Annotated in this window: 51 protein-coding genes and 4 pseudogenes (1 of these 55 running past the window's edge); 30 read left to right on the top strand and 25 right to left on the bottom strand. The window is 50.7% G+C overall.

Annotation, left to right across the window (positions count from 1 at the left end; all coding sequences use genetic code 11):
- Positions 1-822 carry the final stretch of a lytic transglycosylase domain-containing protein gene (locus tag C8R14_RS06095; protein ID WP_011633620.1) on the top strand. It extends 1,086 nt beyond the left edge of the window, so 822 of the gene's 1,908 nt are visible here — the last part of the coding sequence; its start codon lies off the left edge, out of view; it ends in the stop codon at positions 820-822.
- A gap of 10 nt (positions 823-832) precedes the next feature.
- On the top strand, positions 833-2,071 hold the full coding sequence (locus C8R14_RS06090) for a multifunctional CCA addition/repair protein (RefSeq protein WP_011633621.1): 1,239 nt from the start codon (positions 833-835) through the stop codon (positions 2,069-2,071).
- Here the strand turns inward: C8R14_RS06090 and C8R14_RS06085 are convergent.
- The 3 genes from C8R14_RS06085 to C8R14_RS13505 are packed head-to-tail and all read right to left on the bottom strand — an operon-like array spanning position 2,046 to position 4,805.
- Complete coding sequence (locus C8R14_RS06085) at positions 2,046-3,770, bottom strand: ABC transporter ATP-binding protein (RefSeq protein WP_011633622.1); 1,725 nt, start codon at positions 3,768-3,770, stop codon at positions 2,046-2,048. The genes C8R14_RS06090 and C8R14_RS06085 overlap by 26 nt on opposite strands.
- An 18-nt stretch (positions 3,771-3,788) precedes the next feature.
- On the bottom strand, positions 3,789-4,625 hold the full coding sequence (gene dapF, locus C8R14_RS06080; RefSeq protein WP_011633623.1) for a diaminopimelate epimerase: 837 nt from the start codon (positions 4,623-4,625) through the stop codon (positions 3,789-3,791).
- Positions 4,626-4,646: 21 nt separating this feature from the next.
- A complete protein-coding gene (locus C8R14_RS13505; RefSeq protein ID WP_160803448.1) occupies positions 4,647-4,805 on the bottom strand; it encodes a hypothetical protein in 159 nt (52 codons plus the stop codon).
- A gap of 222 nt (positions 4,806-5,027) precedes the next feature.
- On the opposite strand from C8R14_RS13505, the gene gspG reads away from it, so the two are divergent.
- From gspG to C8R14_RS06020, 12 genes are all read left to right on the top strand, one after another.
- Complete coding sequence (gene gspG, locus C8R14_RS06075) at positions 5,028-5,465, top strand: type II secretion system major pseudopilin GspG (protein WP_011633624.1); 438 nt, start codon at positions 5,028-5,030, stop codon at positions 5,463-5,465.
- 18 nt (positions 5,466-5,483) lie between these two features.
- Positions 5,484-6,668 (top strand): type II secretion system F family protein, encoded by a 1,185-nt coding sequence (locus tag C8R14_RS06070; RefSeq protein ID WP_011633625.1) that lies wholly within the window; start codon positions 5,484-5,486, stop codon positions 6,666-6,668.
- A complete protein-coding gene (locus C8R14_RS06065; RefSeq protein WP_011633626.1) occupies positions 6,665-8,359 on the top strand; it encodes a GspE/PulE family protein in 1,695 nt (564 codons plus the stop codon). The genes C8R14_RS06070 and C8R14_RS06065 overlap by 4 nt, the downstream gene beginning before the upstream one ends.
- A complete protein-coding gene (locus C8R14_RS06060; RefSeq protein ID WP_011633627.1) occupies positions 8,340-9,185 on the top strand; it encodes a hypothetical protein in 846 nt (281 codons plus the stop codon). Before C8R14_RS06065 ends, C8R14_RS06060 begins: the two co-directional genes overlap by 20 nt.
- Complete coding sequence (locus tag C8R14_RS06055; protein ID WP_011633628.1) at positions 9,178-9,714, top strand: PilN domain-containing protein; 537 nt, start codon at positions 9,178-9,180, stop codon at positions 9,712-9,714. The genes C8R14_RS06060 and C8R14_RS06055 overlap by 8 nt, the downstream gene beginning before the upstream one ends.
- Positions 9,696-10,253 (top strand): type 4a pilus biogenesis protein PilO, encoded by a 558-nt coding sequence (locus C8R14_RS06050; RefSeq protein WP_011633629.1) that lies wholly within the window; start codon positions 9,696-9,698, stop codon positions 10,251-10,253. The genes C8R14_RS06055 and C8R14_RS06050 overlap by 19 nt, the downstream gene beginning before the upstream one ends.
- 115 nt (positions 10,254-10,368) lie before the next feature.
- Positions 10,369-10,914 carry a hypothetical protein gene (locus C8R14_RS06045; RefSeq protein ID WP_011633630.1) on the top strand — a complete coding sequence of 182 codons (546 nt, stop codon included), beginning with the start codon at positions 10,369-10,371 and terminating at the stop codon, positions 10,912-10,914.
- 89 nt (positions 10,915-11,003) lie between these two features.
- Positions 11,004-13,238 carry a secretin GspD/PilQ domain-containing protein gene (locus C8R14_RS06040; RefSeq protein WP_242500194.1) on the top strand — a complete coding sequence of 745 codons (2,235 nt, stop codon included), beginning with the start codon at positions 11,004-11,006 and terminating at the stop codon, positions 13,236-13,238.
- A 20-nt stretch (positions 13,239-13,258) separates the two neighbouring features.
- Entirely contained in the window at positions 13,259-13,762 is a 504-nt protein-coding gene (locus tag C8R14_RS06035) for a prepilin-type N-terminal cleavage/methylation domain-containing protein (RefSeq protein ID WP_011633632.1), read from the top strand.
- A 9-nt stretch (positions 13,763-13,771) separates the two neighbouring features.
- Complete coding sequence (locus tag C8R14_RS06030; RefSeq protein ID WP_011633633.1) at positions 13,772-14,227, top strand: type II secretion system protein; 456 nt, start codon at positions 13,772-13,774, stop codon at positions 14,225-14,227.
- The gene (locus C8R14_RS06025) at positions 14,227-14,763 is read left to right on the top strand and encodes a type II secretion system protein (RefSeq protein WP_011633634.1); all 537 of its coding nucleotides are present in this window, start codon (positions 14,227-14,229) and stop codon (positions 14,761-14,763) included. Before C8R14_RS06030 ends, C8R14_RS06025 begins: the two co-directional genes overlap by 1 nt.
- Positions 14,764-15,002: 239 nt before the next feature.
- Positions 15,003-16,700, top strand: a complete 1,698-nt coding sequence (locus tag C8R14_RS06020) for a tetratricopeptide repeat protein (RefSeq protein ID WP_242500195.1) — start codon at positions 15,003-15,005, stop codon at positions 16,698-16,700.
- Positions 16,701-16,728: 28 nt separating this feature from the next.
- Here C8R14_RS06020 and C8R14_RS06015 read toward each other — a convergent pair whose 3' ends face one another.
- From C8R14_RS06015 to C8R14_RS05990, 5 genes are all read right to left on the bottom strand, one after another.
- Complete coding sequence (locus C8R14_RS06015; protein ID WP_011633636.1) at positions 16,729-18,792, bottom strand: nitric oxide reductase activation protein NorD; 2,064 nt, start codon at positions 18,790-18,792, stop codon at positions 16,729-16,731.
- A 5-nt stretch (positions 18,793-18,797) separates the two neighbouring features.
- Positions 18,798-19,589, bottom strand: coding sequence for a CbbQ/NirQ/NorQ/GpvN family protein (locus tag C8R14_RS06005; protein WP_011633637.1), 792 nt, complete (start codon positions 19,587-19,589; stop codon positions 18,798-18,800).
- Positions 19,590-19,620: 31 nt separating this feature from the next.
- Positions 19,621-20,967: a cbb3-type cytochrome c oxidase subunit I gene (locus tag C8R14_RS06000; protein WP_011633638.1), complete on the bottom strand. Its 1,347-nt coding sequence runs from the start codon at positions 20,965-20,967 to the stop codon at positions 19,621-19,623.
- 36 nt (positions 20,968-21,003) lie between these two features.
- A complete protein-coding gene (locus C8R14_RS05995; RefSeq protein WP_011633639.1) occupies positions 21,004-21,456 on the bottom strand; it encodes a c-type cytochrome in 453 nt (150 codons plus the stop codon).
- Between the two features lie 231 nt (positions 21,457-21,687).
- Entirely contained in the window at positions 21,688-23,613 is a 1,926-nt protein-coding gene (locus tag C8R14_RS05990; protein ID WP_011633640.1) for a potassium transporter Kup, read from the bottom strand.
- 174 nt (positions 23,614-23,787) lie between these two features.
- On the opposite strand from C8R14_RS05990, the pseudogene C8R14_RS05985 reads away from it, so the two are divergent.
- Positions 23,788-24,514, top strand: a pseudogene (locus tag C8R14_RS05985) (IS5 family transposase); the annotation flags it as partial.
- A 15-nt stretch (positions 24,515-24,529) separates the two neighbouring features.
- Here the strand turns inward: C8R14_RS05985 and C8R14_RS05980 are convergent.
- Together C8R14_RS05980 and C8R14_RS05975 are read right to left on the bottom strand one after the other, a co-directional pair.
- Positions 24,530-24,990, bottom strand: a pseudogene (locus tag C8R14_RS05980) (YaiI/YqxD family protein).
- 43 nt (positions 24,991-25,033) lie between these two features.
- Positions 25,034-27,154, bottom strand: a complete 2,121-nt coding sequence (locus C8R14_RS05975; protein ID WP_011633642.1) for an EAL domain-containing protein — start codon at positions 27,152-27,154, stop codon at positions 25,034-25,036.
- Positions 27,155-27,829: 675 nt separating this feature from the next.
- On the opposite strand from C8R14_RS05975, the gene C8R14_RS05970 reads away from it, so the two are divergent.
- Positions 27,830-29,011 carry a BaiN/RdsA family NAD(P)/FAD-dependent oxidoreductase gene (locus C8R14_RS05970; protein ID WP_011633643.1) on the top strand — a complete coding sequence of 394 codons (1,182 nt, stop codon included), beginning with the start codon at positions 27,830-27,832 and terminating at the stop codon, positions 29,009-29,011.
- A gap of 141 nt (positions 29,012-29,152) precedes the next feature.
- Here the strand turns inward: C8R14_RS05970 and metW are convergent, their stop codons facing one another.
- The 5 genes from metW to C8R14_RS05945 all read right to left on the bottom strand — a co-directional run bounded on the left by metW (position 29,153) and on the right by C8R14_RS05945 (position 33,420).
- Positions 29,153-29,770 (bottom strand): methionine biosynthesis protein MetW, encoded by a 618-nt coding sequence (gene metW / locus C8R14_RS05965; protein ID WP_011633644.1) that lies wholly within the window; start codon positions 29,768-29,770, stop codon positions 29,153-29,155.
- Positions 29,771-29,800: 30 nt separating this feature from the next.
- Positions 29,801-30,934, bottom strand: a complete 1,134-nt coding sequence (metX, locus tag C8R14_RS05960; RefSeq protein WP_011633645.1) for a homoserine O-succinyltransferase MetX — start codon at positions 30,932-30,934, stop codon at positions 29,801-29,803.
- A gap of 98 nt (positions 30,935-31,032) precedes the next feature.
- Positions 31,033-32,760 (bottom strand): phosphoenolpyruvate--protein phosphotransferase, encoded by a 1,728-nt coding sequence (gene ptsP, locus C8R14_RS05955; protein ID WP_011633646.1) that lies wholly within the window; start codon positions 32,758-32,760, stop codon positions 31,033-31,035.
- On the bottom strand, positions 32,757-33,026 hold the full coding sequence (locus tag C8R14_RS05950) for an HPr family phosphocarrier protein (RefSeq protein WP_011633647.1): 270 nt from the start codon (positions 33,024-33,026) through the stop codon (positions 32,757-32,759). The genes ptsP and C8R14_RS05950 overlap by 4 nt, the downstream gene beginning before the upstream one ends.
- Positions 33,016-33,420 carry a PTS sugar transporter subunit IIA gene (locus C8R14_RS05945; protein ID WP_110332578.1) on the bottom strand — a complete coding sequence of 135 codons (405 nt, stop codon included), beginning with the start codon at positions 33,418-33,420 and terminating at the stop codon, positions 33,016-33,018. The genes C8R14_RS05950 and C8R14_RS05945 overlap by 11 nt, the downstream gene beginning before the upstream one ends.
- Before the next feature lie 348 nt (positions 33,421-33,768).
- Between C8R14_RS05945 and C8R14_RS05940 the strand changes: the two genes are divergently transcribed.
- Entirely contained in the window at positions 33,769-34,806 is a 1,038-nt protein-coding gene (locus C8R14_RS05940) for a phosphatase PAP2 family protein (protein ID WP_011633649.1), read from the top strand.
- A gap of 392 nt (positions 34,807-35,198) precedes the next feature.
- Here C8R14_RS05940 and C8R14_RS13500 read toward each other — a convergent pair whose 3' ends face one another.
- Positions 35,199-35,348: a hypothetical protein gene (locus C8R14_RS13500; protein ID WP_160803451.1), complete on the bottom strand. Its 150-nt coding sequence runs from the start codon at positions 35,346-35,348 to the stop codon at positions 35,199-35,201.
- A gap of 42 nt (positions 35,349-35,390) precedes the next feature.
- On the opposite strand from C8R14_RS13500, the gene C8R14_RS05930 reads away from it, so the two are divergent.
- Complete coding sequence (locus tag C8R14_RS05930; protein WP_082211240.1) at positions 35,391-36,413, top strand: SGNH/GDSL hydrolase family protein; 1,023 nt, start codon at positions 35,391-35,393, stop codon at positions 36,411-36,413.
- A 65-nt stretch (positions 36,414-36,478) separates the two neighbouring features.
- Here the strand turns inward: C8R14_RS05930 and ampD are convergent, their stop codons facing one another.
- Positions 36,479-37,024 carry a 1,6-anhydro-N-acetylmuramyl-L-alanine amidase AmpD gene (gene ampD / locus C8R14_RS05925; RefSeq protein WP_011633652.1) on the bottom strand — a complete coding sequence of 182 codons (546 nt, stop codon included), beginning with the start codon at positions 37,022-37,024 and terminating at the stop codon, positions 36,479-36,481.
- Between the two features lie 89 nt (positions 37,025-37,113).
- Here ampD and tmk point away from each other — a divergent pair, with 89 nt between their 5' ends.
- Complete coding sequence (gene tmk, locus C8R14_RS05920; protein WP_011633653.1) at positions 37,114-37,761, top strand: dTMP kinase; 648 nt, start codon at positions 37,114-37,116, stop codon at positions 37,759-37,761.
- Between the two features lie 135 nt (positions 37,762-37,896).
- On the opposite strand, the gene C8R14_RS05915 is transcribed toward tmk, so the two are convergent.
- The 7 genes from C8R14_RS05915 to nhaC all read right to left on the bottom strand — a co-directional run bounded on the left by C8R14_RS05915 (position 37,897) and on the right by nhaC (position 47,264).
- Entirely contained in the window at positions 37,897-41,115 is a 3,219-nt protein-coding gene (locus tag C8R14_RS05915) for a type I restriction endonuclease subunit R (RefSeq protein ID WP_011633654.1), read from the bottom strand.
- On the bottom strand, positions 41,115-41,273 hold the full coding sequence (locus C8R14_RS13495; protein ID WP_160803453.1) for a hypothetical protein: 159 nt from the start codon (positions 41,271-41,273) through the stop codon (positions 41,115-41,117). Before C8R14_RS13495 ends, C8R14_RS05915 begins: the two co-directional genes overlap by 1 nt.
- Entirely contained in the window at positions 41,270-42,178 is a 909-nt protein-coding gene (locus C8R14_RS05910) for a Kiwa anti-phage protein KwaB-like domain-containing protein (protein ID WP_011633655.1), read from the bottom strand. Before C8R14_RS05910 ends, C8R14_RS13495 begins: the two co-directional genes overlap by 4 nt.
- Positions 42,175-42,747, bottom strand: a complete 573-nt coding sequence (locus C8R14_RS05905) for a KwaA family protein (protein ID WP_011633656.1) — start codon at positions 42,745-42,747, stop codon at positions 42,175-42,177. The genes C8R14_RS05910 and C8R14_RS05905 overlap by 4 nt, the downstream gene beginning before the upstream one ends.
- Complete coding sequence (locus C8R14_RS13490; RefSeq protein WP_011633657.1) at positions 42,744-44,012, bottom strand: restriction endonuclease subunit S; 1,269 nt, start codon at positions 44,010-44,012, stop codon at positions 42,744-42,746. The genes C8R14_RS05905 and C8R14_RS13490 overlap by 4 nt, the downstream gene beginning before the upstream one ends.
- A complete protein-coding gene (locus tag C8R14_RS05895; RefSeq protein WP_011633658.1) occupies positions 44,002-45,630 on the bottom strand; it encodes a class I SAM-dependent DNA methyltransferase in 1,629 nt (542 codons plus the stop codon). The genes C8R14_RS13490 and C8R14_RS05895 overlap by 11 nt, the downstream gene beginning before the upstream one ends.
- Positions 45,631-45,836: 206 nt before the next feature.
- Positions 45,837-47,264, bottom strand: a complete 1,428-nt coding sequence (nhaC, locus tag C8R14_RS05890; protein ID WP_011633659.1) for a Na+/H+ antiporter NhaC — start codon at positions 47,262-47,264, stop codon at positions 45,837-45,839.
- A gap of 253 nt (positions 47,265-47,517) precedes the next feature.
- Here nhaC and holB point away from each other — a divergent pair, with 253 nt between their 5' ends.
- Positions 47,518-48,582, top strand: a complete 1,065-nt coding sequence (gene holB / locus C8R14_RS05885) for a DNA polymerase III subunit delta' (protein WP_011633660.1) — start codon at positions 47,518-47,520, stop codon at positions 48,580-48,582.
- Between the two features lie 3 nt (positions 48,583-48,585).
- On the opposite strand, the gene C8R14_RS05880 is transcribed toward holB, so the two are convergent.
- Complete coding sequence (locus C8R14_RS05880) at positions 48,586-49,077, bottom strand: hypothetical protein (protein WP_011633661.1); 492 nt, start codon at positions 49,075-49,077, stop codon at positions 48,586-48,588.
- 334 nt (positions 49,078-49,411) lie between these two features.
- Here C8R14_RS05880 and corA point away from each other — a divergent pair, with 334 nt between their 5' ends.
- The 10 genes and pseudogenes from corA to C8R14_RS05830 form a co-directional block, all read left to right on the top strand.
- Entirely contained in the window at positions 49,412-50,542 is a 1,131-nt protein-coding gene (gene corA / locus C8R14_RS05875) for a magnesium/cobalt transporter CorA (protein WP_049753083.1), read from the top strand.
- Positions 50,543-50,588: 46 nt separating this feature from the next.
- A pseudogene (locus tag C8R14_RS05870) lies at positions 50,589-51,216 on the top strand (transposase).
- 34 nt (positions 51,217-51,250) lie between these two features.
- Positions 51,251-52,402: a cell division protein ZipA gene (locus tag C8R14_RS05865; protein ID WP_011633664.1), complete on the top strand. Its 1,152-nt coding sequence runs from the start codon at positions 51,251-51,253 to the stop codon at positions 52,400-52,402.
- A gap of 31 nt (positions 52,403-52,433) precedes the next feature.
- Positions 52,434-52,673: a CDGSH iron-sulfur domain-containing protein gene (locus C8R14_RS05860; protein ID WP_011633665.1), complete on the top strand. Its 240-nt coding sequence runs from the start codon at positions 52,434-52,436 to the stop codon at positions 52,671-52,673.
- Positions 52,674-52,800: 127 nt separating this feature from the next.
- Positions 52,801-53,346 carry a L,D-transpeptidase family protein gene (locus C8R14_RS05855; RefSeq protein ID WP_011633666.1) on the top strand — a complete coding sequence of 182 codons (546 nt, stop codon included), beginning with the start codon at positions 52,801-52,803 and terminating at the stop codon, positions 53,344-53,346.
- A 154-nt stretch (positions 53,347-53,500) separates the two neighbouring features.
- Positions 53,501-54,217 (top strand): annotated as a pseudogene (locus C8R14_RS05850) (IS5 family transposase).
- A 261-nt stretch (positions 54,218-54,478) separates the two neighbouring features.
- On the top strand, positions 54,479-54,856 hold the full coding sequence (gene rpsL, locus C8R14_RS05845) for a 30S ribosomal protein S12 (RefSeq protein WP_011633668.1): 378 nt from the start codon (positions 54,479-54,481) through the stop codon (positions 54,854-54,856).
- Positions 54,857-54,921: 65 nt separating this feature from the next.
- On the top strand, positions 54,922-55,392 hold the full coding sequence (gene rpsG, locus C8R14_RS05840; protein WP_011633669.1) for a 30S ribosomal protein S7: 471 nt from the start codon (positions 54,922-54,924) through the stop codon (positions 55,390-55,392).
- A 70-nt stretch (positions 55,393-55,462) separates the two neighbouring features.
- Positions 55,463-57,553, top strand: coding sequence for an elongation factor G (fusA, locus tag C8R14_RS05835; protein ID WP_011633670.1), 2,091 nt, complete (start codon positions 55,463-55,465; stop codon positions 57,551-57,553).
- A 29-nt stretch (positions 57,554-57,582) separates the two neighbouring features.
- Positions 57,583-57,671 (top strand): GTP-binding protein (locus C8R14_RS05830; protein WP_074455448.1); only part of this gene is annotated, 89 nt, incomplete at its 3' end.

The raw sequence follows: 57,671 nt of genomic DNA, 5'->3' as shown, positions 1-57,671 counted from the left end.
GAACACAGTTTCTATGGACAGATGGCCAGGGAAGAGTTGGGTGAGATGCTCAGCGTCCCGGCCACCGAATATCAGGTCAAGCCCCAGGAAATTCATCGTATGGAACAAAATCCGGGGATCCGTCGAGCCCTGGCACTGTATCGGATGAACCAGCGAGTGGAGGCGAATCGCGAGTGGATCTGGACAGTACAGCATTTCAGTGATGCGCAGCTGCTGGCAGCAGCCAAAGTGGCCCAGCGCTATGGTATTTATGACCGTGTAATCAATACTGCAATCAGAACGGTTAACCATCATGATTTCAACTTGCGCTATCTGGCGCCCTATCGTGAGCAGATGCGCCCTGTTCTGCAACAGCAGCAGCTGGATGAAGCGTTTGTATACGGGCTGATACGGCAGGAGAGCCGCTTTATCGCGGATATCAAATCCGGCGCTGGTGCAATCGGCCTGATGCAACTGATGCCGGCCACAGCCAAGTGGGTAGCCGGCAAACTGGGAGTGCGTGATTTTCATACCAGTCTGGTTAGCGATATCAATACCAATCTCCAGTTAGGCACCTATTACCTGAAGCATGTACTGGATCAACTGGATGATCAACCACTGCTGGCTGCAGCTGCCTATAACGCCGGACCTGGCCGGGCAAGGCAATGGAAGGATACGCGTCCTTTAGAGGGGGCGATTTATGCGGAGACTATCCCGTTCAATGAAACGCGCGACTATGTCAAAGTGGTGCTGAGCAATTCGATGTACTACGCTAATAATTTTGAGCAACTTGACCGTCCAACTCTGAAACAACGGCTCGGGATCGTTGCACCGAAGCGCTGATGTATCGAGTATGAAGATTTATCGGGTAGGAGGCTCAGTACGTGATGAACTGCTGGGCTTACCTGTCAAGGATCAGGATTATGTGGTGGTGGGTGCTACGCCGGAAGATATGATCCGCCAGGGCTATCGTCCGGTAGGCAAGGATTTTCCGGTATTCCTGCATCCTGAAACACACGAACAGTACGCGCTGGCGCGGACTGAACGAAAAATCGCTCGAGGGTACAAGGGTTTTGCGATTTACGCCACGCCCGAAGTGACGCTGCAGGAAGACCTGGCCCGGCGCGATTTGACAATTAACGCCATCGCGAGAGATGAAGCCGGCAATATTATTGATCCGTTTGGTGGAATTGCCGATTTGCAGGCAGGTATCCTGCGTCATATCGGCCCAGCATTTGTTGAAGATCCCGTGAGAGTGCTGCGGGTTGCACGGTTTGCTGCCCGCTTTGGTTTCCAGGTCGCACCGGAAACGTTTGAACTGATGAAAGAGATTGTTCATACCGGTGAGACGGAGGCGCTGGTCGCGGAGCGGGTCTGGCAGGAAATAGCCCATGGCCTGATGGAACAGCATCCTTCGCGTATGTTCCACGTTTTGCGGGAATGTCGTGCGCTCGCCCGTATTTTGCCTGAAGTGGATGCATTATTCGGCGTGCCGCAGCCCGCACATGCGCACCCTGAAATCGATACCGGCATTCACGTCATGATGGTTATTGATTATGCTGCATCGCAGCAGTATCCGCTTGAAGTACGTTTTGCCGGATTGACCCACGATCTGGGGAAGGGCACGACACCTCCTGATGAATGGCCGCGTCATATCGGTCACGAAGCGCGCGGTGTGGAACTGGTCATGGATTTGTGTGAGCGTATCCGGGTGCCGCGAGAATCCAGGGATCTGGCGCTGCTGGTGGCGCGTTTTCATGGCGATGTTCACCGGGCACTGGAATTGCGCCCTAGTACCATTGCCGATATGCTGCAGGCAACAGATGCCTATCGCAAAAAAGTGCGCTTCCAGGCTTTTTTGCAGGCGTGTGCCAGCGATTTTCACGGGCGGCCAGGTTTTGCTGATCAACCCTACCCGCAGGCGGAGCATTTAAGCAAGGCACTGCAGGCCGCAAATAGCGTCGATGCGGGCGCGATTGCCATGCAACTCGGTCAATCACATGCTGGGGACACGGATTTACCGATGCGGATCAAGCGTCAGGTCTACGCTGCGCGAGTTGGCCGGATTAAATCTCTTCTTTCAAATCCGTAACAGCGGGCAGGCCGGTATCCGACAATAATTCTGCTTTGCCATTTGAGACAATGAATACCCGGTTGGCCGCGTTAATCACTGCGGGTTGATGGGAGACAACAATGATCGTGAATTCCTTTGATAGATTCTGCAGCGTTGTGCAGATAATGCGTTCACTTTCCGGATCCAGTGCACTGGTGGGCTCATCCAGCAATAACAGTTTCGGCTGATGAGCCAGTGCTCTGGCAATGGCGATGCGTTGTCGTTGTCCACCGGACAGCATGCCGCCGCGTTCTCCGACAATAGTATGAATCCCATCGGGAAGTGAATTGACGAAATCCCATGCACCAGCCTGTCTGAGCGCGCGTTCCGCATCCTCGACGCTGATGGTGGAATCACCCACGAGAATATTGCTCAAGATAGTATCATGCAGCAATACCGTATCCTGGGAAACATAGCCAATCATATGCCGCCAGTGACGCAGATCAATGTTGTGCAAGGATACGCCATCAATCAGGATTTCACCGGATTCTGGTTCGGCCAGTCCGCAGAGCAGATCAAGCAATGTGCTTTTGCCAGCACCTGAAGAACCAATGAGAGCGGTGAACGAATGAACTGGTATTTCTATATTCAAATCACTGAATATGGTTTTTCGTTCATAGCTGAAGACAATATGTCGCAGGTTCAGACCCTGTTCCAGGGTCGGTATCAATGTACCAGTTGATCTTTCTGCCTCCATACGCGCTTCCTCAGCAGCACTGCGCAAGGCCCAATAGGCACTTTCCTGTGCCACAAGCTGCTGATAGCGGCGCTGGGTTTTATTCAGTAATCCCAGCACCCGGGTCAGTAGAAATACCATGACCATGACTTCAGGCAGGGACAATTTCCAGATAACCAGTGCGAGGTAGAGGCCGCTTGCGGTCAGAGCGGCCAGAATGGGTTCCTGCAAGGCCAGCAGAGCCGCCCGGTTGGTTACCTCTTTACGCGTGGCTTTTTCCAGCAGCCGGGTTTGTTCGCGGAGAATAACATCGGCCACATTATCACGCGCCATTGCTTTCAGAGATTTCACCGAACCGAGCACATCAGATAGATAGGTCAGCAAATGACGCAGCAAATGAGTCTGCTTATTACCGGCGCGTTTGGTTGCCCTGACCAGCCGGTGCAATACCATAAATAGGATCGCTCCGATGATCAGCGATCCCAACGTCGCCTCCCAGGAAATGAATAAGGCCACGATGCTGTATACCAGTGCCTCAATTGCCAGCGCCAGTACATTGACACTGTGCTCAAAACCGTTGGCGGCACGATAGGCTTCGGTGGCAATTGAATTTGCCAGCGCACCGGCGGGCTGACGCAGATAGTATTGCCAGCGACTGGCAAGCAGCGCCTTGATCAGATCCAGCCGCAGCGCGGTAGCAACATGGGCGACGGTATGACCGACTTGCTGGTTGGTCAGCAGTAGAATAGCGCCCTTGAGGAACATGCCGCCAACGATAACCAGCAGAATGGTTTCCAGTGTGGGCTCCAGTCCGATCTCATGCAGCATATTAACGATCAGTTGGCCCATTTTGGAATCAACCGATTCGCCTACTGCAATGGACAACAGGGGAAGCAACGCAGTCAGACTAAGTGCCTCGGCGACGCCTGCCAGCAGCAGAGCAATCAGTACGAATGCGCTGCGCTTCGGGAAGACCATGATGTAAGTAATCAGCGTGCGCATGATAGGATGAGTGGGTGTTTACAGATCAATTGTGCCTTCAAATACGGTAATAGCCGGCCCGGTCATCCAGACAGGCTTGTCTTTTCCGTCCCAGCGAATCTGGAGATTGCCGCCGTGCATGGCTACCTGTACTGTCGTATCCAGAAGGCCGCGCAGAATGCCGCAGACAACGGCAGCACAGGCGCCGGTACCGCAGGCCAATGTTTCGCCGGTTCCGCGTTCAAAAACACGTAGCCGGATATGCGCGCGGTCAATAATCTGCATAAAGCCGGCGTTAACTCTTTCAGGAAAAAGTGGGTGGGCTTCAATTTTGGGGCCTTCAGTTGTGACCGGTGCCAGATCAATATCTGGAATGATTTGCACGGCATGAGGGTTCCCTATCGAGACAGCAGAGATTTCAATGGTTTTGTCGCCGATTTGCAATGGGTAAACAGGCATACGCTGTGCAGCCTGAAAAGGAATCTCAGCCGGTTCAAACTGGGGAACTCCCATATTGACGGAAACTTCACCATTGTTTTCGATCGTCGGCGTGATGATGCCGCGAGCGGTTTCCACGCGGATCGTATTTTTGTCAGTCAGATTGTAGTCACGCACAAAGCGGGCAAAGCAGCGGGCGCCATTGCCGCATTGTTCAACTTCTCCACCATCGGCGTTGAAGATACGATAGCGAAAATCTCCACCTTCCCTGGCCTGTTCCACAATCAGTAGTTGATCGAACCCAATGCCGAAATGACGATCTGCCAGCCGGCGAATCGTGGCAGGATCCAGGAAAGTGAGGCTGGCTGGCTGGTTGATTGCATTGATGACAATGAAATCATTTCCCAGCCCGTGCATTTTCGTAAATTGTAATTTCATTTTTAGAGTCCTTCAGGTTTATCAGAAGGTGTGTAGATGTTCTGAGTTGGCTGATGGATGTAATTCAATCCCGGGAACAAATGTCATATTTTCCTGCTTGACCATGATGGAACGCAACTCTACTATATTGAGCACAAAAATATCAGAGCCTGGCTGTGGTAATGGGGGATACACTTCCATTCCCGATCGTCGTTAAATGCGGGGATGAGAAAGGGTGCAAGGGTAGTATTATGCTACGTGTCATTGCTTTGCATTATGCAACTTCCGGTTTTGTGTTGGTAATCCGTCAAATTTGTCGGTATCCCCAATTTCCAGATCATGTTCCTTTTGCTTATCTGCGTACTTGTTTACGCTCTTTCGGAGAGTTTTCCGGAAAAATCCAAATTCAGGGGGCATCGAAATATGAAGCATGTATCAAACATCCGGTTGCGTGTGGTTTATGAACGCGGATTCACTTTGCTCGAATTGCTGGTTGTCATGGTGATTATTGGCCTGCTGGCGGCTTATGTTGGCCCCAAGTATTTTTCACAGGTAGGTAAATCTGAAATCAAAATGGCCCAGGCGCAAATAGATTCTCTGGAAAAGGCGCTGCATCAGTATCGACTGGATGTCGGAACATATCCCAGCACTGAGCAGGGGTTAAACGCACTGCTTACTGCGCCCACCAACGAGCCGAAATGGCAAGGGCCTTATTTGAGTAAACGTTTACCAGCAGATCCATGGGGCAAGCCTTATCAGTATAAATATCCGGGGACACAGAGTGATTTTGATTTGTTCTCATTTGGTAAGGACGGTCAGCCAGGTGGTAGCGGTGAGGATGCGGATATCACCAACTGGTAGCCGTATTCAATCCCATTGATGCGCTACACAGTAAAAGCTTTACTGACCGGAAAAGGCGCTGTGCTGCTTGAACTTGAGGCGGCCAGCGAAGCCGATGTTCGCAATCAGATTAGCGCCCAGGGTGGCGTGGTACTGAGTATCCGGCGGAATTTCTCAAGCTTGTTTTCCAGGCCGCGTTCGCGGTTTCCGTTATCTAATTTCTCCCAGGAACTGCTTGCCTTGCTGACAGCCGGCCTGAATCTGGTGGAGGGGATTGAAACCCTGGTTGAGAAAGAAGAAGACAGTGCGGTGCGCGAATTGCTGCAGCAGATATTGGTGCGATTGCATGAGGGGATGACACTCTCGCGTGCTCTGGAATCTCATCCGCAAACATTTCCGCCGCTGTACGTCGCCACGATTCGCGCCAGCGAGCAAACGGGAGATCTGGCAGAAGCGCTGACACGTTATCTGACTTACCAGTCACAAATGGATCTGGTTCGCAAGAAACTGGTGGGTGCATCCATCTATCCGGTTTTGCTGCTGGTGCTGGGGGGGCTGGTGGCCATTTTTCTGTTGGTGTTTGTTGTGCCAAAATTCAGTGCCATCTATGAAGATATGAGTACGGATCTGCCCTGGATGTCCATGCTGTTAATCGAATGGGGGCATCTGGTGCAAAAAAACGGCTGGATGCTGGCAGGCGTTGTAACGGTTATGCTGGCCGCCGTGTTTTACACACTTTCACAACCGCAAGTTCGGGCGCACCTGTTGCAAGCGCTATGGCGTATTCCGGCAATTGGCGAGCGGATGCGGGTTTACCAGCTTGCCCGTTTCTATAAAACGCTGGGCATGTTGCTGCGTGGCGGGATTCCCGTGACACAGGCGCTGGAAATGGTCAGTGATCTGTTGCAACCACATTTTCGTCCCCGCGTAAAAATTGCCGCAACACTGATTCGTGAAGGTAGCACTATTTCCAGTGCGATGCAGCGTGCAGAACTGACTACTGCAGTGGGCAGCCGCATGTTGCGGGTGGGTGAGCGTACCGGCATGATGGGCGACATGATGGAGCGTATCGGCAATTTTCACGATGAAGAAATCGGGCGCTGGGTTGAGTGGACCACCAAACTGATCGAGCCGCTGTTGATGGCAGTAATCGGAACTGTCATCGGCGGTATCATCATTCTCATGTATCTGCCAATTTTTGAGCTGGCCGGGAGTATCAATTGACGCAGACGCAGGTCGCCCTGCTGGACCAACCGGTAATTGATGCAGCCCAACTTCGCCAGGCACGGGAGCAGGCTGTCATCCATGGTACGTCGCTGATCAAGGTGCTGGAAGAAACCTGGCAAGGTACTCCGGATGAACTGATAGTCGCACTAAGTAGAGCACTGCGTGTGCCGATGCTCTCCATGAGCGATTTGCATGCGTTATATCCGGCTTTTGACAAGTTGCCTTTTGCTCAGGCGGTCAAGCATGAGTGCGTGTTGTTGCAAAAACCGGATCAGTCGTATCTGCTTGCCGTCAGTGATCCATTCCGGCCGAGCCTGCGTGACTGGGTGGAAGAATATGTGCCGGTCAATGCGCTGTGGCATCTGGTACATCCAGCAGATCTGGCTGCCTTTTTTGCGCAGCAGGAACAGAGTATGCGCGCGATGGATAATGTTCTGACTTCTGCCCGGGAAAACCTGATTCAAACTGGTATTGAGGAGTTGTCGCTCAAAACGATACATGAAGGTACCAGCCAGGTGGTGCGCCTGGTGCATTCAACACTGTACGATGCACATAAATCTCAGGCAAGCGATATCCATCTGGAAACCACGCCAGGTGCGCTGTCCATCAGATACCGGATCGACGGCGTACTCACCAGCATTGGTACGATGCAGGGGACGGATCTGGCTGAACAGGTGATTTCCCGCATCAAGGTAATGTCGGATCTGGATATTGCCGAACGCCGCATTCCGCAGGATGGTCGCTTCAAGGTATCCATCCAGGGCAGGGAAATTGATTTTCGCGTGTCGGTCATGCCCAGCATTTTTGGGGAAGATGCGGTGCTGCGAATTCTGGACCGTCAGGCGCTGACCGATCATATTGAAGGGTTGACACTGAATCAGTTGGGATTCAATGTCGCTGCTATTGCCAGCATACGTCGTCTCAGCGCAGAACCATATGGCATGCTGCTGGTAACCGGGCCGACCGGCAGCGGCAAAACAACTTCGCTCTATGCTGCTATTTCTGAAGTTAACCACGGCCAGGACAAAATCATCACTATCGAAGATCCGATCGAATACCAATTGCCGGGTGTGCTGCAGATACCCGTTAACGAAAAAAAAGGATTGACATTTGCCCGAGGGCTGCGTTCAATTTTGCGGCATGACCCCGACAAGATCATGGTGGGAGAAATCCGTGATGCTGAAACCGCACAAATCGCTATTCAGGCTGCATTGACGGGGCACTTGGTGTTTACCACAGTGCATGCCAACAATGTATTTGATGTAATCGGCCGGTTTGCGCACATGGGAGTGGATCCCTACAGCTTTGTTTCGGCACTGAACGGTATCGTGGCACAGCGGCTGGTGCGTTTGTTATGCCCAAATTGCATGGTTTCTGAGCAACCGGATCATCAGATGATCGAGGAATCGGGGATTCCTTTGGAACAGGCGGAACAGTTTGATTTCAACTCTGCAAAAGGTTGCGGGCACTGCCGAGGCAGTGGTTATCGCGGGCGCAGCGCCATTGCTGAGATCTTGCTGTTGAACGATGAAATCCGTGAGCTGATTATCGCGCAGGCACCTATTCGTCGGATCAAGGAAGCTGCCCGGCTGAATGGCACCCATTTTTTGCGTGAAGCAGCGCTGGATATGGTGAAATCCGGGCAAACCAGCTTACAGGAGGCTAATCGTGTCACGGTTGTGGCGTAACTGTATGCAGGTTTTTTTGGCACCCGGCCGGGTCAATCTGGTGGGTTTTGCCCGTGGCATCAAGCCCATGCAGCGCTTCAGGCAGTCGGGTACTTGTGGTCAGGCGAATGCTGCAAGCCAGTGGCAGGCTCCCTTGCAAGTACTGGAGCAGATGATCGGGCAGGTGGATGACAGTTTCAGACGAGGTGCTGAACTACACATCACGCTATCCAATTACTTTGTTCGTTATGGTGTTATTGCACCACAGTCTTCGCCGGCGAATCCGGATGAACTGATGGCTTATGCTGGTTTCCAGATGCGTGAAATCTATGGTGAACATGTTGATAACTGGGAGCTCAGTCTTGGCATATGGGATCCCCACGGCGGGACATTATGCGCGGCCATTGCCCGCGATTTGCAATCAGAACTGGAAGCACTGGCACAGCGTCATGAAATGCTACTTGTGCACATAGAGCCCTATCTCGCTGCGGCACTGGATCACTGGTCAAAGCAGTTGAATGACAAGCAGATATGGTTTGTTCTGGTGGAATCGGGGCGTTTCTGCCTGGTTTCATTGCTTGATGGCGTGTGGTGCGGTGTGCGCAATCAGAAAGTAGTAGAGAATTTGCAGGAAGAACTGTTATCGGCACTGGTGCAGGAGTCGATCATGTCCAGTTCAGGTCAACTGAGAGAGCGGGTTTATGTGTTTGCTCCCGAATTGGCCAGGCCACTTCCTGATGTATATGATTCTCGCTGGCAATTTGTGCACTGGCCGGATGAAAGCTATCCTGTGCCTGCACATTTCCCGTGGATAAAAAAGGTGGATGACAGGCAGAATCATGCGTAGTCTAAAGCTAAATTTCCCCTATCGCGGACAGCGGCTCCCGGTGGCCGATTATATGTTGCTGCTGCTAGGCGTTGCATTGCTGCTGAGTGCGGTTTACCAGCTCAAGCAAACCATGTCGAAGATCACTTACTGGGAATCGCGCGAAGTACGTATGACCCAGCAGCAGAAGCATACCAGGCAACCCAGAACACCAATGGCACGTATTAACAAAGCAACACAGCAGGAACTCGAACAGGTAAATGATATTTTACGCCAGCTCAATTTTCCCTGGGAAGCGTTGTTTGATTCGCTGGAGCTGGCCGCCAGTAAGGAAGTTGCACTGCTGTCGCTGCAGCCCAGTGTATCCGGGCGTACTGTCCGTATTTCAGGTGAGGCAAGAAATCTTGCCGGCCTGGTGGAATATGTTCAGGCACTGGAACAGGAACCTGTATTTAGGAATGTGCATCTGGCCAGTTATAAAACCCGGCAGGATGATTCGCATCACCCTATTGTTTTTTCAATCATGGCAACGTGGCACGAATTATTTTAGAAAACTGGCTGGTCAGGATACGCTGGCATGCTACCTGTCTGGGTACTATTGGCAAGACGGGAGCGGGATTGCTTGTGCTGACACTGGTATTTTTTATGGCGGCCGTATTGCCCCAACAGCAGACCCTGAAGGAATTAAAAAACAGGGTGCAAACGGTACAGCAACAGGAGCAACCTGATTCTGTGAGACAGGCAGGGCTGAGTGACAGCCAGGCCCTGCAGGTTTTTTATGATTTTCTTCCGCGCAGTGATTCCTCCCCGTACTGGATCAGTGAGCTTGATAGGATTGCGCGAGACAGTAGCGTGGAATTGAACAGCAGTGATTACCGGCTGACGATGGAAAAAGAATCTAAGCTGATCCGTTATGAGATTCAGTTGCCATTGCGCGGAACTTACCCCCAGATTCGTGCGTTTCTTGCAGAAGCGCTGCAGGCGATGCCAACACTGGCGCTGGCGGATATCGCGATTAAACGTGAAACCGTACAGACTGGCCGTGTGGAGGCACGCTTGAATATGTACCTTTATCTGAATGACTATTAGGGAGACGCTGATTAAATGGCTGCTCGGATGAGCTGCAGCACTACGCGGTGCTCACAGCCTCGCTTATCTACTGGATGTATCTCGTCAATTGCTGAATCTGGTTGCGGGATCTGATATGGCCAGCGCGGTTTATCGGAAATGGATGCTCTGGGGTGCTCTGGCGGCTACTGTACTAGCAGCATTGCTGGTTGATGATGAGAGTGAACAGGCTGTGGATGATGTAGTACAGGCAGTACAACCGGTATCTGGTTCTTCAGGCGACAAACACACTGTTGGACAAACCCGTGAAACGTTGCCGGTCGATCAATTGGGAAAACGAAAATTTAGTGCCAGGGCAGATGATATATTTGCTGTGACTTCCTGGGTGCCGAAACGCACTGCTGTAGATAGCAGTTTTAACCCGCAAATTCTCCAATCCAGGCAGGAAGAAGTCAGGCGACAGCCGCCGACACCCTCTGCGCCACCATTACAGTTTGAATATCTGGGTCGAGTGGTTGCGGAAGGAAAAACCCGGATATTTCTGGCCCAGGCAGATCAAAATTATGTTGCTGGTGTGGGGGAAAGGATCAATGCGGAATACCGGATTGGTCGGATTCAGGAGGATGCAGTTGAACTGATTTATCTTCCCTTGGGTGTCAGGCAAACACTGCTTATCAATTAGAGCTGTCCATAAAGGGTGTCATGAATAGAGGGAGAAATTTTTTTGTGCTGCTGCTATTGTGTGTATTGATCACCGGTTGTGCAACACAAATGACACGAAACCCCTCCTTCCTGGAAGGAAAACAGCTGATCGCGGAAGGTCGGCTGGAAGAAGGATTGAGCAAGCTGGAGCAAGCTGCGCGCGAGGAACCAGATAACAGGGAAGTGAGTGCGACTCTGGCCAGAGAACGTGATTCCATCATTGGCCAGATTTTATTCGAGGCAGATGGCTTCCGGATGGCAGGCAATTTGGAGCAGGCGGAGCTGGATTATCAACGAGTCCTGGGTGTCAGTGTCAATAATGAACGTGCCCGGGAAGGATTGGAAGCAGTTGAGCTGGAGCGCCGTCATATTGTGCTGGTGAATCAGGCAAAAGAAGCGCTTGCGCATCATGACGTGGAAGGTGCGGAAAAAATCGTAAGAGGGGTACTGGCAAATAATCCCATGCAATCCGAAGCCAGGCAGCTGATCAAGGCGCTTAGTGAACGGATTGCACGGGCCGAGACATCCGAATTATCCCTGATCTCCGAGTTCAGCAAGCCAATTACCATGGAGTTTCGTGATACATCACTAAAAGCCATATTTGAACTTATTTCCCGCACGGCTGGTATCAATTTTGTGTTTGATCGCAATGTTCAGCAGGAAGCAACGGCTTCGATGTTTGTACGGGACAATTCCATTGAAGATGTGCTGAAATTGTTGCTTCTGACCAACCAGCTCGCTTATAAGGTGTTAAACAGCAACACGCTGTTGATTTATCCGGATACGCCGGCCAAGCAAAAAGATTATCAGGAGCTGGTAGTGCGCAGCTTCCATGTCGCTAATACCGATGTCAAACAGATGGTGGCTATGATCCGTGGGCTGGTCAAGGCGCGTGATATCTACGTTAACGAAAAACTCAACCTGTTTGTGATCAGAGATACGCTGGAGATGATCCGGTTAGTGGAACGCCTGGTTGCAATCAATGATTTTCCTGATCCCGAGGTGATGCTGGATGTGGTTGTATTGGAAGTGAAGCGTGATAACACACTGGAGCTGGGGCCGAATATGCCTACTTCGGTGACATTCAGCGCCATCCCTGGAGTGGGTGCACCTGCCCAGGCGGCAGCTGATTCCGTGGTGAAAATGAGCATGATCAAGAATGCGGGATTTGAAGGTCTGCGGAGTTTTACCATTAGTAATCAGGCAAAAATTGATTTTGGCAGAACGCTGACTAACGCGGATGTGCTGGCCAATCCCCGTATTCGCGTTAAAAGTCGGGAAAAGGCAAAAATCCATATCGGCAACAAGGAGCCGGTGTTCACCGTGACCAATACCGCCAATGTCGGGTCGGCTGCTTCAGCGACTTATATTGATGTCGGATTGAAATTCGAGGTTGAACCAGTCGTTAGAACCAACAATGAGGTAACACTGAAAGCATTGCTGGAGGTCAGTAGTAATCTGGGCGAGAAGAGATCCGGAGGGGGAGATAATGCGGCCACAGCCATTGTCATCGGTACACGCACTGCGGAAACAGTGTTGGAATTGCGCGATGGGGAAACACAGGTACTTGCCGGATTGATTCAGGACGATCTGAGCCGGGTAAAATCGGGTATCGCTGGACTGACCGAGATTCCGATACTGGGGGATATTTTTTCCAAGCAGGTCAGGAAACATAATAAAACCGAAATAATTTTGCTGATCACACCGCATATTATTCGTAATGTCGTTCAGCCCAACCATTTTGAGAGTGAATTTTATTCCGGTACAGCCAGCGCTGCCGGAAAACTTCCTGTTACTATCCGGAAAACGGCTCCGCAATCACTAGCCATGGAATCCTCAGGCAGCGCTTCAGTCGGTGGTGGCTATGCCGCATTTGGCCAGGCGGCACGATCTGCCGGATTGCTCGGCACGGAATCTGATCCGTTTGAAGAAGCTATCACCCAGGCAGGAAGTGTTGCGTCACCTTCGCTGACATTGCGGGCACCGGAAAGCGTGACAATGGGACGGGAATTTACCACTACTGTCAGGCTGGTGACACAGGATTCCATGCTGTCCGGTGAGTTGAACCTGATCTATGATCCGGAGGCGCTGGAGTTGATAGATGGCGGAGAAAAATCCGGCATGCGCAACCTGAAATTTGGACGGGATCAACCTACTGGAATGACGGCAGTATTACGTTTCAAGGTGATTAGTACAAATCCGGGTTCAACCGAAATCGCGTTACAGAATCTGCAGGTGCGAGATGAAACCGGACAGGCGATTGAAGTGGACGTGCCACCGACAGCAACTATCCGGATTCAATAAAGGTATCTCTGAAAACGATCGTGCAAAAAGTGTTTCCAGAAAACTGTCATTTTCAGGCTTGTCGAGGTTTTACGCTGGTTGAACTAATGGTTGTGGTGGTGATTATGGGAATCCTGGCTTCTGCTGCAATGCCGTTAGGTGAAATGGTCGCCAAGCGAGAAAAGGAGCAGGCGTTGCGTACTGCACTGCGTCAGATTCGTACAGCGATTGATGCTTACAAGCAGGCGGCGGATGAAGGACGGGTGGAGAAGAAAGCTGATGAAACCGGCTATCCCCGCAAACTGGAAGATCTGGAGATGGGGGTAGACGATACCAAGGATCCGGACAAGAAAAAAATCTTTTTTATGCGCCGGCTGCCGCGTGATCCCATGTTTCCCGATTCTGATGTAATGGCTGCCGAAACCTGGGGTAAGCGCAGTTACGCCAGCTCACCCGATCATCCTGAAGAAGGGGACGATGTTTATGATGTTTATTCATTGTCGGAAAAGGTGGGGTTGAACGGGATTCCTTATAACCAATGGTAAAATTTGCTGATGGGTTTGTCATCAATCGTTCAAAGCCGTTTTTTTAGTGGCCATCATCTAGTTGATGCAGATCAGCCTGATGGACATTTTATACGGTTGCGTGAGCGTGGGTTTACACTGATCGAGCTGCTGGTTGTCATGACAATTATTGCTATTTTGCTCACCATTGTGTCGCCACGTTACTTTACATCCGTTGATCGGGCGAAGGAAACGGTGCTCAGGCAGAACCTTGGTATTTTGCGCGATGCTATCGATAAATATTATGCCGATACTGGCAAATATCCGGCTGATTTGAATCAGCTGGTTGAGGATCGCTATATTCGTGCAGTACCGGTTGACCCGATTACTGGGGAAAATATCTGGGTGGAAATACCACCTCCTGATCCTGAAATGGAAGGCGTATTTGATGTACATACCATTTCCGACAAGCAGGCGCTGGACGGGACGTTTTATGAAAAATGGTGATGAAACGGATCAGAGAAGAACAGGGATATATTTATATCTGGATGTTGTTTGCTGTTATGCTGGCGGGCGTGATGCTGGCTGCCGCCGGATTGGTATGGCAAACAGAAGCCAGGCGGGAGAAGGAGCAGGAATTACTGTTTGTGGGAGATCAGTTTAGGCGGGCGATTGAATCTTATTACAATGATTCCCAAGCCGCCGGGGGAGGCGCCGGGCGCTACCCGGAATCGTTGGAACAATTACTTAAAGATGAGCGTTCCCCGGTTGTTAAACGGCATCTCAGAAAAATTTACTATGATCCGATGACCGGCAGCCACAACTGGGGGCTGATCAGGCAGGAGGATGGGGGGGTCATCGGTATTTACAGTCTTTCGACAAATGTGCCGATCAAGCGAACCAGCTTCCCGGCGGATTATGCGGCGTTTGAAAATGCCGAGAGTTATCAGAGCTGGAAATTCACTCTGGCTACCAGTGGTACCGGAGGACAGGGGACGCAACAGATCGATGATCAAAAAAATGTGCCGGGCAGCATGCCTTGATGCCTGATTCCCGAGTGTTTCACTTAATCCATTTGCGCAGGATCAGTCTGCTCCGGATGTAAGCGCTTACCCATCCCCGCAAAATTCTGTGGATCAACCAGTTGATCAGTGATTGTTTTTTTAAATAAAGAATATTGAAACCAACCGAATATACCGTAATCACAAGAACCAGGCTTGTTGTTTGAAAGTCTTAGTATAGATAAATAGTTGCCGAAGGCCGATACGAAATGAATGTTATTTTGACGATATTATTAGCAACGCTGCTGGGCGTGGCGGGATGTACCCAGCTTCCCAAGACAGGAAATAAAGTTATGGGTGATTCGGAGGCGCCCGAGAATGCAGCACCCGTTACTGAACTCACTGCTGATCTTCTTTTTGATTTCCTGCAGGGAGAAATTGCTTTGCAGCGGAATCAGCCAGGCGTTGCTGTGGAAAGCTTTATCCGGATGGCAAAGGAAACACGCGACCCGGGAATCGCAGAGCATGCGACTGATATCGCACTGCGGGCGCGTCGTTTCGATGATGCCCGGGAAGCCATTGATTTATGGGCAACGCTGGAACCGAATTCCATACAGGCACATCAGGCAGCTGTAGCGCTGTTTGTTGCGACCGGCCAATTGAATAAAGTGCGCCCTCATATTGAACGGTTGCTTGTGCTTGAGCCGGAAACCGTCGATAAGGCTTTTATGCAGCTTAACAAGCTTCTGTCTCATCATCCAGACAAGGAGGCAGTACTAAAGCTCATTCGGCAGCTTGCAGCGTCCTATCCTGATCTGCCGGAAGCCCATTTCGCTGTTTCACAGGCCGCATGGGTTGCCCGTCAGTTCAAATCGGCATCAGAAGCCATGAGCCAGGCGCTCAAGCTGCGACCGGAATGGGAAATGGCTGCTGTACACCAGGGACAGATTCTGCAGAAAATTGATACAGACAAAGCACAGGCCTTTTACAGTCAGTATCTTGACCGGTTTCCCAGAGCCAATGATATGCGAATTGCCTATATCCGCATGTTGATGGAGGAAAAAGAATTTGATCGGGGGCGTGAACAATTTCAGAAACTAGAACAGGCCAATCCATCCAATCCGGATATCGCGCTGGCAATCGGTCTATTATCTGCCGAGCTGGATGATCTGGAAAATGCCGAAAAATATTTCAAACGTGCCTTGCAACTGGGGTTTGAGGATGCCGATACGATTCATTTCAATCTGGGACGTATCTATGAGATCTCGCAGCGTGATGCGCAGGCAATGGATGCCTATCAAAAGGTGGCAAGTGGAGATCGTTATATTCCAGCGCATGTGCGCTATGCTTATTTGCTGGCAAAACGGGATGGCGTGGTAGCTGCCAGACACTATCTGAAGACGATCCAGGTTTCGGATGAGCGGCAACGTACGCAGTTGCTGATCTCCGAAGCACAGTTGCTACGAGATAATAATGATTTCCGGGGAGCGTATGATTTGCTGGATGCCTATCTCCGGAAATATCCGGAACAAATCGAGCTGCTTTATGATCGCGCCTTGATGGCAGACAAGATTGGCAAACTGGATGTGCTGGAACGGGATCTGCGTAAATTAATCCAGCTGAAACCGGATAATGCTCATGCCTACAATGCACTGGGTTACAGCCTGGCCGAGCGTGGAGAGCAGTTGCCGGAGGCATTGGCGCTGGTCCAGAAGGCGATTGAGCTCTCTCCTGATGATCCTTACATTCTGGATAGCCTGGGCTGGGTGTATTACCGGATGGGTGATCCGAGAAAAGGGATCAAGTATATAAAACTTGCTTTTGATACGCGCTCTGACCCTGAGATTGCAGCACATTACGGAGAATTACTCTGGATATCCGGTGCTAAACAGGATGCTGAAAAAATCTGGCAAACAGCACTGGAAGATCATCCTGAAAACGAGCTGCTGCTGGATACCATCAGGCGGTTCATAAAATAGACAGCAGCCAAGGAACTTCTGAAGAACGTCAGCCAGTCAGTTGCCGATAGAGTGCCGGAATAATTTTGATGAGTCGTTCCGGCCGATTGATGATGGCGTAGCCACCACGGCCGAACAGATAAGGAAAATAAGCTTGTGCTTCATGGTCGATGGTGATGCCAAACAATTGCAATCCTTGCCGCCGGGCTTCGATAACCGCTTGGCGAGTATCTTCAACGCCGTAGCGACCTTCATAATGATCCAGATCGTTGGGTTTGCCATCAGTCAGCAACAGAATCAGGCGGTGACGTTCTGGTCGTTGCGCCAGTAACTGGCTGACATGGCGCAATGCTGTGCCCATCCGGGTGTAGTATCCTGGCCGTAATGCTGCAATACATCGCAATGTCCGGCTGCTGAAAGGTTCGTTAAAATCTTTCACAGTCGTCATTTGCACAAAATGGCGCTGGCGTGAGGTAAAGGTGTGAATTGAAAAACAATCCTGACAAGCGGCAATGCCAGTGGCCAGTGCAACCAGTGCTTCTTTCTCGATATCCAGCACCCGCCGCCCGCCAATCCAGCTGTCTGTGGAGAGAGAAACATCTACCAGCACCGCGACCGCCAGATCTCGTGCTTGTTCGCGTGCAGCAAGATAGAGCCGATCTGTACCCATGCCATGAGCGGCCTGATCCGCTTGGGCGCGTACGAGTGCATCCAAATCCAGTTCTGCGCCATCCGGCTGGCCGCGTAAAATTTCCCTACGAGGGCGTAATGCCTCGAACTGACGGCAAATCCGGCGAAACTGCCGCCGGGCACCGTCACTGGGTTCCCATTGCTCTCCGGTTTCACTGGCGATTCGGCACAGCACCTGACAATGGGCAGCGTGATATTGTTTGCGGCGATAATCCCATTCAGGGTAAGTTAGTTTCGCAAGCAGGCTGGCTGGATCGGTATCTTCTGGTGCCAGATCAAGATCAAATTTCAATACTGTGGAGGCGCGCCGTCGATGGGTAGTAACGGCCAGCTCTTCCATTGAATCAGCTACTTCTCGAGCGCCTGCTTCATTATCATCTTCTACTGGTCGGTTGACATTCACCATTTCCGACCAGGTGATCAATTTTTCAAAACGGTTTAGTAATAGGGGATCATTACGTTCGCTCTGGTCAAATTTTCTCCGCCGGGCTTTTCTACTGCATCGATCTTCCTGATTGACAGAATGATCAACCCGATCTTCATCAGCGGACAATATTCGGGTAGTACCCGACGGTGAATCTATTTCTATCGTGCCCCATAATGGCACTGGCAGAAACGGGTGGTAACCTTTATCTGCACGCAGATCACTGAAATCCGGTTCGGGTTGTTGGATGCGTGCGAGTAAATTGATTGCTGCCGGATCAGTACACGGTTGTCCAAGCAGGGCAAGTACAATGGATTCTACAATGTGCTCTTGTGTCGGTAGTGAACGGGGTGGACGTGTTTGAAGTAAATGAGAGCACAGTGTCTGATATGTTTTTCTTAAGCCCAGATAGCGTTGACAAATAGCAAGACTGGTTTGCCAGGCACAATGAAGAAAATAAAGATCAGTCTGGAATGGATCATCCTTTGAAAAAGCGGATTGATGACAATGCTGGCTTATTTCGTCGAAATGTCCGGATTGCTTACTGCTACTTGCTGCCGCCTGCTGCATTTCATTCTCGGTAGCGTGCGCAGTCGCAATGACATTGGTTGATCTAATCAGCGTTTTCTTGCCTGTCATAGCAAAAAAAGCGGCTAACCAGAAGTAGAGTTGCCGATTGAGCGATGCTTCTGGGAACAAGCAAATCTCGGCGGGCAGTAATAATCGTTCCGGGCCAAGTACCGCCAACGGCAGTTTTTCTTGGTGATGACCCAGGCGCTGTTTCCAACTTGGACGATTTCGTACCGTTTGTAGCGTTGTGGCCGTCAGTAACAGACCGTGATCACCGCCCATACCATGAAAAAATGTGCGCAACGCTGCATGAATGGATTCCAGCGAAACGGCGGCCGAAGGATAGTGTGGGTAACTACTTTCAGACTGGCCAACTAGTCGGTGCCAGAGACGGCCGATTTGTTCTTCCAGCTCCAGCCATTGCCACATGGTGCTTAACCGAAAGTAGCGTGGATCAGTTCAAATAAACCTTGTTGCACTTCCGGCTCATCGCTTAATGGTTCGATCAATGCGGCTTGTGCTGCCTGCAGGGGATCAAGCCCAGCCGCCATCAGTGTGGCGCAGTACACCAGCAACCGGGTGGAAACACTTTCTTCCAGATCAACTTCTTTCAGCAGTCGCAGTTGGGTAGCTAGATTGACCAGCGCAGTGCAATGTTCTCTTGCGAGGCCGCTTTCATTGGCGATAATTTCCAGCTCAATTTCCGGTGGAGGGAAATCAAAGGATAGGGCGATAAAACGTTGGCGGGTACTGGGTTTGAGTGATTTAAGAATGTTCTGATAGCCGGGATTATAGGAGATGACTAACATAAAGTTGTCCGGTGCCTGCAGAATTTCATTGGTGCGCTCCAACGGTAACATACGTCGGTCATCCGTCAGGGGGTGCAGTACGACCGTCACATCCTTGCGTGCTTCCACAACTTCATCCAGATAACAAATACCGCCTTCGCGGATGGCGTGGGTTAGCGGTCCGTCCATCCATACTGTTTCCCCACCTTTGATCAGGAAGCGACCAGTCAAATCGGATGCAGTAAGGTCATCATGACAAGAGATCGTGAAAAGCGGCCGCCCCAGTCGGGCGGCCATGTGAGTAACAAACCGTGTTTTTCCGCAACCAGTCGGCCCTTTCAATAACAGCGGTAAACGTTGCCGGTAGGCGACTCCAAACAGTTCGCACTCATTGCCGACTGGAACATAAAATGGCAGGTCTGTCGTTGTGGATGTCACGAATATATTCCAGGAGTAGCGAGCAACTGTTTCATTTGTGGGTTGGTTGCAAGTTCGGCGAAGATGACACCTGATTTTTGGTAGGTCCTAATGCGGCGTAGATGTACAGGATTGCACCGGCAACAAAGACGATACCGGACAACAACCGCATCCAGTAGAATAAATCCAGTTGCTGCTGAATTTCCATGAACCCCATACCGACCACGCGTTGTAAATGGGTTTGCAGCACCCCGGCAAAGGTCAGCGTAAAAGTCATGAACGCCATGGAAGCAGTCATCACCCAGAAACCCCACATATTCAAAACCTGGTTATATGGTTGCACGCTGCGCAATTGTGGCAGGGCGTAAGTGAAGAAAGCCAGATTGAGCATGACGTAGGCACCATAAAATGCCATGTGTCCGTGAGCAGCGGTGATTTGCGTACCATGACTGTAAAAATTTATGAATGAGAAACTGTGCATTAGCCCCCATACCCCGGCACCGAAAAAAGCCATCACCGGACAGCCTAAGGTCCAGAGCATGGCGGCCTTATTGGGATGATTGCGTCCGCTGCGGTACACCATGTGGAAACACCACAGCACCATAGCGAAGAAGGGCAGCACTTCCAGAATCGAGAACAGACTGCCGATCCATTGCCAATAGCCTGGCGTGCCAATCCAGTAATAGTGGTGACCGGTGCCTAGCAATCCGCTGAACAACGCTAGACCAACAATCACATACAGCCATTTTTCGATGACTTCACGGTCCACGCCAGTCATCTTGATTAACAAAAAAGCAAGCATCGATGCCATGATTAACTCCCATATGCCTTCCACCCAGAGATGCACGACATACCACCAGTACATTTTGTCCAGTGCGAGGTTATCCGGATTATAGAAGGCAAATAGAAATAACAGTGCCGCCCCCCACATGCCAAGTAGCAGAACTGTGGAGACAACGGTTTTTCGTCCCTTGAGGACTGTCATAGAGACGTTGTACAGAAATAACAGGAACGCAACGACTAACAACACTTTGACCCATAAAGGCTGTTCCAGAAACTCCCGGCCTTCATGTATCCCCATCAGGTAACTCACCACGGCAGCCAGTGCAGCGAAGACGAAGATAAACAATTGCAACCAGGCAATTTTCGGGCTATGGATATCTCGCTCGCTTTCTTCAGGAATCAGAAAATAAGCTGCCCCGAAGTAACCTAGCAGCAGCCAGATCAGCAGGGCATTGGTGTGAATCATCCGAATAATGTGGAATGGCAAACTTTCTGCCAGTAAATTAGGCAAGGTATAGACGGAACCGGCAAGGACACCGGCCAATACCTGTACAAGGAACAGCGCTAATGCGGCGATGAAATAGGGGTAAGCAAGCTTCTGGGTCGAATATTTCATGGATATTTTCCTTCGTATGATAGTTGTTCAGGTGAGTTAGCCTGCGGTATTTGGAGGCCATCCTTGTGTATCAATACGACTGACCCACTCAAGAAAATCGATTAAGTTATCCAGCTCCTGTTCGCTTAAATTGAATTGTGGCATCTGGCGACGTCCCGGTACACCGGTTGGCTGGGCTCTCATCCAGGCCTTTAATCCCATTCTTGCACCCTCCGGATGCTCACGTCCGCCATAGCGGACCCAAACATTACCCAGTTCTGGAGCAAAATAAGCCCCTTCACCCAGTAGCGAATGGCAATTGATGCAGGCATTGTGCTCCCATACCTGTTTTCCTTGCGCAACAGAGGGCGTGAGTGTTGCCTGATCAGTCGAACTGTTGACAATATATAGATGGGTATGGATTGAAAGTGCAATGAAAAGTAGCAGGAAGAAAGCTGTCCCGCCGTAAAAAATATTACGGGCAGCCGATTTAGTAAACCTTTCACTCATCGCTATTCTCCTTGTTCAAATATTTTGGGTAATTATAGCTGTGACCGGGTTGCTGGTATTTTAGGGCTGCAGAGTATAGCCAACTTGTCGGCATTTGTCTGATGACTCAGAACCTGCATGGAGGCTCTTGTACATCGCCGTATTTGCTTGCCTGGATCCATTCCCGCAACTACCTCAACTACCTGCTGCTTTATCGTCTGGAGCGGATGCATTGCGCTAAATAATACCGTGTTACAGCTCGACCTGTATGCCGAGCTCGATCACGTGCTCTGGCGGCAGATGGTAGAACGCCGTTGGCCAGGCGCTGTTGCGTGACATAAATGCAAACAGGCGATCTCGCCAGAGCGCCATTCCGGGGCGTTCGTCGGTGGGGATCAACGAGGCACGGCTGAGATAATAGGTCGTGGTGTCGAGATCAATCTTCAATCCCAATGTTTCACATGCTCGCAGCGCCACCGGAACATTCGGACTTTGCATGAATCCATAGTGCACAATGATGCGGTGAAAACCGGAAGACAGCTCCATGACTTCAAGGCGCTCTGCTGCCGGCACACGCGGCACCTCTTCGGTAATTACAGTAACCAGGACCACTTGTTCGTGCAAGGCCTTATTGTGAATTAGCTGGTAGAGTAATGCCGGCGGTGTATCGTGCTGGTGGATAGTAAGGAAAACTGCCGTACCAGACACACGCACAGGAGGATCAGTCACGATACGTTGGAGAAAATCTTGGAACGACTCGGTTTCCTTATGTATTCTCTGTATGAGAAGCTGGCGCCCCTGCTGCCAGGTAATCATTAAGGTAAATATGAACACGGCTATGGCCAGCGGGAACCAGCCACCATCCGTGATCTTGAGTAGATTTGAACTGAAGAAGGCCAGGTCAATTATCAGGAACCCCACCGTCACTGCTACTGCGGTCAGGATGTTCCAGTGCCAGCGTTCGCGCATCACAAAAAATGCCAGAATGGTAGTGATCACCATAGTACCTGATACCGCGATACCAAAGGCACCCGCGAGGTTATCCGAGGAGCGGAAGTGCAGTACCAGCCATACGGCAGCAATCATCATGAACCAGTTTGCCGCAGGCACGTAGACCTGGCCGATTTCCTCCGAGGAGGTTTGCACCAATGTCAGCCGTGGGCTCTGCCCAAGCTGAATCGCCTGCCGGGTCAGCGAGAATACACCTGAAATGATCGCCTGAGAGGCAATGATAGTGGCGAGCGTTGCCAGGCCTACCAGGGAATATAGGAATGATGGCGGCGCTAGGTGAAAAAACGGTTGTGCCTCATGTGGGTCGAGCAATAGTAGCGCCCCCTGCCCGAAATAATTAAGTAACAAGGCTGGCAGTACCAGGGCAAACCACATTAGCCGGATCGGCGCTCGCCCAACATGTCCCATATCCGCATAGAGAGCCTCGGCGCCGGTTAGGGCGAGAAACACGCCACCGAGAACTCGGAAAGCGCTCCAGCCGTTATCAGTGAAGAAATTGATCCCATAATAGGGGTTGACCGCGACCAACACCTGCGGATGGTGAATGATCCCATTCAATCCGAGCAAGGCGATTACTACAAACCACACTAGCATGATCGGGCCGAAGACTCTGCCGATGCGCGCGGTACCTCGCTTCTGTACCATAAACAGCAGCACCAGAATAACGGTGGTTGCCGGGATTATGTAGGATGTCAGTTGTGGTGCTGCCACTTCCAGCCCTTCCATGGCACTCAGTACCGAAATCGCTGGTGTGATCATGCCGTCGCCATAGAGCAGCGCCGCACCAAACAATCCAAGGACAATCAGTACGTTGCGCTGGTGTTGTGGCGATCCGCGCCAGGGGCGCAACAGTGCCAGCAGAGCCAGAATACCGCCTTCGCCGTGGTTGTCAGCGCGCATGATAATTAGTAGATACTTGATCGAAACGAGGATAATCAGCGCCCAGAAAATCAACGACAGGATACCCAGGATACTTTCAGGCGTTCTTGAGTCGGGCGCTATATTGTGCAGTGCTTCGCGAAACGCATATAGAGGGCTGGTAGCGATATCACCGTAGACCACACCCAGGGCGGTTAGGCATAAAGCAGCAGTGAGGCGGGGGTTTGTGTCCTGCTCGTTACGTGATCCTTGCCTGTTACTGGCAGATGATTCCGAATCGAGTGCCATGTTTTATTTTCTTTTTTTCGATGTAGGGAGATTACTGCTTAAACTACCCATTATGCAAACCTACTGTAAACCGTAAACGGCAGTATATTTGACGAAGCATTGGATGACACGCACAAATGCGAGAGTGTAAGAATTTTTGTGTAAACGGTTATTTGGCAGGACACTGCCGTGTGACGCAGTACCAAGCCTACGACAGTGGATCTATATGAGGTGTTCTGCGCGGTGCTATACCTACTGCGCACCGGTTGCCAATGGAGATTCCTGCCCAGTGAGTTTCCCAAATGGTAGCGTGTGTATGCCTTATTGGCACAAATGGAGTGAGCCCGATCAGCACGGTGTGAGTGTGTTGGAGCAGGCATTAAAAAATCAGGTTGGCGCGGCCCGCGAGAAACGGGGGCGCAACGCTTGCCGCACGTTCTTGATCGTGGACGCGCAGAGTGTGAGAAACACGGACATGGCGGGCCAGAAGGGCTATGACGCAGGCAAGAAGGTATCGGGCATCAAGCGTCTATCGCTGTCGATACCCAGGGCTTGCCGCATGCCATTGCGGTGACGACAGCAGAAGTGACTGATCGCAAAGGTGCGTTGCAAGAACCTTGGAACACTGCAAGCCAAGCTTGGAGCAGGTCCAAAGTATGCTGTGCGACAGCGGCTATGTGGGCCAGCCCTTTGCACAAGGTGTGCACGAAATCCTGGGCGTGCATGTGCAATACAAGTACAGATTGCCAAGCGCAGTGAATTGCATACCTCTACCGTTATCCCCAAGCGTTGGGTGGTGGAGCGCAGTTTTGCCTGGCTGGAGAAGAATCGACGGCTGTGGAAAAACCGCAAGCGTAAACTCCATACCAGCTTGCAATTCATTCATCTGGCCTTCCTGGCACTACTACTCAAAAGATCGTAAACAGGTTCTAAACATCTAAGAGGCTGTTTGACTCAGCTTCATCATCAAACGATCCAATGCATTGGCAAATCCGCGCTGATCAGATTGACTAAACGCTGCAGGTCCGCCCGTTTCCACCCCCGCACTACGCAATTCTTCCATCATATCGCGTATCGATAATCGTTCACGTATGTTATCTACGCTGAAAAGCTCTCCTCGATGGCTGAGCACGAAGGCTTCTTTATCAATTAACTGTGCTGCCAGTGGAATATCGCCCGTAACCACCAAATCACCAACGCCCGCGTGTAGCACAATATAATCATCCGCCACATCAAAGCCACGGGGTACTTGAACCGCTCTAATCAAAAGCGAAGGTGGTGTATATACAACATCTGATTCGCCACCAACGTTAAAGGCCGTTTCCAACGTTGTGCTGCCCGAAATAAAATATCTTTGATCACGACTGGACATGCATCCGCATCGACCCAAATATGCATCTTATCTCCTAAAACCCATGCTCTAGCGCATGGATAATTGTAGTTATTTCCGGCTCAAAATCGCATTGAATGCTGGTTGATCCAGTTTTAAATGCAGGTCGTTACATGTATGCTGATGCAGCAATTTGCTAAATTCGTCTGCTGTCACAGGCTTGCCCAGCAGGAATCCCTGTACTTCATCGCACATCATGCTTTTTAATTTCGTGAGCTGCGAATCGGTCTCGACGCCCTCAGCCACCACATCCATTCCGAGTGTATGGGCAAGTTTGATGATTGCGGAAACGATGGCGCTGCCTTCAGGTCCGCACTCATCCATACCGCTGGTGAAAAAACGATCTATCTTCAGTTGCTTGGCACGGAAGCGTTGCAAGTAGGCAAGGCTCGAATAACCTGTCCCAAAATCGTCGATGGCGATCTCGAAGTTGTTTTCCTGAAACTTATGGATCATATCAGTCGTTTTGGGTGCATCCTGCATCGCCACGGTTTCTGTGATTTCAAACATAATCTGTTCACATGGGATTTGTTCAGACTGGACGATATCCAGCATCATTGTGATCAGATCCGGTTGCTCCAGTTGTCGGGGAGACAGATTGATGGCCACCTTGATTGCTGGCAAGCCATCTTCCTTCCAGCGGCGTAGTTGTTGGCAAGTTTCGCGCACCACCCAGTAACCTATTGGGATGATTTGCCCGGAACGTTCAGCGATCGGGATGAACTCCATCGGTGACAAAAGTCCGAATTCTGGATGGCGCAGACGGAGTAGCGCCTCGGCACCGACTAGCTCACTATTGCTGCCACGGAATTTTGGCTGAAAATACAGAGAAAAGTAGCCAACTTTGAGTGCTTCGTGCAAGACACGCTGAATCTGCAGCGCGCGAGTGGCCGCTTCATTCATGCTCGTCTCAAAAAATCGATAGGTGCTGCGCCCACCCCGTTTTGCTTCGTACATCGCGGCATCCGCGTTCTTCAGCAGTTTTTCAACGGTATCGCCGTCTTGTGGAAATAATGTAATTCCGATACTTGGCATCACCTGTAGAGGCTGGTTATTGGCCCATAGACCTTGGCGCATGCGGCTGAGTATGCTATCTGCCATTTCTGAGGCATCGTCCGTAGTCGCGATATTTTCAAGCAGTGCCACAAATTCATCACCTCCCAGCCGGGCGACCGTGTCGCTGCCGCGCACGCAATGCAGCAACCTCAGCGCGAACGCCTTCAGGACTTCATCCCCAGTTGAATGCCCAAGAGAATCATTGATGATCTTGAATCCATCGAGATCCATAAACAGGATGGCAAACATATTCCCATCGCGCCTGGAAATTTCAATCGCACGTTCCATCCGCTCTATAAGCGTCCAGCGGTTTGGCAAATCCGTCAAGGCATCAAATGTTGCCATGCGGACGATCTGGTCGTTGAGGCGGGATACTGAGCCAGTAAGAAAGTTTGCCCTCGCATCGTAGCGAGATAGTGTGAGTGTAATGATCAGGATCAGGAATGTGAGCAAAATGATGGTAGTGGCGAGCCATTGCGAATCGATATCGTTGGCTGTGCTGCTAGTTGATCCGGGTGGAAAATAGGCGGCAGCCATGCCGGTGTAGTGCATCCCGGTAATCGCGATACCCATCAGGAATGACGCACCGATGCGCTTGGCGACCAGGTGGACCTGGTCCGCGTCGCTGAGAATGTAAGCAATCCACAGTGCAGCGTTAGCCGCAGCAATGGCAATGACAATCGAGGTGACGAACAGCAGCGGATCGTAGTGAATCGCAGGTTGCATCTCCATAGCAGCCATGCCGGTGTAATGCATGCCGGAGATACCAAAGCCCATCAGAGTGCCGCCGATGAGGAGACGGGAAATCGTCAATTTAGTTTGCGTGACCACATACAGCACAGAATAGGAAAGCAGCATGGCAATCACCAGTGAATAGCCGGTAGTCACAAAATCGTAGCCAAGTGGAGTAGGCAGCGAAAAGGAGAGCATTCCAACGAAATGCATCGACCAGATACCAATTCCCATCGCTGCAGCACCGCCGGCAAGCCACGTATAGCGCAGCCTGGGACGCGTCAATACGGAAATATGGCCCGATAGATCAAGAGCGGTATAAGAGGCAAGCATGGCCACCACAAGTGACAAGCCAACCAGCCAGGAATTGTATGTGGCTTGCATGACAGTTCCGGTACAGGATTAGTAACATAGAGGATAACGGCAACGAGAGCACTTCTTTTAAGCACTGCCACGGTACTTATAATCTATTTTCTGAGATCGTATCCCTGATACAGCAGCTACATTTCCTGATTGGAGTACTTGAGAGTTTTAGTTGGACAGACCAAATTTACCCCTGGAGTTCGTGAATGATCTGTTCGCCTGGTACATTGTTTACAAACCAGGCCGTAGCCTTTGCCAATAAATATGTCACGCTCCATCTCCACACGCTTGAGCTTCGTTGGAATTCAAGGGAGTACCACTCGATACTGAAGCCGTGGTAGTTGCCTGATTAGGCTGATATTGAAACGGCGCTAGGCTTGGATCAAAGTGTAGTGGCAGCCAAATTTCTTGGATAGCCCTACGAACAGGTAGACACAAGTGGGCCTGGGCATTGATTTTTATCGTGATGAAGTAACTGGCATGCTTCATTTTCATTCCAAGTAAACGTTTGGCAGTACCAATCATTGTTCAATCACAATATAACTAACGTATAGAGGCGGAATAACCACATCGTATCAGGTGTTCTGTCGTTGTCCTGCTTGGATTTCTTTGACTATTCTTTCGATTGAATTTTTGTAGAATACCCGGTTTGTTTGGTTCTCTTTTTTACGGTTGATCCCCACCGATTTAACTATCATGGCTCATTCTTTTGATGTGATTATCATCGGTGCTGGTGCAGCCGGATTGATGTGTGCGATTGAGGCTGGCAAGCGAGGGCGCAAGGTGTGGTTGATCGATCATAGCGCCAAGATCGCCGAGAAGATTCGTATTTCTGGTGGTGGGCGCTGCAATTTTACCAATCTGCATACCCAGCCCCAAAGCTACCTTTCTCAGAATCCGCATTTCTGCAAATCGGCACTTAGGCGCTATACGCCGCAGGATTTCATTGCACTGGTGTGCAGGCACGGTATCGCTTTTCATGAAAAGAAGCTGGGGCAGTTGTTTTGCAATGATTCCGCCAAACAGATTATCGCTATGTTGTTGGCGGAAGCGCATGAGGCAGGTGTGAAGCTGGAAACCTCGGTGCAGGTGCGTGCCATTGAAGCAGTTGCGGGCGGTTATTGGCTTAAAACCAATCAGGGCAAGCAAACTTGTGCTTCGCTGGTGATCGCGACTGGTGGCCTTTCGATTCCCAAGATTGGAGCGACGCATTTTGGCTATGAGGTTGCCAAACAATTCGGGTTGCGCGTGATTCAGCCGCGCGCGGCGCTGGTGCCGTTGATTTTCGATGGAGCATTGTTGGCACGTTGTCAGGCATTGAGCGGGCTTTCGGTCGAGGCGGATGTGCGTTTCGGGAAACAGATTTTTGCTGAAGGATTGCTTTTCACTCACCGAGGGTTGAGCGGGCCTTCCATTTTGCAAATCTCATCGTATTGGGAGGAGGGAGAGCCGATTGTGATCAATCTTGCACCAAGTACGGATGTGTTGGCATTTTTAAAAGTGCAAAAACAACATCAGCCCCGACTGCATATCAACAATGTATTAGCGGAAATCTTGCCTAGGCGACTTGCCCAAAGTATTTGTGATGAACGGAATGATAGCGGGCCATTGGCCAACTTGTCCGATGTCCGGCTTGCGGCGCTGGCTAGTGCTGTTAATGATTGGCATATCAAACCGGTTAGTACTGAAGGTTATCGGACGGCTGAAGTGACTCGGGGCGGGGTAGATACACGTGAGTTGTCTTCGCAGACAATGGAGGCAAGCAAACAATCTGGCCTGTTCTTTATCGGCGAAGTGGTGGATGTTACCGGTCACCTGGGTGGTTTTAACTTCCAGTGGGCCTGGTCCTCGGGTTACGTAGCCGGGCAGTATGTATAGACTTGTTTTGGTACCGGCATGGCAGCCAGTGCTGCCTGGTGAGTGCATGATGATCTGGGCATAGACTTTTATCGTGCTGAAGTAGCTGGCAAATCGCACCGCTCATCTTGCCTGTTCCATCACATCAATTTGAGTTGCCAGTTACGCTGCGTGGCCAAAGCGATAAAACGCAAGAATACCGAAGAGATTGGGAAAGAATGCGACCTTTTTATCATGATTCATTACTCGCCTTTCCAGGATGTTCACTTTGTGTTTCTGGCATAGTTGCTCGAAATCGTGCAAGGTACAAAGGTGAATATTCGGGGTGTCATACCATTGATAAGGCAGATTGGATGAAACTGGCATGTGTCCGGCAGCAACCTGCAAGCGGTTTTTCCAGTAACCGAAGTTGGGAAAAGAGACGATACCTTCCTTGCCAACGCGCAATATCTCCTGAATGATATTTTCTGTGTTTTTCATCGCCTGTAATGTCTGCGACAGGATGACATAATCAAACGATGCATTCTCAAACCCGGACAGGCCGGATTCAAGGTCGCTGTGTATGACATTGATTCCTTTTTGCATGCACGCCAGAATATTGTGAGCGCTGATTTCCACGCCGTAGCCGCGTACATCGAGCTTGTTACCGAGGTAGTGCAGTAACGTCCCGTCACCGCAACCCAAGTCAAGCACGCTGGATCCTGGTTTGATCCAGGCTGCGATAGTGGCGAAATCCGGCCGCAATGTCAGGACTGATCTGCTGATTTCAGTTGTTGTCATGTCCAAATAAGAAACCGTTAACCGGTTCTGCTAGATAGAGATGTTATCCATGTAGGCGCGCACCAGCTGGTGGTAGTAGTCATCCTGCATGAGAAAAGAGTCGTGCCCGTATGTGGAAGGTATTTCCGCATAGCTGACATTCAGTTTATTGTCGAGCAGTGCTTTGACGATCTCGCGTGAGCGTTCCGGAGAAAAACGCCAGTCAGAGGTGAATGAGAGTACCAGGAAATCTGCTTGTGCACGCGCAAACGCTGCACTCAGGTTGCCATCATAATCCTGTGCCGGATCAAAATAATCCAGCGCTTTTGTCATCAACAGATAAGTGTTGGCATCGAACAGATCGGCAAATTTATCTCCCTGATAATGCAGGTAGGATTCAATCTGAAACTCCACGTCATAATTGAATGCAAGCGAGCCATTACGCAGTTCGCGGCCAAATTTGCTGGCCATGGAATCATCCGACAGATAGGTGATATGACCGAGCATACGGGCCAGGCGAAGCCCTCTGCGCGGGTGGGTGCCATGGGAATAATAGTCTCCGCCATGAAAATCCGGATCGGTCAGAATCGCTTGTCGTGCCACATCGTTGAAAGCAATATTCTGTGCCGTTAATCTGGCAGAAGCGGCGATCACCGCGACATGGCGCACTCTTTCCGGAGCATCAAGCGCCAGTTGCATGGCCGACATGCCCCCAAGACTGCCCCCAATGATGGCAGCAAAACAATCAATACCGAACTGGTCAGCAAAACGCACATAGGTTTTTGCCCAGTCACTTGTTGTGACCAGCGGAAAATCCGGGCCGTAGCGTTTTCCGGTTCTGTTATTAATGCTGATGGGGCCGGTAGAACCATGGCAGCCACCCAGATTATTAATGCCGATGACAAAGAATTTCCGGGTATCAATCGGTTTTCCTGGACCGATCATGTTGTTCCACCATCCGGTATTCTTGGGATTATCTGCGTAAACACCAGCCACATGGTGGTTGCCGGATAATGCGTGACAGACCAGAATTGCATTGGATCGCTCCGGGTTCAACTCTCCGTAGGTTTCATAGACCAGTTCATAGCTGTCCAGTACAGCCCTGCTTTTCAGGCTGAGTGGGGTGTCAAAATGTACGCGTCGCGCCGAGACGATACCGATAGAATCAGAATCTTGCATGAACATCTGAAAATAATAAAACTGACTGTAGATGTGAAAAATGAATGCTCATTGTATCTAATTGTATTACTGAAAATTCAGTATTCCTTAGGGAGGTGGATGTATCAGCTATTAAGTTTCTGCAGCAGATCATGAATTTTCTCCGGCTCGTCCGCCTTGAGTATCTTTTGTATCAGACGCGAAATATCGGGCAAAGAACTATCCAGTACCTCCCGTTTCACAGTCAGTAGCTGTGTGGGATACATGGAAAACTGCCGTAGCCCCATCCCGAGTAACAGACGGGTATATTTTGCATCGCCTGCCATTTCTCCGCAGATAGAAACCGGTATGCCGGCTTTTGTCGCACTCTGGATGATCCGAGCCAATAATCGCAAAATGGCCGGATGCAGCGGATCAAACAGATGCGCAACGGTTTCGTCGGTCCGGTCAATTGCCAGTGTGTACTGAATGAGATCATTGGTGCCGATGGATAAAAAATCCAGTTTGCGCATGAATAGCTCAAGGCTCAGCGCAGTTGCCGGGATTTCCACCATGCAGCCGATTTTAATAGTTTCATTGAAAGGCTTGTTTTCATCTCGTAAACTTTGCTTGGCAAATTCGATCATTTGCAGTGTCTGATCAACTTCCCGGCTGCTGGAAAGCATCGGAATCAGGATCTGGGTATGGCCCAGGCTTGAAGCGCGCAAAATGGCGCGCAGTTGCGCCAGAAACATGCCTGGTTCGGCCAGGCTCATCCGGATCGCACGCAGGCCAAGCGCCGGATTGGGAGCCATGCGATAGGCGCTTCTGAGATTCTTGTCCGCACCCAGATCAAACGTACGAATGATGACAGGTGATCCATTCATGCCTTTGATCACCGTGGAATAGGCTTCAAACTGTTCTTCTTCATCCGGCAGATCATCCCGGTTCAAAAACAGAAATTCACTGCGAAACAGACCGATTCCGGTTGCGCCATGTTCTTTTGCCCGCTCGACTTCTTGCGGCAGTTCGATATTGGCAAGCAAATCCACCGGAGTACCATCCCGTGTCACTGCTGCTACAAAGCGGAGACGCCAGAGTTTGCGTTTCTCCAGCTCAAGCTGGTTTTGCTTCAGACGATATTCGGCGAGGATATATTTATCCGGGTTGATAATGACGATGCCCTGATTGCCATCCACAATCAGATTGTCATTCTCGCGGATAAGCTGCTGGGCGTGCTGCATAGCCACGATCGATGGAATATTGAGACTGCGTGCAACAATAGCGGTATGCGAGGTTGGCCCGCCCATGTCTGTCAGAAAGGCAGAAAATTGATACTGCTTGTATTGCATGACATCAGCCGGACTCAAATCATGTGCTACCAGAATACCGGAGCCATCTTGTTTCACCGGCGGGGGCGTATACCCCGGATGTCCGAGCAACACCTTCAGAACCCGTTCAGCTATCTGGGCAACATCGGTTTTGCGTTCACGTAAATAGGCATCTTCTATTTCCTCGAAGCGTGCAACCAGGACTTCCATTTGTTGTGTAATTGCCCATTCGGCGTTGCATTGCGCTTGCTTTACAATGTCCAGTGCAGCCTGGGAAAACATCGGATCATCCAGAATCATCTGGTGCAGTTCCAGAAATGCATTGAATTCAGCCGGTCCAGCTCCTTGTACAGTAGAACTCTTTAGTGTTTCCAGCTCCAGCCGCACGGTGGAAAATGCGTTGTGTAACCGTGCCAATTCAGCATCAATTTGATCCTTTGGCAGCTGGTAATGAAGGATGTTCAGCGCTGCTGACGAGGCCAGATGAGCACGTCCGATCGCAATTCCGTCGGACACACCGACACCATGGAGGATGAAACTCATTCACCTTCCCCGAAGTAATCATTGATCAACGCTTTTAATGCTTCCATGGCCTGAATTGCATCGGGTCCGATCGTTTCCAGCTCGACCACTGTACCCTTGCTGGCGGCAAGCGTCATGACACCCATGATGCTTTTGGCATTTACCCGGCGACCGCTGCGTGTCAACCAGACTTCACTCTCGAACCTCTCTGCCAGTTGTGTCAGTTTGGCTGATGCACGCGCATGCAAACCCAGTTTATTGAGGATAGTTAACGTCTCAGTTGGCATTGCCGGTTTCCTGCGATATATGAAGGATACTTTCCCGTCCGCCTGTCAGAACTTTGTTAATCAGCTGTGGCAGGGGAATATGCCGGTGTTGTACCGCACGCAACAACATGGGCAGATTTAGCCCGGCCAGGCATTCAACGCGCCCATCCTGAATCAGCCTACAAGCGATATTAGCTGGCGTGGCGCTCAAAATATCCGTCAGAATCAGAACACCGTCACCCTGATCCAGCTGCTTGAGTACTGCCTGCAACTTTATCGCCTCAGTATCCGGATCTGCAGCCGGGGACACAATATGATTAAGCAACAGCGGGGGACGCTCGCCCAGAATATGGATGACGCAGTCAATCAGACTGGCCCCAAACTGCTCATGACTGATGATCAGGATTCCGATCATTTTGTGATTTACCTACCTGTTTACTAGAAATGAATTTCTGGATTTTATCATCAAGGTATTTCTAAACAATTCAATTACTCGTGTAATTTGTATTCGTATTAAAAATGCATACGGCGGTATCTTTTTCAATGGCGGCGGATTTAATTTAGATGACGGTACAGTGCACTGTCAGATCTGGTAAGTAAATATTAAGCAGGTTGTAAGCTATTTCACGGCAGGTTTCCACAAAATGAATCATGATCACACAATAATTGTAACAATTACGTATGTAGAGGCGTGTGGTTGCAGAGAGAAATAGAAATCAGAGTATATGCTGGAAAAATTTAATCCTACTGTCAATTTTCGGTGATGGAGCAATTCTTTGTAACTGTTCTGCTTTCAATTGAGCATTTTCATATGCTTGGCGGGGTAGCTTTTTTGGCAGCGTTGCTGGCCATATTGGCCGCCTGGATCATGCTGTGGCTTGTCCAATATTACCTGCTTCGCTATGGCAACAGGTTATGGCGGGCAACGGTATCGTTGGGCCATGTACTCAAGAGCAAGTTTATTTGCAATCCATACGTGCACCGGTGGATGCGCCGACATCCCGGCAGCATCCGGTTTCTGGCGGAGCGTGCTGATTACACCCATTTTTTCGGCCTTCCACTGACACTTCTTTTCTTGTCGCTTGCCGTTACGTTGGTTTTGCTTGTAGAAGTTGCTGAAGATGTCGCTACTTCCGATTCGATCGTTGTGGTTGACCATATTGCTGCCCGGTTGATTTCCACATTTCGTGCGCCAGAACTTATTCCTGTTGCCATCTGGATTACGAATTGGTGTGCACCGCCGATAATCGGCATATTGCTGGTGGTGGCATGTTTGTTGCTATGGCTGGTGAACCGCAGATTTGCTGCCATAGGCTTGATAACTTCGTTACTGGGAGCCTCCCTGTTCAGTGTGCTGAACAAATTGATTTTTCAGCGGCTCCGGCCGGATGGCGCTGTGCTGTTTGAACCATCCTATTCCTTCCCAAGCAGCCATGCCACCCTGTCAGTCGCTTTCTATGGATTTCTGGGGTATTTGCTGATCAGATCTGTGCAGAAGTGGGATACACGGATCAAATTATGCTTTGCCATGATGGGATTTATTTTTCTGATCGGACTCAGCCGCATTGTGCTCGGCGTACACTACCTGAGCGATGTCTGGGCGGGCTATTTGGTGGGGTTACTGTGGCTGATCTTGGGCATCAGCGTGAATGAATGGCTTGCTGCAACCGGGCGAATTGACTGGAATTTACCACTTGACCGGCGTCGGAGAATACTAGCGTGCTCCCTCATGCTTGTCGCAGTAATTGGTGTTGCCGGTTATTTATTTGCCCAGGCACTGGTTTTTCGCAGTCTGCAATAGAAGCATCGTCTAGTTTGACTAAGAAGGTTTAATGCCCAAAATCAGCGGTATGAGCTGCAGGCCGGTATTTGCATGGATAAATTATTATGCGTTACTACTACAATGGATTGTAGCGAATGAATCTTTGCGGCAACTTAGGTCAGCAGCTATTGCCGAACCGGTAACACTGAGTGTGAGAATTATCAAAATGAACTCTTTGATATTTATAGCTATCACTTTTCTTCAGTTGGTTTGATCGATTTTGAGCACATAACGTGGGAATTAAGGCAGGACGCGAAGCGGCGTCGGTTTGAATGAATTGTTAGTCGGCATTTACATGGGAAATTCAGCTGAAGTGAGTTTCCAGGAAAATAACCCGTGGCACTCTCGTCATTTCTACCGCGCGGGGTGAATCAGTGCGAGCTTTTGTACCTAGCCCATTGCCGCGCTTTGCCGCCGAACATGCACGCCAGCAACTGAATACCAGTTTCTCGATAGCTACTGCTGCCGTATTCTGAAGCATTCCAGAGTTGTGCAAAGGTTTCCAGGGATTCAAAATGCATACAGTAGTATCTTTTTCAATCAATCTGCCATGAGGAGAAATTGTGAAAAAACTGATAATGGGTGTGCTTTTCCTGGCCTTCATGTTGTCCGGAGCTGTCTGGGCAACGCCGTTTACCAGCCTGTACGCGTTTGGCGATAGTCTCTCGGATGGCGGTAACAGCCCGACTGCGGTAACGAGTATTTACAAGCTGCTGGGAAATAATTGTGATCCCACCCATCCCTGTCCACCTTATGTGGGCGGGCATTACTCCAATGGACCGGTAGCGGTTGAATATCTGGCAAATTCAATCCTGCCTGGTGGCGCTAATTCAGGCAATTTTTTTAATTTCTCCGTCGCCGGAGCAACCAGCGGTATCGGTAACTATGGTGATAGAGGGTCTGCAACCTCATCCGGCATTTTCGGATTACCTGGCATTAGTCTGGAAATTGAAGGTTATCTGCTTGCTTCGGGAGGCGTGGCTGATCCGGATGCGTTGTATTTTGTCTGGGGTGGAGCAAATGATTTTCTGACATTAGATTCCCCCACTGCTGCAGCGCAGAATATCGCAGCCAATGTAGACAAACTCATGGCGGCTGGAGCCACTCATTTTTTTGTGCCCAACCTGCCTGATCTGGGCCTGACACCGCTGGCTGCAGAAGGAAATGTGCAAGGGCTGGCCACATTATTCTCCACCACGTTTAATACGGCGCTGTCTTCCGAGTTGGCAGCGCTGGGTACGCAGTTTCCTGTTGCTGAAATTCTCCAATTTGATACCTATTCCTTTTTCAATCGGATTGTTGGTGACCCGGCTGTGTATGGTTTTACCAATGCACAGGCAAGCTGCCTGGCTTTTCAGGCAGGAGGGGTGCAATGCAGCAACCCGGATCAATACATATACTGGGATGACCTGCACCCTACCACGCAAGCGCACGCTCTGTTTGGTTCTGTTTTTGCCCGGGCCATCCCTGTGCCGGGAACACTTTTTTTGCTGATGCTGGGCTGGCTGATACTTGTTTTTGCGCGCGGGAACTGGATTTGCAAGAACCTGGCCAGGCCAGTTAATTCCATGGAACTGGTTGGCTGATTGCCGGGCTCTGTTTGAATCTGGTGGTGATGCAGGGCGGGCAAGCATAGTGCATCACCTGCAAACTACCGGGTTATTTCGAGTGCTTCCCGGTAGCTTTGCCAGTCAAAGCAGGGGCCTGGGTCAGTTTTCCTTTGTGGCGCAATATCGACGTGCCCGACAATGTCATGAATAGGGTAGGTTGCCTGTAGTGCTTGGGTGAGTTTAACCAAACGGGCGTACTGAATTGGTGCAAATGGTTGATTATCACTGCCTTCCAGCTCAATACCAATGGAAAAATCGTTGCACCGGGTGCGGCCTTGCCAGCAGGAGGCGCCGGCATGCCAGGCACGCAGCGTGCAGGGGACAAACTGGATGATTTCCCCATCACGGCGAATAAAAAAATGGCTGGAGACTTTTAATCCTGTCAGCTCTTGATAATACGGGTGTGCTTGAGGGTTGATCTGGTTGGTAAACAGTTCAATGACGCCTTCACCGCCAAATTCTTCCGGGGGCAGGCTGATGGCGTGGATGACCAGCAGGCTGATATCATTCCCGTCCGGCCGTTCATCGCAATTGGGAGAAGGAATGTATCTGGCGTGAACGAGGTAACCGTCCGTATCGATTAGCATGGATATGATTGAATTGCCGGCATGAGTTCTGAAATTTTAAGGGTGCCGCCATAAAAACGCCCGTTAACCATTTTAATTGAGTGATTATCTTGCAACGCGGAAAATTTATTACTTTTGAAGGGATAGACGGGGCGGGGAAAAGCACCCATCTGGCCTGGCTGGCGAGTTTCCTGCGTGATAAGGGGCTGGAGGTAATCGTGACGCGTGAACCAGGTAGCACCGCGCTGGGTGAACAATTACGGCAATTGTTGCTGGATCATCGCCAGGCGATGCACGCTGAAACCGAGACGTTGTTGATGTTTGCCGCGCGGAGAGAGCATCTGGACAAAGTGATATTGCCAGCATTGGAGCGTGGTGCCTGGGTAATTTCAGATCGTTTTACTGACGCCAGTTTTGCCTACCAGGGCGGCGGCAGGGGAGTGCCATCAGCCAGGCTGGAAATTCTGGAACAATGGGTGCAGAAAGGGTTTTCTCCTGATCTGACGGTGTACTTCGACGTACCGGTGACAATCAGCCGCCAGCGGGTACAATCCGCCAGAACGGCCGATCGCTTTGAGCTGGAACCAGATCTGTTTTTTGAGCGTGTGCGACAAGCCTATCTGCAACGCGCCAAACAATTTTCTGAACGGATCAGAGTAGTGGATGGCAGCTTGTCGCTGGAAGAAGTCAGAACAGCCATGGTGGAAGTTGTAGAGAAATTCTGGTCGGCTCAAGCGAGCTCCGGATACAGAATGTAAGTTTGGCATGAGTAAACAGCCAGATATCAGAGAGACGCCAGATGGGAAGAATATACTGAAAGACAGTGCTGTCGTTGTATTCCTTGCTATTAGATGATTACCCGGACTTCAGCCATAAATCATTCCAATCAGGTTTCATCCATATCCAGCCACACTCCATTCTGACGACAATGCCTCCGCCTGCTGCAATACGGTCTGCACCGCCGCATCCTGCAGGTCGGGTGGGTAGCCATATTTGCGCAGGATGCGCTTGACCAGCACGCGCAGCCGCGCCCGGGCCGATTCACGGTGGGCCCAGTCAACGGCAATGTTTTCTTTCAGGCTGACCAGCAGCTCGTGAGCGATAACCCGCAAATTGTCGTCACCCATCACCTGCACAGCAGATTCGTTCTCCGCCAGCGCGTCGTAAAAGGCGATCTCATCAAGGGATAAGCCCTGTTCCTCGCCGCGATTGCGCGCGGCGCGAATGTCCTGCGCCAAATTGATCAGTTCCTGCAGCACCTCGGCGGTGGTGATAGCATTGGCGTGATAACGGGCAATGGCGTCTTCCAACCGCTCGGTGAAAGCGCGAGTCTCAACCACGTTGGTGCGGGTGCGCGAGCGGATGCTGTCATTGAGCAGCTTGCGCAGCGCTTCCAGCCCCAGATTCTTTTTCTCCATCTGCTGCACTTCAAGCAGAAACTCGTCGGAGAGGATGGAGATATCCGGCGTCTGGATGCCAGCAGCAGCAAGGATATCGACGATCTCGGTGGAGACCACAGCACGGCTGACGATCTGCTGGATGGCTAGTTCCCGATCCTGCCGGATAGCCCCTGCACCGCCCGCCGTCTTGACTAGCGCAGCACGGATGGCCTGGAAGAAACCGACTTCCTCGCGGATGCCGCGCGCTTCATCCGAACTTGCCACCAGTGCAAAGGCCTTCGATAGACTCAGTACGCCATCGGCAAAGCGCCGTCGCGCCTGCCTCGAAGCCTCTGGCGTCTTTTCTGCCGCCGCCCATTGCTGCTGCTTGTCGAGTATCCATTCGATGGCGCTGGCCATCATCGCCAGCCGCTCGCTGGGCGTGCCGCCAAGGCCGGTTTGGTAGTCGAACCCAAAGAACATGTCGCGCACAATCTCGACCTTCTCCAACAACACCGCCACGGCCTCCCGCTCATCAATACCGGTTTTGTCTTGATCCGGTTTGGAATACTGGGCGAGGGCCGACTTCAGGTTCTGGGCAATGCCGATGTAATCCACGATCAAGCCCGCCGGCTTGTCACGGAACACCCGGTTAACGCGGGCAATGGCCTGCATCAGGCCGTGGCCACGCATCGGCTTGTCGATATACATGGTATGTATGCTGGGCGCATCGAAGCCAGTCAGCCACATGTCGCGCACGATCACCAGCCGCAGCGGGTCCTGCGGATCACGGGCACGCTTGGCCAGCAGATCACGGCGCGCCTTGTTTCCGATGTGCTGTTGCCACTCAACCGGGTCAGACGCCGTGCCGGTCATCACGATCTTGATGCTGCCGGCGTTGTCATCGTTGCTGTGCCAGTCGGGGCACAGCTTGATGATCTGGTCATACAGCGCCACACAGATGCGCCGGCTCATGCACACCATCATCGCGCGGCCTGAGAGTGCCGCCACCCGGTCCTCGAAGTGCTGCACCAGGTCGGCGGCCACCAGGGCGAGGCGCTTGTCGCTGCCCACCAGTGCCTCCACGGTGCTCCATTTCTGTTTGGTGCGTTCGGCGCTGGCCTCAACTTCGTCTTCCAGCAGTGCCTCGATCTCGGCGTCGATGTGCGGTTTCTCGTCCTCATCCAGTTCGATGCGCGCCAGCCGCGATTCGTAATAGATCGGCACCGTAGCGCCATCTTCCACCGCACGGCTGATGTCGTAGATGTCGATGTAGTGGCCGAACACCGCCGGCGTGTTCACATCGGCGGCTTCGATGGGCGTACCGGTAAAGCCGATGAAGGAGGCATGGGGCAGCGCATCACGCAGATATTTGGCAAAGCCGTAGGCAATCTCACCGGTTTTGCTGGCCACTTTTGCTCTGAAGCCGTACTGGCTGCGGTGCGCTTCGTCGGCGATGACCACGATGTTGGACCGATTCGTGAGCGCGGGGAAATCGGTCTCGTCTGCCGCCGGGGAAAACTTCTGCAGAGTGGTAAAGATCACGCCGCCCGAAGCGCGGTTGAGCAGGGTGCGCAGATGCTCGCGGTCCTGCGCCTGCACCGGCGTCTGGCGCAGCAGGTCCTTGCACATGGCGAAGGTAGCGAATAACTGGTCGTCCAGATCGTTGCGGTCGGTGAGCACCACCAACGTGGGGTTGGCCATGCGCGAGTCGAATACCAGCAGGCCCGCGTAAAACGCCATCAGCAGGCTCTTGCCGGAACCCTGCGTATGCCAGATCACCCCGGCCTTGTGATCACCAGGCGGTTGGACCTTAACGCTGGGTAGCCCGTAGACAGCCGGGTCCTCGGCCACTCCGAGACGATCCGATGGCTGGCTCGCCCGTAACGTAGAAACTACCGCCTTCTTCACCGCGTGAAACTGGTGGTAGCCGGCGATGATCTTGATCAGCCCGCCACCGGTTTCGCCAAACACGGTGAAATGGCGCAGCAGGTCGAGAAAGCGTCCTTGCTCGAACACGCCCTCGATCAGCGTGGCCATCTCCGGCATGCCTTTGGGTTCGATGCGTGTGCCGTCGGTGGTGCGCCATGGCATAAAACGCTCAAGGTCTGCCGATAGCGACCCCACTCGTGCCGTAATACCGTCGGAGGTCACCAGCAGTGCGTTGGTGTTAAAAAGTTGCGGAATCTGCTGTTTGTAGGTTTGCAATTGGTTAAATGCGCCCAGCAGATGTGCTCCAGCGTTACCCGGTGCTTTCAGCTCAATCACACCTAACGGTAACCCGTTGACGAATACCACCACATCGGGCCGCCGGTTATTTTGATCGTTGATTACCACAAACTGGCTCACAGCCAGCCAGTCGTTTTGTTCTGGATGTTCAAAGTTAATCAGCGCGACCTTGCCCGCCGTCAGGGTGCCATCGTTGGTGTAGTACTCCACATCTACACCTTCCGTCAGCAGCTTGTGCAAGCGGCGGTTCTCCTCCAGCAGTGAGGGCAGCTCTGACTGCATCACTTTGTGAACCGCATCCTGACGCGCTTCCAGCGGTAGGCCAGGGTTCAGACGCGCGACTGCATCCTCGAAGCGCTTCTTGAGCACAACCTCATCATGACTCTCGTGCTCAGACTGCTTACCGTCGGGGCCGATGATTTCCTCTTGCTCAATGCTGTAGCCTAAAGCACGTAACTGATCCAACAGTGCTTGCTCCACGGCAGCCTCCGACAGAAATGCCATTACAGTACTCCTTGTTCTTCGATGATGCGCGCGGCATCGAGTACGCGCAGTTCGCCTGAGAGCAGCTTGGAAAATCGTCGCACCGATGCGAGTGCATCCAGCCCGGCGCACTCGTGCACCCAGGTCAGCAGCTCGGGGTTGACGGGGATACAGGTCATTTGATTGGTTTCCTGCTTGCGGCCACAAACTTTTCCGGCTTGTTTTTTACCAACTCCAATTGGTAACGACGGCGGTCAAGAACTTGCAGAAACGCCATTTCATAGCCAGCAGCAATGATCACTTTGCCGTTCGATTCAGAGACGTCAACGCCCGTGCTCTTGCAGAGCTTTTTGAGTGAGGTCTTGTCGATGTCCTTTATTTCCTTTTGCGTGCGAATCGAGGCGAGATAGCGTGCGGCGCGGGGATGTTTGGCCGCGTACTGTTTGATACTGTCGAATTCGATGTAAGTCAGTTCTGCCTGGATCACGGCCACATTGCCGGGCACTGCATTGAGGATTGCCTGTTGCAGCTGGCCCGCAAACTCGAAGCCGCTCGGGCGAAGAATGTGAACATTCTGTTCGTCAATGAGCAGGTCGAAATCACTGTCTAGTTTGAAGATAGTATCTTCGACAATCTGCAAGGTGTCGTCAAACCAGCGAATCAGGCGTCCCTTGTTCTTGACGATACCCTTGAACTGGGTCGCTCGCCGCAAGGCGGTGAGCTTGTGCTGCTCGTCGTCCGTCAGCCGTACGAAGTAGCAAAATATATCAGCGGGCGAGGTAAGGGCAGCTGCATCCATGGGCAGGTTCACTACCTGATGCAAATCGCGCATGCCAGCGGCCATATCATCGGCTAACGGCAGATAGAGCCACTCCACACCGCCGTGCTTGTCCGAGGGTTCATATTTTGTGGGGCCGTCTTTATCCTGCTGCATGGCCTGCCAGGTCGCCTGCGTCATTTCGCACAAAGTCGTCTGTACCTTAGCATCCACCGGTACGGCCACAAACGTCTGCCCGTTTCCGTCGTCACGGCCGACACCGAATTCGATGAGCGTTACTTTGTTGAGATCAAACGCAAGATTCATTCAGCCTCCAGGTATACGGTGTCGCTCAGACGGTAGGTGGTGAGCTTCTCATTTGGCGAGAGGCTGACACGGCGGGTGATGACAGCGTATCGCGTTTTTCCGGTCAGTGGATTGCCATCAGCAGGCGGATAGACGGTAAATACGCGGTAGCCGAACACGGCAAACATCAGATTCATGTAGTGCAGATTCAAGTGCCAGAACAGGAATACGATGAGCGACAGCGCAGCGAACGTCGCGGCCAGATCGCGTAGCGTGCCGAGATCTTCCGAGTAGAAGGGTAGCAGCATCGCAAACAGGTAGACTAGAATATGGTCGCGATGATCGTCGGCTGTACCGACAGTCACCTCGCGCCGGTCGTTATTCCGCTTGGCCGTGCCGATACGCAGCCATAGGAAAGCGTTGGGCAGCAGGACCATCGACGTGCAGAAGCCGATGAAGTAATGATCCGGGATCAGGCTGTTGCCGCGAATGGCCCAGAGAATAAACAGCGGCGAGATACTGCTCAGCACCATCAGCAGTCGTGCTGTCTTGAGCCCTTCGCTGTAAGTCTTTCCGGGAGTCGTGCTCATATCCCGGTCCTCTCCATGAATTTCTCGGCATCTACGATACGCAGTTCGCCAGCGATCAGTTTCGGGAGCAGGGTGTCGTGGAGTTGGGTGAGCAAGTGCAACTCGTTTTGTGCTGTAAAAATTTTCTCTCTCAGTTTTCTTGCTAAGACAGAAAATTTTTCGAGCAATACTTCAGGTGGTGACACAACTTCAAGTCGATAAACATTCTTACGGTTCAAACCAGGGACGGCTGCATCAGTGTTCATATCACGCAGCGGGAGTGACTCAAGCAAGTGATAACAAAAAGGTAGCGAAACCAAAGGCTGTACATAAAAAACTGTATCTATTGGGTAGCTGGGGGATTGCTCCCAATACAAACTGCCGACAGTTCCCTTTCGCCCCACAATAACGGCTTCACTATCAATAAGAGCTATATTATGAACACCTGTGATACCACCAGAGCCATATACTGGAACGTTGCCAGGGCTTCGGGCTTTAGCTGGCAATGATTTACCATAAGCAAGACTCAGAAAATCAGATACTCGTCGAATTTCCCACCCCTCCGGAATCTCGCCCAGTTCTGATTCGACGAGCCGGTCGGGGAAGAGGTCGTAGAGGTGCGCGGGCAGGCCGGGGAGTGATTGGTTGCGTTGCCAGCGGCCTTCCAATTTGGCGCGGACGGGGCCGAAGTCGATGAACCAGTCCTTAAACAGGGCGCGGGCCATGGCCTCCAGGGTCTGGTTGCGGCGGCGGTTGAGTTCGATCTTGTCGTCCAGCGTGCCGAGGATGTGGGCGATGGCGCGTTGTTCAGGTACAGAGGGTGCAGCGATTACAAGTTTTTCGAGCATCCCTTTGGTGAGTGCGTTTCGAGTTGCGCCGGCGGATGCCAGAGCGAGTAAGTGCGCTTGCATCGATGGACTTACGAGCGAGTAACGCAGAAATCTTGCGTCAAGCGTTTCCGGCCGTGGACGGACGATTGCCACATGCTGGTTTACTCGTGCCGGCAACACAGCAGGGTCAACTTGGCAGCAACGCGCGACCGAATCACCGGTGATGTTGAGAAGAACATCATCGGCTTCCACAACGACGTTGCGGAGTTCGTCAGCTTGATCGTCGTCGATGAATGCGAGACCTTCGTGAACGAAGCGGTCGTTGTAGATGTTCTGGCTGCGAATCAATGACGTAGCTCCGCCGCGATACGCCTCCTTGCCGCCACGAGGAGTTGCGCCGCTGCCAATCTTGGAGCATACGGCCCCAAGCGTAAGTGGATGGAATTCACCCCCCATACCCAAGCTCCCTCAGGTTGGCCTCAATTTCGACATCCAGCCGCGCCGCTTCCTGCTGCTGCTCGCGCCACTGGGCGCTGAGCCGCTGCATCTTGTCGGCAAAGGCTTCACCGTCGTCCTCGGCGGCTTCGGCGCCGACGTAGCGGCCGGGGGTGAGCACATGGCCGTGCTTGCGGATTTCTTCCAGCGTGGCGGCCTTGCAGAAGCCGGGGATGTCCGCGTACTGGGTCGCTCCCGGCATCCTGCCTCCCGCGACACTAGCACTTCCCTGTGCGTCGCCCGCTACCTTCTCGCCGCGCCAGGCATGGTAGGTGTCGGCGATCTTCTGGATGTCCTCGTCGGTAAGTTCGCGCCGGGTGCGGTCCACCAGCGTGCCCATGTTTCGGGCGTCGATAAACAGCACCTCGCCGCGCCGGTCGCGCAGAGTCTCCCCGCCTTTTGATAGAGAGCCGCGCTTGCCGTTGGATTTGTCACGAGCCAGGAACCACAAGCAGGCGGGGATCTGCGTGGAGTAGAACAACTGCCCCGGCAGGGTAACCATGCAGTCCACGGCGTCGGCTTCCACCATGGCCTTGCGGATTTCGCCTTCGCCGCTCTGGTTGGAGCTCATGGAGCCGTTGGCCAGCACCACGCCGGCGGTGCCAAAGGGGGCCAGGTGCCAGTGGATGTGCTGCAGCCAGGCGTAGTTGGCGTTGCCCACGGGCGGCACGCCGAATTGCCAGCGCGGGTCTTCGCGCAGGCGGTCGCCGCCCCAGTCGGAGATGTTGAAGGGCGGGTTGGCGAGGATGTGGTCGAAGCGCAGGTCGCGCAGCTCGTCCTTGTGAAAGCTGCCTTCGTTGTTCCAGCGGATATCGGAGTCGATGCCGCGCACGGCAAGGTTCATCTTGGCCAGGCGCCAGGTGGTGTAGTTGCTCTCCTGGCCGTAGATGGCGATGTCGCCAATGCGGCCGCCGTGCTCCAGTACGAACTTCTCGCTCTGCACGAACATGCCACCGCTGCCGCAGCAGGGGTCGTAGACGCGACCGGCGTAGGGTTCGAGCATCTGCACCAGCACCTGTACCACCGAGCGCGGGGTGTAGAACTCGCCGCCGCGCTTGCCTTCGGCGCCGGCGAACTGGCTGAGGAAGTATTCGTAGACCCGGCCAAGCACGTCTTTCGATTTGTCGCCGCCCTCGTTCATGGCGATGCCCGAGATCAGGTCGATCAGCTCGCCCAGCATCACCTTGTTCAGCGCCGGGCGGGCGTAGTCCTTGGGTAGCACGCCCTTGAGGGATTCGTTGTCCTTCTCGATGGCGCGCATGGCGTCGTCGATCAGGGTGCCGATTTCAGGGCGTTTGGCGTTGGCCTTGAGGTGTGACCAGCGTCCCTCCTTGGGTACCCAGAAGATGTTGTCCGCGAGGTACTCGTCTTTATCTTCGGCGGCTGCTGCACTTTCGGCCGCTAGCTCCGCATGGCGAGCCTCGAAGGCGTCGGAAATGTATTTGAGGAAGATCAGCCCCAAAGCGACGTGCTTGTAGTCGCTGGGTTCCATGTTGCCGCGCAGCTTGTCGGCAGCCTTGAAAAGCTCAGCTTCAAAGCCGAGATGATCGGTGGTTTTGTTGTTATTGGATTTAACCATTGGGTATTTCCTTGTTCTTTTCTATTTGCTTGTGGCTTTAGCTGCTGGCGATCGCTGCCTCGGAGCGCGCCTGGCATTCTCTACTCCCGATAGTGCCAGCGGGTGGGTTAATCTATTATCAACAATTTTTATGTTGGTAAAATGCTGAATAAATAGAGATTTTACTTTTTCGGGAAGATTATGTCTGGCAGGAGTGGAATATCATATTAACTCTCCACAGGGTGCCTGGCACGCAGCAGGCCGATTCCCAGCATGGCCATGATGATTGAAACCAGGGGATTTAGCACGTTAAGCAGAGCATACGCGGCGTAGTCCAGTGTTGGTACACCCAGTGTTGCGGCGTAAAAAACACCTGCTGTTGTCCACGGGATCAGGCCGGCGGTCAGTGTGGAACCTTCTTCAGTGGAACGCGATAACACGGCCAGATCCAGCTGTTTTTCCCGATAAGGTTGCCTGAACAGCTGGCAGGTGAGGATGATGGAAATATACGTCTCTCCCATAACCAGGTTACCGGCCAGGCCGGAAGCAATAGTGGCGGCAATCAGGGCACTGGCTCGGTTGATTGGCGCAATCAGCCGCATCAATAGTACTTGCAAGAATCTGGCACGATACAGGATGCCGCCCAGTGCTAGCGCCATGATGGATAACAGCAAAGTCCAGGCCATGCTGTATAAACCGCCGCGTCCAAGTAATTCGTCAATATTGGCGATGCCGGTATGGCCGGGTGTGTTCAGCCACAGCGCGTTGATGACATTGACAGTATCTCTTCCTTGATAGGCCACGGCGATCAGCATTGCCAGCAGGATGCTGCATGTCATACTGGTTTCGGCACTGTAGCGTTTCATACTCATGCCCAGCATCACTAGCAGGGGTAACAGCGTTATCGCCCCGTTCATTCGATAGGAATGTGCCAGCGCGCTGCGGATTTCTGCCAGATGTGCTTGCGGAAGATGATAATCGCCGTACTGCAGTCCCCATACGAGAAAAATAGCCAGAACAATTATGAATGTGGGCAGCGTGGTGTACAGCATTGAGCCGATATGTCGGTATAGATTCGTACCAGCACTTATTGCCGCGAGATTGGTGGTGTCGGAAATCGGTGACAGCTTGTCACCAAATGTTGCGCCGGAGACGATCATGCCGGCCACCAGTGGCAGCGGAATACCCATGGCATTACCGATTCCGATCAGTACTACGCCGATGGTGCCGACGGTGCCCCAGGAGGTGCCGGTTGCAACCGACATCAAGCTGCACAATACGAAACCGGTTGCCAGAAACAAGGAGGGACTGAGCCAGTCGAGACCAAAATACAACAGACTTGCGATAGTACCGCTTTGCATAAAGCTGGCGATCACCATGCCGATCAGCAGGAAAATGTAAATCGCCGGCAATGCCCTGACGATGCCTTCATCCATCATGCTGCGAATAGCAGTAAACGAATAACCCAGGCTATGGGTATGCAGGCCTGCCCAGATCAACGCCAGAAAAATGAGTGCGTGCAGGCTGATTTGAAACACGAACAAACCCGATGCAATCAGCAGCAGTATTCCTGTAAAACAAATGAGTGCCTGCCAGAAGGAAGGGAGCGGGTGTATATTTGGCGGTTCCTCTACGGTGGTGTCGTTGTGTGTCATGGTTTTGGTGATTATTTATGGATCAGTTAATGTCAATAACATTGCGTGATTACCTGATTACCTTGCTTTCCTTGTTCTTTTTTTGGGGGGATGCAGACTTTATCACCAGGATATTCAAACAGCCAGATTGGGTGCCAGTGTTTCCGATCCGGGTCATGCTTGTTGGAAATCGCGCTAAACTGCAATGCCTTTATTAAAGGCAGTTTCTTTATTTAATGAAAAACTATTTTTTTAAGATAGGGTAACTTCAAAAATGACTGTGGCTGAAATTTTTCCATGGCAGCAGACAATCTGGCAGCAGATCCGGCAGCCGGACAGTTTGAGGCGGCATCATGCCCTATTGCTAAAAGGGCGCAAAGGAACTGGTAAGCTGGGTTTTGCTCTTGCTCTGGTGCGATCCATGCTGTGTGAACAGGTAGATGCAGCAGGGAGGGTATGCGGAAAATGTCAGGATTGTTACTGGTTTGAACAGGGGCTGCATCCGAATTTCCGTTTGCTGGAGCCGGAAGCGTTGTCAGTTCAGGATGGGACGGCAGACAGGAATAGCGAAGAAAAGCAGGAGGAGGCTGGTGGTACAAAGTCTGGCAAAAAGCCGAGTCAGCAGATCACGATTGCGCAGATCCGTACACTGGATGACTTTATCTATCTGAGCGCACACCAGAATCGCTACAAGGTGGTGTTGATTCATCCGGCCGAGGCAATGAATGCAGCTGCTGCCAATGCGTTGCTGAAAAAGCTGGAAGAACCGCCGCCAGAAGTGTTGTTTATTCTGATAGCGCACGGAACGTCAATGATTCCGGCAACTATTCTGAGCCGCTGTCGGCAGATTGCCATGCCGACGCCGGATCGTAAACTTGCAAAAGACTGGTTGATTCAACAGGGAATTGCACAACCTGATTTCCGTTTGGCCATGTCGAGTTTCTCACCATTGCTGGCATTGCACTATGACGAGCAACAATCTTCGCCTCATGCTGATTTTATTCAGAGTTTATGTGTGCCGGAGAAATTTGATCCAATCGGATTGGCAGAAAAACTGTACAAGCAGGATTTATCCAGTGTGACCAGCTGGATGCAGAAATGGTGCTATGACCTGATGAGCTGCCACCTTAGTGGAAGGGTGCGTTACCACCTGCAGCAGATGGATGCCATCAAGCGGCAGGCGGCAGTCATAGATCCGGTTGCGGTTGGATTTCTATGGCGTGATCTGGCTGCTTCACAGCAACTGGCACACCACCCGCTCAACCCCAGGCTATTTCTGGAAGAGATGTTTCTGATCTGTGCTGAAATAATACATCCGGCAAGCTCAGAAACAAGGTAATAACTACTGAATGCAGGATTCGCTGGTTGGGTCGATGGTGCAAGCCCAGAGCGTTCTGTGAATACCTGCTGCACGATTAAACAGGTGGTCGGCCTGTTGGGATTTTTGCTGCTCCAGCGTGAGGGAAGCTTTTTCGGGAATGAAGTATTTTTGTACCCAGAAACGTATTCTGCAGAACTCTTTCTCGTTTGCGCACAGCTTGTGAATGGCAGAGCTGTATATCGTTTTATCTGCTTGCCGCCCTTTTTCTATCAACACCATATTCACAAATTTTCCTGAATTACCCATTTCAACTTTGCGTATCAGTTGCCAGCCAATACCGCTGGGTAGTGCATTTTCATCTACCTTGACCACAGTTTCGGATTCGGCGGTGGCCGGGGCTGTTTCTTCCACAGGTGTAGAGGCTGCAGCATGTTCTCCATCCTGTACTGAAAAAGCCAGGCTTGACCAGGTGATTGCGAGAGCAATCAGCAATCCTTTTCCTATATTGTTCATGTGTTCCCCTTATGAAAACAGCTTGTTATATTGAAAGGCGCCTCAAGAAACTTACGACACCTGATCTGCTCGCGACAGTTTTTTAAGCTGACCCGAGATGTATTATTCTGTCTGCACGAAGTATTGCCCAGGCTGCTTGAGAAATATAAAAAATCCGGCCATAACAACTTGTTTTCGTAACACCCGACAGACTAACGTTTCTGATCTTATCCAAAGATTGGATCACTGTGCAACGATTGTGACTGGAAATCGGTAGCTTGCATGTTTGTTTCATCAGATTTAACCAAGAATTTTTATTTGGCAGAAGATTCTTTCGGAGCAGAAAGAGGAGTCTATGAAACATAAAATTACGACGAATTTGAGTCATCCACGCAAGCATCATGCTCGCGTGCGTAATTATCGTCCAGGTGCGTCCCCCGGTTCTTTGGAAGCTCTGCCGGCTGCAGGGTCAGGGACGACACCGATGCCATTGGCGTGTATTTCACTGCTGCGTTATGGAAAAAATGGGGTGATTGAAGAGCAACGTGGGCTTGCAGCACACGATTGCCGGGCGCCTGCTGCCAGCGCAGCAGACGTTATCTGGTTGCATTTACAAGGTCTACCTGCTCCAGAGCAGTTGCAGGCGTTGAGTGCAGTGTTTGGTTTGCATCCGCTTGCGCTAGAGGATGTATTCCATCGGGAGACCCGTTCCAAAATAGAAGCCTACGAGGCGCAGCAGTTTGTTGTGCTCAATTACCTGCATCAGGACCAAACGGGTAAATTCAATACCGGCCTGGTGAGTATTTTTCTGGGAAAGAACTATCTCATCAGTATTAACGATGGTCCAGGTGATCTTTTCGAGCCTGTTCGGCGGCGTATTCGCAATACGGGCAAGCCGTGCGAGCATGGTGCCGATTATTTACTATATGCACTGGCGGATGTCATTGTTGATAGTGGATTTTCGTTGCTTGAGGAACTCGGCGATCAGATTGAAGCGCTGGAAAATGAAATTCTCGACAACCCAGGTCACGAGGCGCGCAACAAAATTCATTGCATCAAGCGTGAATTGGTTCAGGTGCGTCGCATCTGGTGGCCGCAACGTGAGGTTATTGCCGCACTTATGCGCGATGATGGACATTTTCTGTCGGATATCACACGTCTTTACATGCGTGACTGTTACGATCACTGCGTGATTGTGATTGACTTTGTTGAAACCTATCGTGAGATGGCGTCTAATCTGCTTGATACTTATCTGTCCGCAGTGAGCCAGCGTATGAATGATGTCATGAAGGCACTTACCATTATCGCCACAATTTTTTTACCCCTTATGTTTCTCACGGGTCTGTACGGTATGAACTTTGATACTGAAAGCCCGTGGAATCTGCCTGAGCTGCACTGGCGTTTTGGCTATTTTTACGTGCTCAGTGTAATGGCCGTTGTGGTTATTGGCATGCTGATTTATTTCCGGCGCAAGCGTTGGTTGTAAGAACCTGTTTATGATCTTGTAAAACTGCTGATAATAATGTTGGGGCATGAGAAAAAATTATCCGAGCGACATCAGTCGCGAACAATTTGAAATTATCAAGCCGTTGTTGGAGTGTGCGCGCTGGAAGACCTACCCCAGACGCATAGACCTGTCCGAAGTATTCTGTGCGGTGCTCTGTATTTACTCAGGAGCGGCTGCCAATGGCGCATGCTGCCCGAGGAGTTTCCCAAATAGCGCACAGCACACTCGTACTTTTCCATCTGGAGTGAATTACGCGAAGGTGGCAGGCCGTAAGGGGGCTTTGCTGGTGGCTGCGTCGTTGCAAACATGGGCTGCAGCAAGGACAAAGTTTGCTGTACGACAGCGCCTATCTGGGCAAACCTTTTGCCCAAGGAGTGTGCGAAATCCTGGGAAAGTTTGTGACGGTACAAATCGCCAATCATAGCGAGCTGCTATACCTTTAAAGTCATGCCTGGGTAAATCATACCCAGGTGCTGGATTGTGGGACGTAGCTTCGCGTGGCGAGAAAAGAATCGGTGACTGTGAAAAAACTGTGAGCGATTACTCAATGCCAGCTTACAGTTCATTCACTTTTGGCATTTCTGGTGATCCTGCTAAAAAGAGTTGGAACAGGTTCTGAGAAGTGCCCTTGTGTGCGAGCAGAACGATTATAATCGTACCAATTGTGCCAAAGGGGGATAACAGTTTATGAGTGATTTGCAAATCAGCCTGGTTATTATTGGTGTTGTGATTATTGCCGGGGTTGTCATATTCAACAGAATTCAGTTGGCTCGCCATCATCGCCGGGTTCAGGATGCGTTCAGACATGAGCATGATGATGTTTTATTGAGTGATGAGCATAAACCAATATCTGTAGATGAACGGATTGAGCCACAATTTGGTGATGAAGTACCGTCAATTCAGGATGATGCGACGGATTTGGCCAATGTTCCGGCGAGTGCTTTGTCTGAACGGCATGTGGCGAACGATCAGCCGGTACAGAAAGAGCCCGGTGTGCAGAAGAAAGCTGCTAGCGTTGATAGCATGATCAATTATATTGCCGATATTCGCTCAAACTCACCTATCCCGCATGAGAGACTCATAGATCTGCTGCAACAGAAGTTCGATTACGGTAAGCCAGTGCGCTGGTACGGCCTGCAGTCAGAAGGACAGCTGTGGGAGGAGATTTCGCTAGATACGCTTAGCCCCAGAAATACGTATATCGAATTGAAAGGATGCTTGCAGCTTGTGGATCGCTCTGGACTGGTAACAGAAATTAATTTATCGAGATTTCGTGACATGGCCGAAGATTTTTCTGTGCAGATTCACGCGGAAGTTGATTGTCCTGATATTGCGGATGCGTATGCCAGGGCGGTTGATCTGGATAGATTTTGTGCTGATGTCGATGTGATTATGGGTGTCAATATTATCAGTAAAGATGGTGGTGCTTTTGTTGGAACCAAAATCCGTGCGTTGGCGGAGGCATCTGGTTTTAGGCTGGAATCCGAAGGAGTTTTCAGATACCGGGATAGCGAAACGAATGAGGTGATGTTTTCCCTTGGCAACTTTGAGTCTGCTCTGTTTTTGCCGGCAAATATGCGGACGTTGACTACTCGGGGCATTACTTTTCTGTTAGATGTGCCCAGGGTCGCAAATGGTGAGAAAGTATTTGATCAGATGGTCCATATTGCCAGACTTTTTTCATCGACATTGAACGGCCTTCTGGTGGATGACAACAGAGTACCGCTGAGTGAAAGTGGAGTAAAAAGAAGTAGGCAGCGGTTGGCTGATATTCAAACTACAATGGCGGCACATAGTATTGCTGCTGGTAGTGAAACAGCCCTGAAGCTATTTGATTAACAGTATCTCAAGTGTTCCGTGGGAGTAAGCCATGGATAAATCTGGTGCTGTGCAGAATCATCCGATTCAGGTTCAGCTGGAAATTGGGAAGCGATATTACTGGTGTCGATGTGGTCTCAGTCAATCACAACCATTCTGTGACGGTTCTCATAGAGGTGCCGGAATAAACCCTGTGCCATTTACGATTAGGGAAGCTGGCTCGGTTTGGCTTTGTGTCTGCAAAAAAACAGGTAATGCTCCTTTTTGCGACTGTTCTGGTAGTGAGCCATGATTTTTTATGCATTCTGATTGGATCTGGGGCTTGGGTGCACGAAAACCATGAACTACTGCGATATTGAAGCAGAGATAGTAGGGGTGTTCAGAGTGGGTTATTAATTTTTGACAGATGTGGTTTGACAATGCGCTGGATTCTAACCGGATTATTTTTGTTGTTGGTATTTCCACTGCCAAGCCGTGCAGCTCAGGACGTGTGGATTCTGATAGATACTTCAGAGCACCGGCTTAGTGTCATGCGCAAGGATAAAGTCTTGCTGACTTTTGATAATGTCGCTATTGGTCGGTATGGCGCTAGCCGCTCAAGGATGCGAGGAGATAATCAAACACCGCTAGGATCGTTCCAAATCAGTTGGGTTAAACAACATGACCGCTTCTATCGTTTTTATGGCATTAATTATCCTAATCGAGAGGTTGCGGACTTGGCTCTTTCAGAGGGGAGAATTTCGCGACAAGTCTGGGAAAATATAATGAATGCCATTGAATCCACGGGATTGTCACCACAGGATACATCGCTTGGTGGTTACATAGGTATTCATGGCATAGGTAAGGGTGATCAGGCAGTACACTCTCGTTTCAATTGGACAAATGGATGTGTGGCTCTTACTAATGTCCAAATTGATCAATTGAATCCGTGGGTAAAACTGGGTACGCGTGTGGTAATACGATGATAGTTCACTTCGTGAAAGGATTCTGAAAAATACGATTGAGTAAAAAGATGTCGATGTGCCTAATTTATTAAGGCCTGTTCCTGTTTGATCTCAATATTGATTTAAAGAAGCAAGTTCGTATCGTTGTAGCTCTCACCAGCAATAGGAGCTTGCAATGCCCCGGTTGTTGCTCAATGCAGAACTCTGGCTGAAGCTACTGGCCATTTTGCTTCACAATCACCTCTACAACAAGCAAGATTTGCGTATGACTGTCGAAGGCATACTGTACCGCATGGTACCGGTTCATTCGGGAGCTGGAGCAAGGTTTATAAACGATGCACCGCCTGGTCTGTCAGCGGAAAATGGCTCAAGGTATTTCAGGCTCTGGTGGTTGAGCTGGACATGGAGCGGGTTTTTATCGATGGTAGCTATCAAGGCTCACCAGCACAGTGCGAGCGGTAAGGATAAAGCAATTGGAAAAAGCCAGGGCCGGTAATACCCGCAAGATTCACATGGCGGTGATACTCAGGGACTTCCCATCGCATTCAATATTATCGGTAGTCAGATCAATGATTGCACACACGCATTGGCTTTGCGATCCAGGCTGGGCGCGGCTCAATCCATTATCGCAGACAAAGGACTATGACAGTCAGGCCATTCGCGATCAAATCGAACAACAAGGTGCCAAGGCAGTCATTCCAGGGAAGGAGTAACTCCAAAACAGGTAATGCAGATCCGGACCGGGGACTATACCGATACTGACACCTGGTAAAAAATATTTTCACACGGTTGAAACAGTGCCGGGCGGTGGTCCCGTGCTTTGATAAATTCAAACATAACCACGAAAGCCTCGTGGCTATGGGTTTGTACCTTCCTGTGGTTACCAATGTGAAATGGGAGCAGACCTTTGGATAGTCAGTTGATTTAACTGCGGCAACAGAATACTTTAGCCTTGACTTGAAAATAATAACGCCGTAAAATTCGCAGTCTTTTTTAGCCGCTATATAAGGCGAGAGGGTTTTGTGTAAAACAAGGCTATAGGAAAGCAAAAGAAAAACATAGGTTGAAGGCGTAAAAAAGAGTCTGCGCTATTTTAATGAAAACAACCTGCATAATAGAATTAAAACTTGATGTATGAAAAGCTGGGAGCAAAATGCCGACAATTAGTCAATTGGTGCGCAAGCCACGTAAAGCAAAGCAAGTAAAAAGTAAGGTTCCTGCTCTTGAGAGCTGTCCCCAGAAAAGAGGGGTGTGCACTCGTGTTTATACGACAACGCCTAAAAAGCCAAACTCTGCGCTCAGGAAAGTGGCCAGGGTGCGATTAACCAATGGTTATGAAGTGAGTAGCTATATTGGAGGCGAGGGGCATAATTTGCAGGAGCACTCGGTTGTATTGATCCGTGGTGGAAGAGTTAGGGATTTGCCGGGTGTTCGGTATCACACTGTGCGCGGAAGTTTGGATACGGCTGGTGTGAAAGATAGAAAGAAAGCGCGTTCAAAATATGGTTCAAAAAGACCAAAAAGTGCATAAGATATATAGTTCAGTGTGCGTATAGCTGTGTGAGATTAATAATCAAAATATTGAGATAGTGCAAAATGCCTAGACGCAGAGAAGTGCCCAAAAGAGAGATTTTACCGGATCCAAAATACCATAATGTGGAATTGGCTAAATTTGTAAACGTATTGATGACGCGTGGAAAAAAATCAATTGCTGAGCAAATCATATATGGTGCTTTAAGTCACGTAGAGAAAAAATCGGGAAAGGATCCGGTGGAGGTATTTACACAGGCGCTGTCAAACATCAGGCCGGTCGTAGAAGTTAAAAGCAGGCGGGTAGGTGGTGCGAATTATCAGGTTCCGGTTGAGGTTAGGTCGGTGAGAAGGAGTGCTCTGGCTATGCGGTGGTTGCGAGACGCAGCTCGTAAGCGTAGTGAGAAGTCAATGGATTTAAGATTGGCTGGTGAATTGCTGGAGGCTTCTGAGAATCGTGGAACGGCAATTAAGAAGCGTGAGGAAGTGCATAGAATGGCAGAATCAAATAAAGCATTTTCTCATTTCAGGTTTTGAAGAGTTGGCTGCTTATATATAAAGTACAGCTGTAGCTATTTATCAGAAAAAACAATCTTAGGGTGTGGCAGTGTCAAAAAGAAATCCGTTAGAGCGATACCGTAATATAGGCATCATGGCTCATATTGATGCAGGAAAAACAACAACAAGTGAGCGTATATTATTTTATACAGGTGTTTCTCATAAGTTGGGAGAGGTGCATGACGGTGCTGCCACTATGGATTGGATGGAGCAAGAGCAGGAAAGGGGCATTACAATTACTTCTGCCGCCACAACATGTTTCTGGAAGGGGATGGCGGGCAATTACCCCGAGCACAGGATTAATGTAATTGATACACCAGGGCACGTAGATTTTACGATTGAAGTGGAGCGTTCATTGCGGGTTTTGGATGGAGCTTGTACGGTATTTTGTTCGGTTGGTGGTGTGCAGCCACAAACAGAGACGGTTTGGCGGCAAGCAAATAAGTATGGCGTTCCGAGGCTGGCTTTTGTAAATAAAATGGATCGATCGGGTGCAAATTTTATGCGTGTCCGTGAGCAAATGATAAGTAGGCTTAAGGCAAATCCTGTGCCAATTCAATTGCCTATCGGAGCGGAAGATAAATTTGCTGGCATCATTGATCTCGTGAAGATGAAAGCTGTTTATTGGGATGATGCAAGTCAAGGCACGAAATTTGAGGAGCGTGAAATACCGGCTTCTCAACAAGCTGATGCGGCTACTTGGCGCGAAAAAATGATAGAGTCTGCGGCCGAAGCAAGTGAAGAGTTGATGAATAAGTATTTGGAAGCGGGTGATTTGGCAGTGGAGGACATCAAGCAAGGGCTACGTGCAAGAACAATAAATAATGAAATCGTGCCAATGCTTTGTGGGACAGCATTCAAAAATAAAGGTGTGCAGGCTATGTTGGATGCTGTTTTAGATTATTTGCCTTCACCATTAGATGTACCGGCAATTAAAGGTGTAGATGAAAATGGCTTGGAGGATGAGCGTGGACCAAGTGAAGATAGTCCATTTGCAGCTCTAGCATTTAAGATTGCGACAGATCCCTACGTTGGGCAGCTAATATTTTTTCGGGTATATTCTGGGACTGTTAAATCAGGTGATACTGTATTTAATCCTGTTAAAGGAAAGAGGGAAAGGATTGGTAGATTGTTGCAGATGCACGCTAATCAGCGTGAAGAAATTAAAGAGGTTGGAACTGGCGATATTGCTGCAGCAGTAGGTCTGAAGGAAGTTACAACGGGGGATACATTATGTGATCCTAATCATGTAATTACTCTGGAACGTATGGATTTCCCGGAGCCAGTTATTCATGTAGCGGTAGAGCCAAAAACTAAGATTGATCAGGAAAAGATGGGGATTGCGCTTAACCGTTTAGCTCAGGAAGATCCATCTTTTAGAGTTAGAACAGATGAGGAATCTGGCCAGACGATTATTTCTGGTATGGGTGAACTCCACCTGGAAATTATTGTTGATCGGATGAAGAGAGAATTTGGAGTGGAGGCAAACGTAGGTGCTCCACAAGTTGCATACCGAGAAGCGATAAGAAAGCAAGTTGAGATTGAGGGTAAATTCGTTAAGCAAAGTGGTGGTCGTGGTCAATATGGTCATGTATGGTTGCGAATGGAGCCTAATGAAGCAGGTAAGGGATTTGAATTTGTTGATGAAATTAAGGGTGGTGCTGTTCCGAGAGAATATATTCCTGCTGTTGAGAAAGGATTGCGGGATTCATTATCGAACGGAGTGCTTGCCGGATACCCGGTTGTTGATGTAAAAATCGCATTATTTGATGGTTCATACCACGATGTTGATTCCAATGAAAATGCTTTTAAGATGGCTGCATCAATAGCGTTTAAAGATGGTATGAAAAAAGCCAGCCCAGTTCTTTTGGAGCCAATGATGGCAGTAGAAGTGGAAACACCATCTGAGTTTATGGGTAATGTGGTTGGTGACTTATCTTCACGTCGTGGAATTATTCAGGGAATGGAAGATATTCCAGGGTTTAAGGTGATACGATCAGAAGTACCATTGGCGGAGATGTTTGGGTACTCCACTATACTTCGATCTGCTACTCAAGGTAGGGCAACATACTCTATGGAGTTCAAGCATTATTCTGAAGCTCCAAAAAATGTGGCTGAGGCAATCATCAGTAAGAAATAAAGCTATTCAAATAAAAAGAGGTTGACGTAATGGCGAAAAGTAAATTCGAGCGGGTGAAGCCGCATATAAATGTAGGGACGATAGGCCATGTGGATCATGGGAAAACGACGTTAACGGC

Origin of the sequence: Nitrosomonas eutropha, from assembly GCF_003201195.1 — a bacterium.
In the GTDB taxonomy this organism is placed as follows: domain Bacteria; phylum Pseudomonadota; class Gammaproteobacteria; order Burkholderiales; family Nitrosomonadaceae; genus Nitrosomonas; species Nitrosomonas eutropha.
Note: the sequence above shows the minus strand (reverse complement) of the source record. Positions and strands in the feature narration are given on the sequence as shown.

What these genes read in the sequence shown, in the direction of transcription:
- C8R14_RS05950 (WP_011633647.1), bottom strand. Translation starts at nt 33,026, where the DNA reads ATGCCAACTGAGACGTTAACTATCCTCAATAAACTGGGTTTGCATGCG.
- C8R14_RS13495 (WP_160803453.1), bottom strand. Translation starts at nt 41,273, where the DNA reads ATGACCTGTATCCCCGTCAACCCCGAGCTGCTGACCTGGGTGCACGAG.
- C8R14_RS06000 (WP_011633638.1), bottom strand. Translation starts at nt 20,967, where the DNA reads ATGAAATATTCGACCCAGAAGCTTGCTTACCCCTATTTCATCGCCGCA.
- C8R14_RS05945 (WP_110332578.1), bottom strand. Translation starts at nt 33,420, where the DNA reads ATGATCGGAATCCTGATCATCAGTCATGAGCAGTTTGGGGCCAGTCTG.
- C8R14_RS06030 (WP_011633633.1), top strand. Translation starts at nt 13,772, where the DNA reads ATGGGTTTGTCATCAATCGTTCAAAGCCGTTTTTTTAGTGGCCATCAT.
- corA (WP_049753083.1), top strand. Translation starts at nt 49,412, where the DNA reads ATGAAACATAAAATTACGACGAATTTGAGTCATCCACGCAAGCATCAT.
- dapF (WP_011633623.1), bottom strand. Translation starts at nt 4,625, where the DNA reads ATGAAATTACAATTTACGAAAATGCACGGGCTGGGAAATGATTTCATT.
- C8R14_RS05975 (WP_011633642.1), bottom strand. Translation starts at nt 27,154, where the DNA reads ATGCAAGCCACATACAATTCCTGGCTGGTTGGCTTGTCACTTGTGGTG.
- rpsL (WP_011633668.1), top strand. Translation starts at nt 54,479, where the DNA reads ATGCCGACAATTAGTCAATTGGTGCGCAAGCCACGTAAAGCAAAGCAA.
- ptsP (WP_011633646.1), bottom strand. Translation starts at nt 32,760, where the DNA reads ATGAGTTTCATCCTCCATGGTGTCGGTGTGTCCGACGGAATTGCGATC.
- C8R14_RS05895 (WP_011633658.1), bottom strand. Translation starts at nt 45,630, where the DNA reads ATGGTTAAATCCAATAACAACAAAACCACCGATCATCTCGGCTTTGAA.
- C8R14_RS06090 (WP_011633621.1), top strand. Translation starts at nt 833, where the DNA reads ATGAAGATTTATCGGGTAGGAGGCTCAGTACGTGATGAACTGCTGGGC.
- C8R14_RS05905 (WP_011633656.1), bottom strand. Translation starts at nt 42,747, where the DNA reads ATGAGCACGACTCCCGGAAAGACTTACAGCGAAGGGCTCAAGACAGCA.
- rpsG (WP_011633669.1), top strand. Translation starts at nt 54,922, where the DNA reads ATGCCTAGACGCAGAGAAGTGCCCAAAAGAGAGATTTTACCGGATCCA.
- C8R14_RS05990 (WP_011633640.1), bottom strand. Translation starts at nt 23,613, where the DNA reads ATGGCACTCGATTCGGAATCATCTGCCAGTAACAGGCAAGGATCACGT.
- metX (WP_011633645.1), bottom strand. Translation starts at nt 30,934, where the DNA reads ATGTTCATGCAAGATTCTGATTCTATCGGTATCGTCTCGGCGCGACGC.
- C8R14_RS05995 (WP_011633639.1), bottom strand. Translation starts at nt 21,456, where the DNA reads ATGAGTGAAAGGTTTACTAAATCGGCTGCCCGTAATATTTTTTACGGC.
- C8R14_RS05880 (WP_011633661.1), bottom strand. Translation starts at nt 49,077, where the DNA reads ATGAACAATATAGGAAAAGGATTGCTGATTGCTCTCGCAATCACCTGG.
- C8R14_RS13505 (WP_160803448.1), bottom strand. Translation starts at nt 4,805, where the DNA reads ATGGAAGTGTATCCCCCATTACCACAGCCAGGCTCTGATATTTTTGTG.
- nhaC (WP_011633659.1), bottom strand. Translation starts at nt 47,264, where the DNA reads ATGACACACAACGACACCACCGTAGAGGAACCGCCAAATATACACCCG.
- C8R14_RS06055 (WP_011633628.1), top strand. Translation starts at nt 9,178, where the DNA reads ATGCGTAGTCTAAAGCTAAATTTCCCCTATCGCGGACAGCGGCTCCCG.
- C8R14_RS06070 (WP_011633625.1), top strand. Translation starts at nt 5,484, where the DNA reads ATGCGCTACACAGTAAAAGCTTTACTGACCGGAAAAGGCGCTGTGCTG.
- C8R14_RS06045 (WP_011633630.1), top strand. Translation starts at nt 10,369, where the DNA reads ATGGCCAGCGCGGTTTATCGGAAATGGATGCTCTGGGGTGCTCTGGCG.
- gspG (WP_011633624.1), top strand. Translation starts at nt 5,028, where the DNA reads ATGAAGCATGTATCAAACATCCGGTTGCGTGTGGTTTATGAACGCGGA.
- C8R14_RS06040 (WP_242500194.1), top strand. Translation starts at nt 11,004, where the DNA reads ATGACACGAAACCCCTCCTTCCTGGAAGGAAAACAGCTGATCGCGGAA.
- C8R14_RS13500 (WP_160803451.1), bottom strand. Translation starts at nt 35,348, where the DNA reads ATGCATTTTGAATCCCTGGAAACCTTTGCACAACTCTGGAATGCTTCA.
- C8R14_RS06025 (WP_011633634.1), top strand. Translation starts at nt 14,227, where the DNA reads ATGAAACGGATCAGAGAAGAACAGGGATATATTTATATCTGGATGTTG.
- C8R14_RS05855 (WP_011633666.1), top strand. Translation starts at nt 52,801, where the DNA reads ATGCGCTGGATTCTAACCGGATTATTTTTGTTGTTGGTATTTCCACTG.
- metW (WP_011633644.1), bottom strand. Translation starts at nt 29,770, where the DNA reads ATGACAACAACTGAAATCAGCAGATCAGTCCTGACATTGCGGCCGGAT.
- C8R14_RS05940 (WP_011633649.1), top strand. Translation starts at nt 33,769, where the DNA reads ATGGAGCAATTCTTTGTAACTGTTCTGCTTTCAATTGAGCATTTTCAT.
- C8R14_RS06085 (WP_011633622.1), bottom strand. Translation starts at nt 3,770, where the DNA reads ATGCGCACGCTGATTACTTACATCATGGTCTTCCCGAAGCGCAGCGCA.
- C8R14_RS05910 (WP_011633655.1), bottom strand. Translation starts at nt 42,178, where the DNA reads ATGAATCTTGCGTTTGATCTCAACAAAGTAACGCTCATCGAATTCGGT.
- C8R14_RS06015 (WP_011633636.1), bottom strand. Translation starts at nt 18,792, where the DNA reads ATGTGGCAATGGCTGGAGCTGGAAGAACAAATCGGCCGTCTCTGGCAC.
- C8R14_RS05915 (WP_011633654.1), bottom strand. Translation starts at nt 41,115, where the DNA reads ATGGCATTTCTGTCGGAGGCTGCCGTGGAGCAAGCACTGTTGGATCAG.
- C8R14_RS05865 (WP_011633664.1), top strand. Translation starts at nt 51,251, where the DNA reads ATGAGTGATTTGCAAATCAGCCTGGTTATTATTGGTGTTGTGATTATT.
- C8R14_RS05860 (WP_011633665.1), top strand. Translation starts at nt 52,434, where the DNA reads ATGGATAAATCTGGTGCTGTGCAGAATCATCCGATTCAGGTTCAGCTG.
- C8R14_RS05970 (WP_011633643.1), top strand. Translation starts at nt 27,830, where the DNA reads ATGGCTCATTCTTTTGATGTGATTATCATCGGTGCTGGTGCAGCCGGA.
- C8R14_RS13490 (WP_011633657.1), bottom strand. Translation starts at nt 44,012, where the DNA reads ATGGGGGGTGAATTCCATCCACTTACGCTTGGGGCCGTATGCTCCAAG.
- ampD (WP_011633652.1), bottom strand. Translation starts at nt 37,024, where the DNA reads ATGCTAATCGATACGGACGGTTACCTCGTTCACGCCAGATACATTCCT.
- holB (WP_011633660.1), top strand. Translation starts at nt 47,518, where the DNA reads ATGACTGTGGCTGAAATTTTTCCATGGCAGCAGACAATCTGGCAGCAG.